Genomic DNA, 55,287 nt, shown 5'->3' on the forward strand with positions numbered 1-55,287 from the left:
CTCCGCCGAAGCGGTGAAGAAGCACGGCCTGACCGCCCGCGCCAAAGTGCTGGGCATGTCGAGCGCCGGTGTCGCACCCCGGGTGATGGGGATCGGCCCGGTGCCTGCGGTGCGCAAACTGACCGAGCGTCTCGGCCTGGCCGTCAGCGATTTCGACGTGATCGAACTCAACGAAGCCTTCGCCAGCCAGGGTTTGGCGGTGCTGCGCGAACTGGGGCTGGAGGATGACGCGGCCCAGGTCAACCCCAACGGTGGCGCCATTGCCTTGGGCCATCCGTTGGGCATGAGCGGCGCCCGCCTGGTCCTGACCGCGCTGCATCAGCTGGAAAAGACCGGTGGCAAGAAAGGTCTGGCGACCATGTGCGTCGGCGTCGGCCAGGGTCTGGCCTTGGCGATCGAACGGGTCTGACGCGTAGCGTTGATGAATAAGAACAGAGGAAAGCTCCATGACTGACAAGCCTGGTTACCGCCGCCCGCAAGAGGGCACCCAGCCGGAATACCTGCACCCGGCCTATCAATCCACCAACCGTCGCTCGCCGTCCAAGCCGTTGGTGTTTTTGCCCCATTCGCTGTCGGAAATTACCGGTCCGACCATCGGTGCCGAGCGCATTCAAGCGCAGGACAACGACCTGACCGCCCAGCACAAGGGCGCGCCATTGGGCGAGCGCATCATCATTCATGGCCGCGTGCTGGATGAAGATGGTTTGCCGGTGCCGGGGATTCTGGTGGAAATCTGGCAGGCCAACGCCGCCGGTCGCTACAACCATGATCGCGACCTGCACGATGCACCGCTGGACCCGAATTTCACCGGCACTGGCCGCACTGTGACCGACGCCGATGGCTGGTACCAATTCCAGACCATCAAGCCCGGCGCCTATCCGTGGGGCAACCACCACAACGCATGGCGCCCGGCACACATCCATTTCTCACTGTTCGGGCCGAGCATTCTGACGCGGCTGGTCACGCAGATGTATTTCCCGGGCGACCCGCTGCTGGCGTATGACCCGATCTACAACTGCGTACCGGATACCAGCGCCAAAGAGCGTTTGATCGCCAGTTTCGACCTGGAAAAAACCATCCCTTCCTATGCCCTCGGTTATCGCTGGGACATCGTCTTGCGCGGCCGCGAAGCCACGCCGATGGAGAAATAAGATGACGCTGAACGCGACCACATCCCACACCGTCGGACCGTATTACCACATCGGTTTGACCTGGCTGAACCGCGAAGACCTGACCGTCGAACAAACCCTCGGCGAGCGCGTGGCGATCACCGGGCAAGTCATCGATGGCAACGGCGACATCGTTAACGACGCGATGCTGGAAGTCTGGCAGGCCAACGCCGCCGGCAAGTATGACCACCCCGAAGACGATCAGGACAAACCCCTGGACCCGAACTTCGAAGGGTTTGGCCGGGTGCCGGTGGATGCCGAAGGACGCTTCCGTTTCACCACGATCAAGCCGGGCATGGTGGAAGGCCTGAAAGGCACGACTCAGGCGCCGCATCTGGTGGTGCTGGTGTTTGCTCGCGGGTTGGTGAAGCACTTGCTGACGCGGATTTACTTTGACGGCGAACCGGCCAACGTGGCGGATCCGCTGCTGGAATGTGTGCCGGCTGAACGTCGCAGCACCTTGCTGGCGAAGCAGGATGCGTCCGGTGTCTACCAGTGGAATGTGATCCTGCAGGGCACCGACGCTGAGACGGTGTTCTTCGATTATTGATGGAGCGCCACAAAACCTGTGGGAGCGGGCTTGCTCGCGAAGGCGTCGTGTCAGTCGATATCAATGTTGCCTGACTCACCGCCTTCGCGAGCAAGCCCGCTCCCACAGGGGATCGCGTAGCTGATGTATTTGTGGAACGGGATTGTTGCAAAGTGTGTCTAGACTCTCACGGTCCCCATTGAGTAAAAAACAATGACAACCAACACCGCTACTACAGCGCTCTACACCGGCGAAGAGCGCAGTAAAAGGATCTTCGCGATTGTCGGCGCCTCGTCCGGCAACCTCGTCGAATGGTTCGACTTCTACGTCTACGCCTTCTGCGCGATCTATTTCGCCCCTGCCTTTTTCCCGTCCGATAACCCGACTGTGCAGCTGGTGAATACGGCTGGCGTATTCGCCGCCGGGTTCCTGATGCGGCCTATCGGCGGCTGGATCTTCGGCCGGCTGGCGGACAAGCACGGGCGCAAGAATTCGATGCTGATCTCGATTCTGATGATGTGCTTCGGTTCGTTGCTTATCGCTTGCCTGCCAACCTACAAGGATATCGGCGTCTGGGCGCCGATCATGCTGCTGTTCGCCCGCTTGTTGCAGGGGCTGTCGGTGGGCGGAGAGTACGGGACCACCGCGACCTACATGAGTGAAGTGGCCCTCAAGGGCCAGCGCGGTTTCTTCGCCTCGTTCCAGTACGTGACGCTGATCGGCGGGCAATTGCTGGCGGTGTCGCTGGTAGTGGTCCTGCAACAAATCCTCACTGAGGATGATTTGCGCGCCTATGGCTGGCGGATCCCGTTTGTCGTCGGTGCGGCGGCAGCGTTGATTTCGCTGTTCCTGCGTCGCTCGCTCAAGGAAACCACCAGCAAGGAAATGCGCGAAAACAAGGACGCCGGCAGCATCCGTGCGCTGTTCCGCGACCACAAGGCTGCGTTCATTACCGTGCTCGGTTACACCGCCGGTGGCTCGCTGATTTTCTACACCTTCACCACGTACATGCAGAAGTACCTGGTGAACACCGCCGGCATGCACGCCAAGACCGCCAGCTACATCATGACCGGCGCACTGTTCCTTTATATGTGCATGCAGCCGCTGTTCGGCATGCTCGCGGACAAGATCGGTCGACGTAACTCGATGCTGTGGTTCGGCGCGCTGGGGACGTTGTTCACCGTGCCGATCCTGCTGAGCCTGAAAAGCGTCAGCAGCCCGTTCCTGGCCTTCGTACTGATTACCGTGGCACTGGCGATCGTCAGTTTTTACACTTCCATCAGTGGCCTGGTAAAAGCCGAAATGTTCCCGCCCGAAGTGCGCGCATTGGGCGTCGGCCTGGCGTACGCGGTGGCGAATGCAATCTTCGGTGGTTCGGCGGAATATGTGGCCCTGAGCCTCAAGGCCGTGGGCATGGAAAACTCCTTCTACTGGTACGTCACGGTGATGATGGCGGTGGCGTTCCTGTTCAGCCTGCGCTTGCCGAAACAGGCGAAGTATTTGCAAAACGACCTTTGATCTTTACCCGTGGGCCGGCGTGGCCCACGTCTCCAGGGACTGCTTATGAATGAGCGACCGGGCAATCAATTATTCGATGTCTATTTCACCGCCCGCGACATGCGTGAGGTGTTCTGCGATCAGGGGCGGGTTCAGACAATGCTTGATTTTGAAGCGGCGCTGGCTCGGGCCGAGGCGCGAGTCGGGCTGATTCCGCAAACGGCTGTCGCGCCGATTGAAGCGGCGTGTCAGGCCGGGCATTACGACTTTGCGGCTCTCGGCGAGGCGATTGCCACGGCGGGCAATTCGGCGATTCCGTTGGTCAAGGTGCTGGGTAAACAGATCGCGGCCAACCATGCCGAAGCCGAGCGCTATGTGCATCTGGGCGCGACCAGCCAGGACGTGATGGACACCGGTCTGGTGTTGCAACTGCGTAGCGCGCTGGCGCTGATCGAAAGCGATCTGGCGCAACTGGGCGAAACGCTGGCGACCCAGGCGTTACGCTACGTCGCCACACCGCTGGCCGGGCGCACCTGGTTACAGCACGCGACACCCGTCACCCTCGGCATGAAAATCGCCGGTTGGCTGGGCGCTGTCACTCGCAGCCGTCAACGTCTGCAACAACTCAAGCCGCGGCTGCTGGTGCTGCAATTCGGCGGCGCCTCCGGAACCCTCGCGGCCCTCGGCGAGCAGGCGATGCCGATTGCCCAGGCGCTGGCTGAAGAATTGAAACTGACACTGCCGGATCAACCTTGGCACACCCAGCGAGATCGCTTGGTGGAGTTCGGCTCGGTACTGGGATTGATCGCCGGCAGCCTCGGTAAACTCGGCCGCGACATCAGCCTGTTGATGCAGACTGAAGCCGCTGAAGTGTTCGAACCATCCGCGCCGGGCAAGGGCGGTTCTTCGACCATGCCGCACAAGCGCAACCCGGTGGGCGCGGCGGTGCTGATCAGTGCTGCAACGCGGGTTCCGGGTTTGCTCTCGACGCTGTTCAGCGCCATGCCTCAAGAACACGAGCGCAGCCTGGGCCTGTGGCATGCCGAGTGGGAAACCCTGCCGGAGATTTGCTGCCTGGTGTCCGGCAGTCTGAAACAAGCGTTGCTGGTGACGGATGGGCTGGAAGTGGACGCCGAGCGCATGGCCCGCAACCTCGATCTGACCCAAGGGCTGGTGCTCGCCGAAGCGGTGAGCATCGTCCTCGCCCAACGGGTCGGCCGCGACACCGCGCACCATTTGCTGGAGCAATGCTGCAAGCGCGCGGTGGCTGAACGACGTCATCTGCGAGCGGTACTCGGCGACGAGCCGCAAGTGACCGCCGAACTCTCGCCTGCTGAACTCGATCATTTGCTGGACCCCGCTCATTACCTCGGTCAGGCCCATACCTGGGTCGAGCGAGCGGTGGCTGAACATTCTGCGTTGACTGCCTGAAGGAGATTGCTGTGGCTTTCGTACAACTCGCCGAGGGCGAACTGCATTACCAAATTCAAGGGCCGCAACTCGATGGCCCGGCGGATGCGCCGGTGCTGGTGTTGTCCAACTCGCTGGGCACTAACCTGCACATGTGGGACGCGCAGATTGCGGCGTTCGCCGAGCATTTCCGGGTGCTGCGTTTCGACACCCGGGGTCATGGCCAATCGCTGGTCACGCCGGGGCCATACAGCATCGAGCAACTGGGCCATGACGTGCTGGCGCTGCTGGATGCGTTGCACATCGAACGCGCGCATTTCTGCGGTCTGTCCATGGGCGGGCTGATTGGCCAGTGGCTGGGGATCAACGCGGGTGATCGCCTGAACAAACTGGTGGTGTGCAACACGGCGGCGAAAATCGGCGATCCGTCGGTGTGGAACCCGCGCATTGAAACCGTGCTGCGTGACGGTCCGGCCGCCATGGTCGCGCTACGTGATGCGTCGATTGCGCGCTGGTTCACCGCCGATTTTGCTGAAGCCAATCCGGCTGCCGCGAAAAAGATTACGGACATGCTCGCGGCCACCTCGCCAGAAGGGTATGCCGCGAATTGTGCCGCCGTGCGCGATGCCGATTTCCGCGATCAGCTGTCCTCGATCAAGGTGCCGCTGCTGGTCATCGCCGGCACCGAAGACCCGGTCACGCCGCCGTCCGGCGGGCACTTCATTCAGCAACACGTGAAGGGCGCCGAGTACGCCGAGTTCTACGCCGCGCACTTGTCCAACGTTCAGGCCGGCGCTGCGTTCAGTGACCGGGTTGTGACGTTTTTGTCAGCTGATTAAGGGGATTGTTGTGGACGAGAAACAACGTTACGACGAGGGCCTGAAAGTCCGTCGCGCGGTACTCGGTGACGCCCACGTCGACCGCAGCCTGAATGCGCTGACCGAGTTCAACTCGGAGTTTCAGGAGATGATCACCCGCCATGCCTGGGGCGACATCTGGACCCGTCCGGGGCTGCCGCGTCATACCCGCAGCCTGATCACCATCGCTATGCTGATCGGCATGAACCGCAATGAAGAACTCAAGCTGCACCTGCGCGCCGCCGCCAACAACGGCGTGACCCGCGGTGAGATCAAGGAAGTGATCATGCAGAGCGCGATCTACTGCGGCATTCCGGCAGCGAACGCGACGTTCCATCTGGCGGAGTCGGTGTGGGATGAATTGGGGGTTGAATCGCGGGAGTGAGCCTGGGGATTTCAGGTGTTTGACCCACCGCTTTCGCGAGCAAGCCCGCTCCCACAGTTTTACGGTGTGAACTCAAATTATGTGTTCACTTAAGACCCCTGTGGGAGCGGGCTTGCTCGCGAAAGCGGTGGGTCAGCTTGCATCGATGCTGAAGGTTAAACCGCCATCGCGAGCAGGCTCGCTCCCACATTTTTAAACCGTGGCGACGATGAAGATTCGCTTGAACGGAAACAACGTGTGCCCGTCGTTCTCCGGCGGGTATTGCGCATGCACGCGCATCAGGTAGTGATAGATGAACCGTGCCTGTTCATCGTCCTTCAGTCCCTGCATCACCGGCCGCAGCGCCGAGACTTTGACCCAGTCATAGATCGGTGACTTGCCATCGACAACCTGTAGCTGTTCGGTCTCCCAGATATCCAGTGTCCGGGTGATCGGCGAGAGCAACCGATAGTAACTTTCCAACGACAACAGCGGCCGCGCCGCCATGGCCTCGCGCAATTGCGGGGTGCCCAGTGGTTTGCCTCCGGGGCCTGCGTCTTCAAGGGTGTCGAGCATCAGTTGATACCACTGCGCATCCCGCCAGTCGGGCATGTGCGCGGCCAGGCAACCACCCGGATTAAGGAGCTTGAGCAAGCGTGGCAGTAGCTGTTCGTGGTCGTTGATAAAGTGCAGCACCGCGGCGGCGAAGAGTAGATCGGCGGGTTGCTCAGGTTGCCAACTTTTCAGGTCGCACTGTTTCCAGAGCGCCTTGATCGGCAAATATCGGGCTTGCTGAAGCATCTGTTCGGAGCTGTCGACGCCCATCAGGCGTGCACGGGGCCAGCGCTTGGCCAAGAGTTGAGTCGCAATGCCGGTGCCGCAACCCAGGTCGAAATGCGTTTGGGTTGTTTGAGATCAACGTGATCAAGCAGTTCGCTCGCCGGTCGTTGTCGAAGACGCGAGAATTGTTGGTAGGCCTTGGCGTCCCAGTCGGTAGCGATGGGTCCGGATTTGAGTCGAGCGATCATGAGGTCGTCCTCTGGTGATCAGTGGTGTCTTCCGATGACAGCCTGGCTCAAGTCTTGGGGACCAACATCAACAGATAACGGAAGTGCGGGAGGGCTGAATGTCGCCTGAGTCCTGTCAGGTTTTTTCACTGTAATTGACGCTCGATAAAGCGCCAGCCAGCCTGACGGGCGGCTGGCTGGCTGGCTGATCGCCTTACAACAAACTGATCGGATAGCTGACGATCAACCGGTTTTCATCGAACTCGTTGTTGCTGAAATCCCGGCGAATGGTCGAGTTGCGCCATTTGACGTTGAGGTCCTTGAGCGCGCCGCTCTGCACGGTGTAGCCCAGTTCGCTTTCGCGGCCCCATTCCTTGCCGTCGGTGATGGTGCCGGTGTGCACGTTGTCGCCACTGATGTAGCGGTTCATCAGGGTCAGGCCGGGAATGCCGAGGGCGACGAAGTTGTAGTCATGCCGTACCTGCCAGGATTTTTCTTTCGCATTGTCATAACTGGCGTTGTAACTGTCATTGGCCAGGATGCCGCCGCTGGTTCCATTGACCCGCATCCACCCGCTGTCGCCGGTGAGTTTTTGCAGGCCGACATAGAAGGTGTTGCCGCCGTATTTGGCCGAGAACAGGCCCGACCAGGTCTTGTTGTCCAACTCGCCGGCCCGGGCGCTGCCGTCGTCCTTGCCGTAGAAGAAACCGAGGTTGGCGCCCAGGGTCCAGTCGCCGAGGGGCTGGCTGTGGATCAGATTCACGTATTGCTGGCTGTAGATGTCCTTGAGTTCGGCGTTCCACACACCGACCTGGGTGCGCTTGTCGTTGAAGGCGTATTCGCCGCCCTGAAAGTTGAAACGGTCGGAGGTGAACGCCGGTTTTCCGCTCATCGACATGTCGTTCATGCTGCTATCGTCGCGCGGGCTGTTGGCGCGGAACTGCCCGCCGTAGAGCGTCAGGCCGTTGATTTCCTTGGAGGTGACCTGGCCGCCACGAAAGGTTTGCGGCAGGGAGCGACCGTCGTCCGAACGCAGGATCGGCAGCACTGGCATCCATTCCCCCACCTTCACTTCGGTCTGCGACAGCTTGGCCTTGAACGCGACGTTGGTGCGACCGAAGTTGTCCGCCGGACGACCGTCGTGATCCAGCGGCAGCAACTGCGTGCCGCCCGTGCCTTTACCACCGTCGAGTTTCACCGAGTACAACCCCAGCACATCCATGCCGAACCCGACGGTGCCCTGGGTGAACCCGGACTTGGCGTCGAGGATGAAGCTTTGTGTCCACTCTTCTGCCTTGCCCTGGGTTTTGGTCGGGTTGGTGAAGTTGCGATTGATGTAGAAGTTGCGCAGGTTCAGGTTGACCTTGGCACCTTCGACAAAGCCTGATTCCTCGGCCATGGCGGGCAGAGCCGTACTGGCCAGTGCAACGGCGATGAGGCTGGGGAGCCAGTATTGAGTGTTGGAAGGTGTCATGTGTGCGGGTCTCTCTAATTTTTAGGTATGAAACGGGGCGCTGCCGCAACCTTGGGATTGCAGACAAAAAAAATTGAAATCGGGATAAAACGAACGGGATCAGCCGGACAGGGCAGGGCGCGGGGGCATGGTGTCGAACCTGTTGTTATTGGTTTTGTGCGACGAATGGTGCGGGGGATGGGCGGGAGGGTTCAATCGGGGAAAGCGGGTTTTGGGCGATTATCGAACATAAGATTGGCTGGGGATTTGTGTTGTCTGTTCCGGCCTCATCGTCGGAGCGCCGCCCGGAGCCGGCTCGCTCCCACAGAGGGATCTAGGGTGAACACAATATTGATGACCAGCAGAGATCAACTGTGGGAGCGAGCCTGCTCGCGATGGCGTCAGAGCTGACAACACACCTTTTCCTGCAGACAACAAAAAGCCCACCAAGCGGTGGGCTTCCTGTTTTACAGCGCTATCAGAACAACTTCATCTTCGGCGCTTCTTCTTTCAACGGCTCGTTCTTCGCCGTCTGCTCGTTCCAGCCACCGCCCAATGCCTTGTACAGATTGACGGCACTGACCAGCTGCGCCAGACGGTCGGTGATCAGTACCTGTTCGGCACTGAACAGCTGACGCTGGGCATCGAGGAAGGTCAGGTTGCTGTCGACACCAATGCGATAGCGACGCTCGGCCAGACGGTAGTAGTCCTGGTTCGCGGTGACGAAATCACGCTGGGCCTGCAACTGATCGGTGTAGGTCTGGCGCGCGGCCAGGCCGTCGGCGACTTCCTGGAAGGCCGTTTGAATGGACTTCTCGTAGTTCGCCACGCCGATGTCTTTCTGGATTTTTGAATAATCCAGGCTGGCGCGCAGGCTGCCGGCGTTGAAGATCGGCAGGTTGATCTGCGGCTGGAACAACCAGGTGCCCGAACCGCCCTTGAACAGGCCGGACAGGTCAGGGCTCAGGGTCCCGGCGTTGGCTGTCAGGCTGATGCTCGGGAAGAACGCAGCCCGCGCCGCACCGATGTTGGCGTTGGCGGCTTTCAGGTTGTATTCGGCCTGAAGGATGTCCGGACGACGTTGCAGCAAGTCAGATGGCAGACCGGCCGGCACTTCGCTCAGCAGGTCGTCAGCCAACGGCTTGGCCGCTTGCAGATTGGCCGGGACGCCCGTGCCGAGCAGCAACACCAGGCTGTTTTCATCCTGGGCGACTTGACGGGTGTACTTGGCCATTTGCGCGCGGGCGTTTTCCACCGAGGTACGCGACTGGGCCAGGTCCAGCGCCGAGGCGACCCCCACTTCATTGCTGCGGGCGGTGAGCTTGTAGCTCTCCTCGAACGCAGCCAGGGTGTCCTGGGTCAGTTTCAGCAATTCCTTGTCGGCCTGCCAGGTCAGGTAGGCGTTGGCCACACTGGCCACCAGGCTGATCTGCGTGCTGCGGCGCGCTTCTTCAGTGGCGAAGTACTTTTGCAGCGCTTCTTCGCTCAGGCTGCGAACCCGACCGAACAGGTCGAGCTCATACGCGCTGATGCCGACTGTGGCCGAGTAGGAACTGGTGATGTCCGCTTGGCCGGTCTGCGAGGCCCGAGCCGGGACCCGCTGACGGCTGCCAGTGCCGTTGGCCGACACGGCCGGGAACAGATCGGCACGCTGGATGCGGTATTGAGCCGCAAAGGCGTCGATGTTCAGCGCCGCGACACGCAGGTCACGGTTGTTTTCCAGAGCGATCTGGATCAGTTGTTGCAGCGCCGGGTCATGGAAAAACTGCTTCCAGCCCTGTTCAGCAGCAGCCTGGGCCGGCGCCTGGGCCGACGAATACGCCGGACCTTGCGGGTACTGGCCCGCCACCGGTGCTTCAGGCTGCTGATAATCGGGAATCAGCGAGCAGCCACCGAGCACGAAGGCGGCAACAGCCAGGGAAAGTAGCGACTTGCTCATAAGCCAGCCTCTTTAGAAGGTTCTAGAGCGTCGTCCTGGTCAGCGATTTTGCGCTGCCCCATGGCCGACACGGTGACAAAAAACAGCGGGACCCAGAATATCGCCAAAACGGTGGCGGTGATCATACCGCCAATCACCACCGTACCAATGGCGTGCTGGCTACCCGAGCCGGCGCCGCTGGAAATGGCCAGTGGCACCACGCCGAGGACAAACGCCAGGGAGGTCATGATGATCGGGCGCAAACGCATGCGGCACGCCTCGATGGCGGCCTCCTGCAAGCTCTTGCCCTGTTCATGCAGGTCTTTGGCGAACTCGACGATCAGAATGGCGTTTTTCGCCGCCAGACCAATGGTGGTCAACAGGCCCACCAGGAAGTACACGTCGTTGGACAGACCGCGCAAGCTGGTTGCCATCAAGGCACCGATAATCCCCAGCGGCACCACGAGCACCACCGCAATCGGAATCGACCAGCTTTCATACAACGCGGCCAGGCACAGGAACACCATCAGGATCGACAACGCGAACAGCGCCGGCGCTTGCGAACCCGCCAGTCGTTCTTCGTACGACAGGCCGGTCCAGGAAATACCGACACCGGCCGGCAGTTTCTGGGCCAGGGCTTCGACTTCGGCCATGGCTTCACCGGTGGAATAGCCGGGGGCCGGGGCACCGAGGATTTCCATCGCTTCTACGCCGTTGTAACGCGACAGCTTCGGCGCACCGTAAATCCACTCACCCTTGGCGAACGCGGAGAAGGGAACCATGGTGCCGGCGCTGTTGCGTACGTACCATTTCTTCACGTCTTCAGGACTCATGCGCGCCCCTGGCTGGCCTTGCACGTAAACCTTCTTCACCCGACCGCGGTCGATGAAGTCGTTGACGTAGCTACTGCCCAGCGCAATCGACAGGGTGCTGTTGATGTCGGCGATGGTAATGCCCAGGGCACTGGCCTTCTCGTCATCGATTTCCAGTTGGTATTGCGGTTCGTCGTTCAGACCGTTCGGGCGGACCTGCGACAGCACCTTGCTCTGCGCCGCCATCCCGAGGAACTGGTTGCGTGCAGCCATCAGTGCATCGTGACCGATACCGGCACGGTCTTGCAGGAACACGTCGAAACCGGTGGCGTTACCCAGTTCCAGCACCGCCGGAGGGGCGAACGCAAACACCATCGCGTCACGGAAGGTGAAGAAATGCTGTTGGGCACGGGCCGCGACTTTGAATACGCTGTTTTCGGCGTTACGTTCGTCCCACGGTTTGAGCATGATGAACGCCATACCCGAACTCTGACCACGGCCTGCGAAGTTGAAGCCGGTCACGGTAAACACCGAGGCCACCGCGTCTCCTTCACCGCCTTCAGTGCCCGGACGAAGCAGGAACTCACGCATCTCGTCCACCACCACTTGCGTGCGCTGGGAACTGGAGCCAGCCGGGGTTTGCACCTGGGCAAACAGTACACCTTGGTCTTCTTCCGGCAGGAACGCGGATGGAATGCGCAGGAACAACCAGATCATGCCGACGACGATGATCACGTACACCAGCAGATACGGCACCTTGTTACGCAGAATGTTGCCAACGCCGCGTTCGTAGCTTTTCACGCTACGGTCGAAGTTGCGGTTGAACCAGCCGAAAAATCCGCGTTTCGGGACGCCGTGCTCACCCTTGGGGATCGGTTTGAGCATGGTGGCGCAGAGCGCCGGGGTAAAGATCAGGGCGACCAGTACCGACAGGGCCATGGCCGAGACGATGGTGATCGAGAACTGCTTGTAGATCACGCCAGTGGAACCGCCGAAGAATGCCATCGGCAACAGTACCGCCGACAGCACCAGGGCAATACCGACCAGTGCACCCTGGATCTGCCCCATGGATTTCTTGGTGGCTTCCTTGGGTGACAGGCCTTCTTCGCTCATGACCCGTTCGACGTTCTCCACCACGACGATGGCGTCGTCCACCAGCAAACCGATGGCCAGTACCATACCGAACATGGTCAGGGTGTTGATGCTGAATCCGAATGCCGCGAGGATCCCGAAGGTACCCAGCAATACGACTGGCACGGTCATTGTGGTGATGACGGTGGCGCGGAAGTTTTGCAGGAACAGGAACATCACCAGGAACACCAGCGCGATCGCTTCGACCAGGGTTTCAACCACACCCTTGATCGACTCGGTCACCACTGGAGTGGTGTCGTACGGGAATACCACTTCCATCCCTTCCGGGAAGAACGGCTTGAGGGATTCGATGGTCTTGCGCAGCGCTGTTGCAGTGTCGAGGGCGTTGGCACCGTTGGCCAGTTTCACCGCCAGACCCGAGGCCGGGCTGCCGTTGAACTGGGCGCTGATCGAGTAGTTTTCACCCCCCAGAGCGACATCAGCCACGTCGCCGACACGCACTTGCGAACCATCCTTGTTGACCTTCAGCAGGATGGCCTTGAACTGCTCAGCCGTTTGCAGACGGGTCTTGCCGATGATAGTCGCGTTCAGTTGCTGACCGGCCACGGCAGGCAAGCCACCGAGTTGACCGGATGACACCTGGACGTTTTGCGCGGCGATGGCGGTTTTCACGTCGCCCGGGGTCAGGTTGAAGTTGTTCAACCTGGCCGGGTCGAGCCAGATCCGCATCGCGTACTGGGCTCCGAAGACCTGGAAGTCACCGACACCGGCGGTCCGCGAGATCGGGTCCTGCATGTTCGACACGATGTAGTTGGACAGGTCGTCCTTGGTCATGCTGCCGTCGCGCGACACCACGCCGATCACCATCAGGAAGTTTTTCACTGCCTTGGTCACGCGGATACCCTGTTGCTGCACTTCTTGTGGCAGCAGCGGGGTGGCCAGGTTCAGCTTGTTCTGGACCTGAACCTGCGCGGTATCGGAGTTGGTGCCCTGCTCGAAGGTCGCGGTAATGGTCATGCTGCCGTCGGAGTTACTTTCCGAGGAGACATAACGCAGGTTATCGATACCGTTGAGCTGTTGCTCGATCACCTGGACCACGGTGTCCTGCACGGTTTGTGCAGACGCGCCCGGATAGGTCACAGAGATCGCAATGGCCGGAGGCGCAATGCTCGGGTATTGGTTGATCGGCAGTTTGAGGATCGATAGTGCCCCGACCAGCATGATGACCAGGGCAATTACCCAGGCAAAAATCGGACGGTCGATAAAAAATCTGGACATGGTTTACTCCCCTTTGCCGCTGGAAGCCTTGTTAGCTACCTGTGCGGGGGCCGGGTTCTTTGCGCCAACGTTAGTCGCTTCACTGGCCTTTACTTCGACGCCAGGTTTAACGAATTGCAGTCCTTCGGTGATCAGGCGGTCGCCGGCCTTCAGGCCGTCTTCGATCAGCCATTGGTTGCCGACGGTGCGGCTGGCCTTGAGGTGACGCAGTTCGACCTTGTTGTCCGGGCCGACGACCAGCGCGGTCGGGGTGCCTTTGAGATCACGGGTCACGCCTTGTTGCGGGGCGAGGATCGCCGCGCTGTTCACACCAGCCTGCAACTGGGCGTGTACAAACATGCCGGGCAGCAGGGTGTGGTCAGGGTTCGGGAATACCGCACGCAAGGTCACGGAACCGGTGGTCTGGTCCACCGAGACTTCCGAGAACTCGAGCTTGCCTTCCTGTTTGTACTGGCTGCCGTCTTCGAGGGTCAACTTGACCTTGGCCGCGTTGTCGCCGGATTTTTGCAGACGACCGCTTTCCAGTTCGCGGCGCAGTTCCAGCAGCTCAACCGAAGACTGGGTGACGTCGACGTAGATCGGGTCCAGTTGCTGAATCACCGCCATCGCTTCGACCTGGCCGCTGGTAACCAGCGCGCCTTCAGTCACAGTCGAGCGGCCGATACGGCCGGAGAGAGGCGCGTAAACCTTGGTGTAGCGCACATTGATCTGGGCGCTTTGCAGGGCGGCTTCCGATTGCAGCCGGTTAGCCAGGGCCGTGTCGTACTCCTGACGGCTTACAGCCTGTTCGCTGACCAACTGCTTGTAGCGGTCGGAAATCGATTTGGTCTGCTGCAGGTTGGCTTGGGCGCTTTTCAGGGTGGCTTCATAAACCGCCGGATCGATCTGATACAGCTGCTGGCCGGCCTTGACGTCGCCGCCTTCCTTGAACAGGCGCTTGAGAATGATGCCGTTGACCTGAGGGCGAACTTCGGCGATGCGGTACGCGCTGGTACGGCCCGGAAGTTCGGAGGTCAGGGTAAAGGCTTGAGCTTGCAGAGTAACGACGCCGACCTGAGGGGGTGGTGCGGCAGGTGCCGCCTCTTCCTTTTTGCATCCGCTGAGCAGCGATGCCAAGGCGAGGGCGGTGACCAGAGCGGTAACAGCTGGCTTGAATTGCATGAAAATCCTCGGGTCAGGCGCGCAAATTGCGCACTCGAAATGTAGAGAAGTAAAAAATGTGCGCTGAGTGGATAAGTAGCTTGCTAAGGAATATACTTACGTTCATGGTTGTTTGTAAATACCTTGGCCGTGTATCCACATCGTTACGAAAGCCGTTCAAGGGTTCGAATTGTAGGCCGGTGACGACGCCCGAGAGCGATCGCTCCACTTTTATTCAGCTGATGTTCAGACATCGCTGAAGCATCCTGATTGAGGTTGTACTGCCATGGTCCGTCGCACCAAAGAGGAAGCTCAAGAAACCCGCAGCCAGATACTGGAAGCGGCAGAAAAGGCCTTTTACGAAAGGGGCGTGGCGCGCACGACACTGGCGGATATCGCTACCCTGGCCGGGGTCACTCGCGGCGCTATCTACTGGCATTTCAGCAACAAGGCGGATCTGGTGCAGGCCATGCTTGATACCTTGCATGAGCCGCTGGATGAAATGGCCAAGGCCAGTGAAAGCGAAGATGAGCTCGATCCCTTGGGTTGTATGCGCAAACTGCTGATTCATTTGTTTCATCAAGTTGCCCTGGATCCGAAAACCCGACGCATCAATGAGATTCTGTTTCATAAGTGCGAATTCACCGATGAAATGTGCGACCTGCGCCAACAGCGTCGAGAGGTCAGCCTCGATTGCAATGTGCGAATCGCCCTGGCCCTGAGTAATGCGGTCAACCGGGGGCAGTTACCGGAAGACCTCGATACGGCCCGCGCGGCCATCAGCATTCATGCGTATATCGATGGCATCCTGTATCAGTGGCTGTTGGCGCCCGACAGCTTTCAACTGCATATCGATGCCGAGCGTTTGGTTGATACCGGGTTGGATATGCTGCGCTTGAGCCCCAGTCTGCGCAAATGAAACAAAATACCTAATGGGGGTGCTTTTATATACGTACGCTCGCCCGCTTGATAGGTAGTGAGCTACCTGATTTGTAGGGATTTTGTGAGTAACCCGGTTGCAAAAAAGCCCCGGCTCTTTCGAGTCGGGGCTTTTGCGTTTCAAGGGGTGACGCTTACAACACCGGGTAGTCGATGTAGCCGACCGGGCCCTTGGCGTAGAACAGTTCAGGACGCGCCTCGTTCAGCGGCGCATCGGCCTTCAAACGTGCCGGCAGGTCCGGGTTGGCGATGAATGGTACACCGAAGGCCACCGCATCGGCCTTGCCGCTGGCGAGCCAGGCGTTGGCGCTGTCCTTGGTAAAGCGTTCGTTGACGATGTACGGGCCGCCGAACGCTTCTTTCAATTGTGGACCCAGGCTGTCGCCATCTTCTTTCTCGCGGGAGCAGATGAAGGCGATGCCACGTTTGCCCAGTTCGCGAGCGACGTAAGTGAAGGTCTCGGACAGGTTGTGGTCGCCCATGTCATGGAGATCGGCACGGGGTGACAGGTGCACACCCACGCGGCCCGCGCCCCAGACTTCGATCGCGGCATCGGTCACTTCCAGCAGCAGGCGAGCGCGATTTTCCACGGAACCGCCGTAGTTGTCGGTGCGCTGGTTGGTGCTGCTTTGCAGGAACTGGTCGAGCAGGTAACCGTTGGCACCATGGATTTCCACACCGTCGAAACCGGCTGCCTTGGCGTTCTCGGCGCCGACGCGGTAGGCGTCGACGATGTCGGCGATTTCAGCGGTTTCCAGGGCGCGTGGGGTTGGGAAGTCGGCCAGTGGGCGAACCAGGCTGACATGGCCTTTTGGCTGAATGGCGCTCGGTGCGACCGGCGTTTCACCGTCCAGGTACGACCCGTGGGAAATCCGGCCGACGTGCCACAGTTGCAGGAAAATCTTGCCGCCGGCGCCGTGAATAGCCTTGGTCACATTGGCCCAGCCGCGCACTTGATCGTTGGACCAGATACCTGGGGTGTCCGGGTAGCCGACGCCCATCGGCGTGACCGAAGTGGCCTCGCTGAGGATCAGGCCGGCCGAGGCGCGTTGTACGTAGTACTCGGCCATCAGCGCGTTTGGCACGCGGCCTTCGTCGGCGCGGCAGCGGGTCAGCGGCGCCATGATGATGCGGTTGGCCAACTCGAGGTCGCCCAGTTTGATCGGATCGAAAATAGTCGTCATGAAATAGCTCTCCGGTAGAGATCAGTTGGTAGCAGGGGTCAGTTCGGGATTGCCGTTCTGACGGAAAGTAATCAGGGTCACCAGCAGGGCGAGTACCGCCAGTGCGGCTGCCGCGAGAGGAACGCTGGTCAGGCCGAAACCGTGGGCGATGACGCTGCCACCGACCCAGGCACCCAATGCGTTGCCGATATTGAAAGCGCCGATGTTCAGGGTCGACACCAGGTTCGGTGCGGCCTTGCCGTAGGTCACCACGTTCACTTGCAGGGCGGGCACGGCGGCAAAGCACGCAGTGGCCCAGAGGAACAGGGTGATTTCGGTTGGTATCAGCGCAACGCTGGTCCAGGTCAGTACGGTCGAGATCACCGCCATCGAGATAAAGACGCCGATCAATGTGGCGGCCATGCCTTTGTCCGCCAGTTTGCCGCCGATGATGTTGCCGACCGTCAGGCCCAGGCCGATGAGCATTAGGGTCCAGGTCACGCCTTTGGGCGAGACGCCAGTGACATCGCCGAGCAGCGGGGCGACGTAGGTGAACAGGGTGAATACCGAAGCTGCGAACAGCGCGGTCATGCTCAACGACAGCCAGATCCCGGCGCCTTTGAGGGCGCGCAGTTCGGCGCGCATGTCGAGTTTCTCTTCATCGCGCTTGGCTGGCAGGAAGCGGATCAGGCCGATCAATGCGATCACGCCAATCACGGTCACCGCCCAGAAGGTCGAACGCCAGCCAGCTTCCTGACCGAGTGCGGTGCCCAGCGGAACGCCGAGTACGTTGGCCAGTGTCAGGCCGGTGAACATCAAGGCCACGGCCGAAGCGCGCTTGTTTGCAGGCACCAGACCTGCCGCCACCACCGAACCGATACCGAAGAACGCACCGTGGCAGAGGGCGGTGACCACGCGGGCAAACATCAGCACGTTGTAGTCAGTAGCCATTGCACAGAGCAGGTTGCCGACGATAAAAATCCCCATCAACGCTACCAGCGCAGCCTTGCGCGGCAATCTGGAGGTGGCCAGCGCCATGAACGGCGCACCGATGGCCACGCCCAGGGCGTAACCGGTCACCAGCCAGCCGGCGCCGGGAATCGACACACCGAGGTCGGCCGCCACATCGGGCAGCAAGCCCATGATGACGAACTCGGTGGTGCCGATGGCGAAGGCGCTCAAGGCCAGAATGAGTAGCGAGAGGGGCATTGTTCAGTTCCTTGTCGGAGCGCTGAGCTCCTTGACGATGGCGTCGAGGAACGCCTGAATCACGTCCTCGTTGCGTTTGAAGAAGTGCCATTGACCGGCTTTCTGGCTGCTGATCAGTCCCGCACGTTGCAAGGTCGCCAAATGGGCGGACACGGTCGACTGCGACAGGCCGCAGCGTTGATCGATCTGTCCGGCGCAAATGCCGTACTCGTGGTTGTGGAGCTGTTCCGGGAACTGGGTTTTGGGATCTTTCAGCCAGATGAGGATGTCTCGGCGTACTGGGTGTGCCAGGGCTTTTATTATTTCGTCGAGGTCGATGGTCATGGTTTGGGCTCGTGATGAATAAAACGCTATATCGCGATGAGGCGAACTTTAAATCGGTACTTCGCGATATACCAATATGATTTTGGTCTGACGACCGAGTAATTCGGTATATCGGGTTATAACGATATTGAGGGCGTAGTGCTAAGCTGCGCGGCATGAACTATCTCGCACATCTGCACCTCGGTGGCCAGCGCCCCGGTCAATTGCTCGGCAGTCTGTATGGCGATTTCGTCAAAGGGCGGCTGCAAGGGCAGTTCGATCCGGAGATCGAAGCGGCCATCCAGCTGCATCGCAGCATCGATGTCTTTACCGACCGTCATCCGTTGGTGGACGTTTCGTTGTCACGGTTTTCCATGACCCGCCGGCGTTACGCCGGGATCGTGCTTGACGTGTTTTTCGACCATTGCCTGGCGCGGGACTGGACGTTGTACGCCGACCAGCCGCTGGAGCAATTCACTTCGGGTGTGTACCGGGTGCTGTCCGCCGAGGCGCAATTGCCGGAGCGTCTGGCGCAGATCGCGCCGCACATGGTCGCTAATGACTGGTTGGGTTCTTATCGGGAATTTGCGGTGCTGGAGCAGGTGCTGCGGGGGATTTCACGGCGGCTGACGCGGCCGGAGGAGCTGGCCGCAGCGATGCAGGAATTGCGGGTGTTGTATGAACCGTTGAGCGATGACTTCCGGTTGTTCTATCCCGAGTTGCAGGCATTCGCTGCGACACCGCGAATCTAATGTGGGAGCGGGCTTGCTCGCGAAGGCTGCTTCACATTCAACACATGTGCTGACTGTCAAACCGCTTTCGCGAGCAAGCCCGCTCCTACAGGGGATTTGTGTCAGGCCGCGATTGCGGGGCGCAGTGGTTCCGGTTGCGCCTGCGGAATCGCCCCAAACAACGCCTTCTGCACCGCCTGCTGCGCTTCGAACGCCAGCGCCGCACGCTCGCGACCTTCGCACGCGATCGGCTTGAGCAAATGAATCTCCACCTCACCCCGATCATGGCCAAACAAGCGCATCAAGTGCGAGAGCAAATCATCATCGCCAATGAACGGTGCCAGTGAATCGAGCTGCCCGTCGCGCAGATAACGAATCGCCACCGGCTGCAACTTCACTTCGGAGTCGATCGCCGCCGACAGCAATCGACCATGAAACGTGCGCAACGTGCGGCCATCGGTGGTGGTGCCTTCCGGGAACATCAGCAGCGGATGTTCCTGCTCCAGATGACGGGTCATCTGTTTGCGGATCAACTGGCTGTCGCCCGACCCTCGACGGATGAACAAGCTGCCGGCCTTGGCCGCCAACCAGCCCGCCACCGGCCAGGTGCGCACTTCGGCCTTGGACAGGAACGACAGCGGCGTGAGCATGCCCAGCAGCGGAATGTCGGTCCAGGACACATGGTTGCTGACCCAGAGCATCGGCGACTTCGGCAATTCACCGTGCACGGTCACGTGAAAGGGCAGGGCATTGCTCAGGCGCGCCATGAAAAATCGCGACCAGCGTTGGCGACGGACCATCGAATGAGCAATCCCCAAACGCTCGAACAACCCGAACACCCCGGCCATGCTCAACCCCAGCGCCACCACCACCAACACTCGCGCAATCCGCGCGTAAATCCGCAGCCGACTCATCATACGGCCGCCTTGAAATGCTTGGCATAACGCGGGCAGAGCTCGTCGCGCTTGAGCAGGATGAACACGTCGGCGACCTGGAAGTCTTCGTCCCAGCACGGCTCGCCGCAGATCTTCGCGCCAAGGCGCATGTAGGCCTTGAGCAGCGGTGGCATTTCGGCGATGACGTTGGACGGGATGTCGAGGCTCGGCAGCGGTTTTTTCGGTTCTGCCCGCAAATGTTCAGTACACAGATAACGTTCGCGCAAGCGCTGCATGATCGCGTGGGCTTGAATGCCGCCGTCCTGCATCGGGATGCTCGCGCACCCCATTAAATAGCTGTAGCCGCCCTGGTTCAGGACTTCGGCCAGTTCGCCCCAGAGTACGGCGATGGTGCCGCCGTTGCGGTAGGCCGGGTCGACGCAAGTGCGGCCTATTTCCAGGATCGGGCCTTTGAGATGGACCAGGCCGTGCAGGCTGAATTCTTCTTCGCTGTAGAACTTGCCCAGGCTGCTGGCGGCGGTGTGGTCGAGCAAACGGGTAGTCGCCACCAGGCGCCCGGTGTTCAAATCACGCACGCCGATGTGGGCGCAGTGAACATCATAGTCATCCATGTCCAGACCCAGCTCCGCGCCTTTCAGCTTGGCGTTGAATTCGCCACTGAACACGTTGAAGCGCAGGGCCTGGGCTTCTTGCAAGGCCTCGGCGCCCACCAGGCGTTCGGCTTGCAGGCGGCGTTCATTGCCGGTGTCGCTGATGCGGGCGATCTGAGTCATTGCGAATCTCCGTACGGGCCGGTCACCCGTCTTGGGTTGCAGCCGATCGACTTTCTTTATGCAGCCGTGTTGTGCAAAGTCAGGCTATGTAGCCCCGGTGTCATCGCCATGAAGCTTTGGTGATGCTTATATGACAGCCTTTGAGGAGCCTCTTATGCTCTGGCAAAACCTGCTGCGCCGCTGTGAACGCCTGCCCGCCAACCCGGACCTGAGCGAGGGTTTCGCGACTTTGTTGCACCAGTTGGGCAACGTCACGCCGTTCGAACTGGCGGTGGCCGGCGGGCGTTTGATGTCAACGCCCGGGTTGGCGTTTCTGGTGGGCTATCAGGCGGCGTTGCGCATGCTCTGGCCGAGCGCGCCGCCGAGCCTCGGCGCGTTGTGCGCGACCGAACAGCGCAGCCTGCGGGTAGCGGACATGCAGACCCGTCTGCACGATTTGCGCCTGAGCGGGCGCAAGGATTTTGTCACCGCAGGCGATGCCGCCGATTGGCTGCTGATCGCTGCTCGCAGTGAGGCCCCCGATGAAAAACCGCGCCTGAGTCTGGCGGTGGTCTATCCCGATGAACCGGGCGTGCGCCTGGAGAAACTGCCGGCGATCCCGTTGATGCCAGACATCAGCCACGGCCGGTTGTATCTCGATAACGCTCAGTGCGAACTGTTGGCGGGGGATGGCTGGGAGGCTTACATCAAACCGTTCCGCACCCTTGAAGACATTTACGTGTTGAGCGCCATGACCGCCTGGCTGTACGGCATCGGTCAGGACAGCGACTGGCCGCAAGCCTTGCAACTGCGTTTGCTGGCGCTGCTGGCCGGGTGCGCGGAAGACAGCCGGCAGGCGCCGAATAATCCGTCCGGGCATGTGTTGCTCGGTGGCTTGTTTGCGCAGTTCGATGGGCTCAAGGCCGAGGTGGCTCTGGCACTGGCCGATGGCCCGCAGCATTGGGCGCAGATGTGGCAGCGTGATCAGGGCGTGATGGATTTGGCGGCGGGGGCGCGGGGGAAGCGGTTGGCCAAGGCACTCGCTGGATCTTCGCTGGATTGACGGGCCCCTTCGCGAGCAAGCCCGCTCCCACAAGGGGAATGCATTTCAAAATGTGGGAGCGGGCTTGCTCGCGAAGGCGGCCGCATTGATAACACCGATCCCGGAACTGTCATCAACCTCGGCTAGGCTCAGCAAGCCAATCCCTCCGAGCCCCCACCATGTCCAAAGGCTTGTCCCTGGTTTTTATGCTCCTGCTCAGCCTCACGGCCCACGCTGAATATTGGCCTGCCGAGCAATGGTCAACCGGTCCGACAGTCAGCGGGCCGGCGCTTCAAGCGCTGGAGACTTACGCCTTCCCACCCCGTGATGAGGCCACCCGACAAGGCCTCCGCACCGACGCCTTGCTGGTGATCCGCGACGGTCAACTGATCTACGAACGCTACGCCGGGCCGACCACCGCCGACACCCCGCACCTGACCTGGTCCATCAGCAAGAGCCTGATGGCCACGGTCCTCGGCGTGGCCTATGGCGAAGGTCTGTTCAAGCTCCAGGACTCGGTGCAGACATTTTATCCACCGCTGCAAAAACACCCGGCCATGACCATGGCCGACCTGCTGCATTGGGCCTCGGGTCTGGACTGGCAGGAAGACTATGAATACGCGCCGTTGAAATCCTCGGTGGTCGCGATGCTCTACACCCGTGGCCACCCGGACATGGCCGCGTTCACCGCCGATCACCGTGAATACGCCAAACCCGGTCAGGCATTCCGCTACTCCAGCGGTGACAGCAATTTGTTATCCGCTGCACTGAAAACCATCGTCGGCCCGACCCGCTATCCAGACTATCCATGGAAGGCTTTGTTCGAACCCTTGGGGATTCGCCATGCCGTGTGGGAGGCCGACGCCACGGGGACATTCGTCGCTTCGTCCTATGCCTACCTCACCGCCAGGGACCTGGCCCGCATCGGGCTATTGATGGCGCGCGACGGCCGTTGGGGTGAGCGGCAATTGCTGCCCAGGGACTGGGTCACGTTCAACCGCGAACCGTTCGCCCGCTATCAAGCCAATCAAGACGAGGCTGTGCCCGGCGGCCATTGGTGGCTTAACCGCGCGGTGGAAGGCGCCGCAAAACCATGGCCCGATGCACCCGCCGACACCTTCGCCGCGTTGGGTCATTGGGGGCAGGCGATGTACGTGATTCCCGGCGAAAACCTGGTGATCGTTCGTTACGGCGATGACCGCGACGGCAGCTACCGGCACAACGATTTGCTCAAACTCGCGCTCAAGGCATTTGCCGCGAAGGTGCAGCCATGAAGCGTGGGAGCTTTGTTCGTCGCCGACCGTTCAGCACGCTGTTGTTGATCCTGTCGATCGCCTTGCTCGGCTGGATCTGGCAAGAGCGCGTGGCGCTGGGGGCCTTCCCGGACATCATCAGCGCCTACACCGCCAAGGAATATTGTTCGTGCCGTTACGTGATGAACAACCCGGCGGAGTACTGCCGCGGCTACGTGAAGCAGTGGCTGCCGACCAGCGGCTTTACCGATGACGCCGCCAGCAAGCGCGTCACTGTCAGCGGTATGGGCCGCAGCAACAGCGCGCAATGGATCGGCGAACGCCAAGGTTGCCGCCTGTCACCCTGACTTCGGCGAGGTGGGCTTTTGTAGGGAATGTGTTTGACCCAAGATCCGTGGCATTAGAGTTTGCAACCTGCCTCAGGCCAGTTAAGGTTCGCTCAGGTTTATCTACCCATGAGTCTCTATGTTCAGCCGCTTCCTCTGCAAAACCCTCGCCTCCCTGCTGCTGGCCGGTGTCACCGTGTCGGCCCAGGCCAATTGGTACCTCGACGGTGAGTCCTCGCGGCTGTCGTTCATCAGCACCAAAAACACCAACATTTCCGAGGTGCAACGCTTTCTGGTGCTGCACGGCAAGGTCAGCCCCAAGGGCCTGGCCGAGGTGGAAGTCGAGATGGACTCGGTCAACAGTGGCATCCCGCTGCGCGATGAACGCATGCGCAAGGACCTGTTTGAAATCCAGACGTTTCCCGAAGCGCTGATCACCACGCAGATCGATCTGCGGCCGATCAACGATCTGGCGCCCGGCGCGCAACTAGAATTGCGCCTGCCGCTGACCGTCAACCTGCATGGCAAACAACACGAATACAACGCCGAACTGCTGGCGACTCGTCTCGATGACCGGCGCTTCCAGGTGGTAACCCTCGAACCGCTGATCATCAATGCCGCGGATTTCGACCTGGCCCCCGGCCTGGAAAGTTTGCGCAAGGTCGCCGGTTTGTCGGCCATCAGTTTGTCGGTGCCGGTGGGTGCGGTACTGATTTTCACGGCGCGCTGACATGGCTGGCGCAATTTTCCCCTGGCGTGAAGGCAACCGTTTTGAACTGTTGATCGACGGGCCGCAGTTTTTCCCGCGGATGTTGGTCGCGATTGCCCGCGCCGAAGAGCAGGTCGAACTGGAGTTGTACCTGGTGGAGGCGGGAGCCTGTGCCGAAGCGATGGTTCAGGCGTTGGTCCAGGCTGCCGAACGAGGCGTGCGCGTGCGCTGCCTGTTCGATGATTACGGCAGCCTCGCGTTCACCCTGACCTTGCGTCAGCGTCTGATGGCGGCGGGTGTTGAGCTGCGTTTTTACAATCGCCTGAGCTGGCGGCGCTGGTTGGGCAACTTCTACCGCGATCACCGCAAGTTGCTGCTGGTCGATCAGAGCATGGCCGTGGTGGGCGGTACCGGGGTGACCGATGAATTCTGGACACCGGGCGAAGACACCAGCGAATGGCACGAAGTGATGGTGGAAATCACCGGGCCCTTGGTCATCGACTGGCAGTTACTGTTCGACCGCCAATGGATCGCCAACCGTCATCGGCGCGCCTGGAAACCTTCTGCTCATTTCGGCTTGCCGCGTCTGCCACGCGTGCCGTCCATGGGCGAGGGCATGGGCCGGGTCGCCTATGCCGACGCCCGCCAGCACCGGGACATCCTGCAATCATTGACTCGCGCTCTGAACAGCGGCCAACGGCGAATCTGGCTGGCGACGCCGTATTTCCTGCCGACCTGGAAAGTCCGTCGTTCACTGCGCCGGGCTGCCGCCCGCGGTGTCGATGTGCGCCTGCTGCTGACCGGGCCACGCACCGATCACCCGTCGGTGCGCTACGCCGGACATCGCTACTACCCGCGATTGCTCAAGGCCGGGGTGGCAATCTTCGAATACCAGCCATGTTTCCTGCACTTGAAAATGGTCCTGGTCGACGACTGGGTGAGCATCGGCTCGTGCAATTTCGATCACTGGAATTTGCGCTTCAACCTGGAAGCCAACCTTGAGGCACTGGACGCGGGACTGACGCGGGCGGTGGCGGCGAGTTTCCAACGGGACTTTGCGCAGAGCCAGGAAGTCAGCCTGGACGCATGGCAACGCCGGCCGCTGTGGCGGCGGGTGAAGCAAAGGGTGTGGGGATGGGTGGATCGGCTGGTGGTGAATCTGCTCGATCGACGCGGATAGTCGTCACACCAAAAACCACTGTGGGAGCGGGCTTGCTCGCGAAGGGGGCGTGTCAGTCAACGATGATGTCGACTGACAGTCCGCTTTCGCGAGCAAGCCCGCTCCCACAGGTTTTTGCAGTGTTTGGACGGTTACAGCAGTTCGAAGCTCTGCTGCGTCACGTCCTTGGAATCCAGGCCGATCTCCACATTGAACTTGCCCGGCTCGGCAGCGAACTTGAGCTGGGTGTTGAAGAACTTCAGGTCCTCCTCAGTGATGGTAAAGCGCACGACTTTCTGTTCGCCGGCCTTGAGCATGACTTTCTGGAAGTTCTTCAGTTCCTTGATTGGGCGGATCATCGAGCCGGTCACGTCCTGGATGTACAACTGCACCACGGTTTCGCCGTCACGCTTGCCGGTGTTTTTCACCATGACGCTGGCGTCGAGCTTGCCGGTTTTGTTCAATGTGGTCGACGACAGCGCCATGTCGCTCAGGCTGAAATCGGTGTAGCTCAGACCGAAGCCGAACGGGAACAGCGGCCCTGTGGTGTCATCGAAATACTGCGAGGTGTAGTTGCCCGGTTTGCCCGGCGTGAACGGCCGGCCAATGCTCAGGTGGTTGTAGTAGGTCGGAATCTGACCCACCGAACGCGGGAAGGTGATCGGCAGTTTGCCCGACGGGTTGTAGTCGCCGAACAGCACGTCAGCGATAGCGTTGCCGCCTTCGGTGCCGCTGAACCAGGTTTCCAGGATCGCGTCGGCCTGTTCCTTCTCTTCGAGAATCGACAACGGACGGCCGTTCATCAACACCAGTACCAGCGGTTTGCCAGTAGCCTTCAGGGCCTTGATCAAGTCGCGCTGGTTGGACGGGATGTTCAGGTCGGTGCGGCTCGACGATTCGTGGGACATGCCACGGGACTCGCCTACCGCGGCCACCACCACATCGGCATCCTTGGCGGCTTTCACCGCTTCGTCGATCAGCACTTGGGCCGAACGCGGATCGTCCACCACTTCCGGCGCATCGAAGTTGAGGAAGTTCAGGTAATCCAGGATCTCCTTGTCGCTGGTGATGTTGGCGCCACGGGCGTAGATCAGCGTCGATTGCCCGCCCAGTGCCGTGGTCATGCCGTCGAACAGGGTGACCGATTGCGCCGGGCGGCCGGCGGCGGCCCAGCTGCCCATCATGTCGATCGGTGCCTTGGCCAGCGGGCCGACCAGGGCGATTTTCGCGGTTTTCTTCAGCGGCAGGGTTTCACCCTGGTTCTTCAGCAACACCATGCTGCGGCGCGCAACATCACGGGCCTCGGCGCGGTGCAGGCGGCTTTCGGCGTACGTGTCGACCGGATCATCCTCAGCCTTGCCGATGCGCAGGTACGGGTCCGTGAACAGGCCCATGTCGTACTTGGCGGCGAGCACTTCACGCACGGCGTTGTCGATGTCGCTTTGCTGGATCTCACCCGCCTTCAACAACCCTGGCAGCTCTTTGCCGTAGAGGGTGTCGTTCATGCTCATGTCGATGCCGGCCTTGATCGCCAGCTTCGCGGCCTCGCGACCGTCACGGGCGACGCCGTGTTTGATCAGCTCGAAAATCGCCCCGTGGTCGCTGACGGCCAGGCCCTTGAAGCCCCATTGCTTGCGCAACAGGTCGTTCATCAGCCAGGTGTTAGCGGTGGCCGGCACGCCATTGATCGAGTTCAGCGCGACCATTACCCCGCCAGCACCAGCGTCGATAGCCGCACGGTACGGTGGCAGGTAGTCCTGGAACATCTTGACCGGGCTCATGTCGACGACGTTGTAGTCGCGACCGCCCTCGACCGCGCCGTACAGGGCAAAGTGCTTGACGCTGGCCATGATGCTGTCGGCCGCGTTCGCGCCCGTGCCCTGGAAGGCCTTGACCATCACGCCGGCAATGCGCGACACCAGGTACGTGTCTTCGCCGAAGCCTTCGGAAGTCCGGCCCCAGCGCGGGTCGCGGGAGATGTCGACCATCGGCGCGAAGGTGATGTCGAGGCTGTCTGCCGCGGCTTCCTTGGCGGCGATGCGCCCGGACAGGCCGATGGCGTCCATGTCCCAACTCGAGGCCAGGGCAATCGGAATCGGGAAAATGGTGCGGTGGCCGTGGATCACGTCATAGGCGAAGAACATCGGGATCTTCAACCGGCTGCGCAAGGCCGCGTCCTGCATCGGACGGTTTTCCGGGCGGGTGATCGAGTTGAACGTGCCACCGATGTTGCCGGCGGCGATTTCCTTGCGGATCATCTCCCGTGGCATTTCCGGGCCGATGCTGATCAGGCGCAACTGGCCGATCTTTTCATCGAGGGTCATTTGCTTCATCAGGTTGCTGATGAACGCGTCCTTGTTTTCCAGAGGTGTGGGCGTCGTAGCGGCCAATACGTTATGACTGGCCAGGCTGACGAACAGGCCCAGCAAACACAGCTTCTTCATGAATAGTTTTCTCAAAAGCCAAAACGGCAGTGAATACGCGCCGGTCAGCCAAAATTTAGGGAGCGACTATTGTTGTTCAGGTAAATGCAGCACACTTCGGCGTGTTTTCGCGCTGGGGCATCTTTTAGCCCATTGGCTCGATGCAATCCAGTGGCGGCGCAGATTATGCCCCAAGAGCCGGTTTCAAAGTTCGAAGGTTGTTTTTCAACGGAATGTGCAAGGGAGCATCAACCAGATGAATGTACGACACCACTATCGGTCGAGCCTGCAAGTTGCAGCCTTGATGTTGCTGACCACACTGCTGGCCGGCTGCGGCATCAATACGATTCCGACCCTCGACGAACAGGCCAAGGCCGCGTGGGGCCAGGTGCAGAACCAGTACCAGCGCCGCGCCGACCTGATTCCCAACCTGGTGGAAACCGTCAAGGGTTACGCCCAGCATGAGCAGGAAACCCTGACCGCGGTGATCGAAGCCCGGGCCAAGGCCACCTCCATTCAAGTGGACGCCAGCACGCTGGACAACCCGGAAAAGCTCAAGCAGTTCCAGCAGGCCCAGGATCAGCTGACCGGCGCCTTGAGTCGCCTGATGGTGGTGTCCGAGCGTTACCCGGACCTCAAGGCCAACCAGAACTTCCTGGCGTTGCAATCGCAACTCGAAGGCACCGAGAACCGCATCGCCGTGGCGCGTCGGGACTTCATCCTCGCCGTGCAGAAATACAACACGGAACTGCGTACCTTTCCCGGTCGCCTGTGGCACACCGTGATGTACAGCGATTTGCCGATCCGCGAAACCTTCGAGGCCACCAGCCCCGATGCGGAAAAAGCCCCTCAAGTGAAGTTCCAGTAAGCGCCGCAAGGGGCTTGAAGCGTCACCAAGGATGAGGTTGCCAATGCGTGTGTTGAAAGTTGGCCTGGTGCTGTTGCTCTGGGTATTTGCCCTGACGGCCCAGGCTGCGTTGAAGTTTCCGGAACTGACCGGACGGGTCGTCGATAACGCGCAGATGATCGAGCCTGCGGTGCGTGAGCAGCTGACCCAACAGCTTCAGGCCCATGAAAAAGCCACCGGCGAGCAACTGGTGGTGGTCACGTTGCCGGATTTGCAGGGCACCGACATTGCCGACTTCGGTTATCAACTGGGGCGCTATTGGGGTATCGGCCAGAAGGACAAGAACAACGGCGCATTGCTGATCGTTGCGCGTGACGATCGCAAGCTGCGGATTGAAGTCGGTTATGGCCTGGAAGATCGGCTGACCGATGCGCAGAGCTCGGTGATCATCAATCAGGTGATCACCCCGGCATTCAAGACCGGCAACTTCAGCAAGGGCATCAGCGACGGAATCGCAGCGATGCTCGTGGTGCTGGGCGGCAATCCGCTGGATGAGCCATCCACGGTGTATGACTCCGGCGGCAATCAGGAAAGCGACTTCCTCTCACGTCATCCGGGGATCTTCGTGTTTCTGGTGATGCTGTTCATCCTGACGATGTTTGTCTGCCAGATGCTCGGGATCCTGCCCAGCGGCGGCGGCCGGGGCGGTTCGGGCGGCGGGTTCGGCGGTGGAGGCTTTGGCGGCGGTGGAGGCGGGGGCTTCAGCGGCGGCGGGGGCAGTTTCGGGGGCGGCGGTTCGTCGGGCGGCTGGTGATCACACAACAATAGCGAGTGGGCATTCTTAAACATGGCATTACTGACTGAACACGAACAACGCAAGGTTGCCGAGGCGATTTCCCGGGTCGAGCGCGACACCGACGCCGAACTGGTCACTGTGCTCGCGGCCCGCGCCGACGACTACGCGTACATTCCGCTGCTCTGGGCCAGCCTGCTGGCGCTGGTCGTGCCGGGCATCGTGCATTACCTGACCGGCTGGCTGACCATGCACAGCTTGCTGCTGGTGCAATGGATCTCCTTCATAGTGCTGTGCCTGGTGTTCAGGATTCCAAAAATCACCACGCACCTGGTCCCGCGCTCGGTCCGTCACTGGCGCGCCTCGAACCTGGCGCGCCGGCAGTTTCTGGAGCAAAACCTGCACCACACGGTGGGCAGCACCGGGATGCTGATATTTGTCTGCGAAGCCGAGCGTTATGTGGAAATTCTGGTGGATGAGGGGATTTCGAAACGGTTGGACAACAAGAACTGGGATGAAATTGTGGCGGCGTTCACTCAGCAGGTGAAACAGGGGCAGACGTTGCAGGGGTTTGTGACGTGTGTGGAGGCGTGTGGCGAGTTGCTCAAGGTGCATGTGCCGGTGACGCATGTGCGGAATGAGTTGCCGAATCGGTTGGTGGTTTTAGGCTGATTTCACACTCCGGATCTGACACACCCTCTGTGGTGAGAGGGCTTTTGTGGTGAAAGGGGGCTTTCGTGGCGAGGGACTTGTCCCCGTCCGGCTGCGAAGCAGTCGTAAAACCTGAAAACTCGGTCTGACCGATGAACCGATGGGGGCCGCTTCGCGACCCAACGGGGACAAGTCCCCTCGCCACAGGGGACTCGACTTGCCTTGCGATTCGCACCGTTCGGTAAATAACTGCGTGTCCCGAGCGGCCATCCCCCCTAAAATACCCGCCATTCCCCGATCCGCACTGCCCGAGGCCGTTTTTCCCATGTCTGTCACCGCCACTCCCGCCAGCCTCGCGCCGGATCACCACGCCCAGTTCATCGACCTGCTGCAATCCAGCCTTGACCAGAACGCCTTCATCAAACTGGTGCTGGCCAAGTACGTCGGCACTGAAGTGGACTTGCAGCGGCTGATCATCAAGCAGCTGACAGTCAAGGATCAGCCCTGCCTGTCCTTCGTCTACCGCTACAAGACCCGCGACATCACCAAGAACTTGCCGATTGCCGAAGGCGTGGCGACCATCGCCGCACTCTTGCCGGCATCGTTCAAAAATGCGCATTTGCTGTCGCTGACGGATGAAGCTCAGCTGGAATACAGCAAAAAGGGCAAGTCTTCGCTGTTCAAGAGCAAACCTCAGCAATTGCGTGAAGTGCCGTCCGCTGAGCATAACCGCGAGAAGAACCGCTTTCTCGACCTCAGCCGGCCGTTCCTCGCCGACCTTGGTGTGACGAACAGCAAGCACGAGCTGATCCCGGCGATGTCGCGCAAGTGGAAGCAGATCAACAAGTTCATCGAAGTCTTCAGCCATGCGCTGACCACCTCTCCGTTGGCGCTGGACAAACCGGTTCAGGTCGCGGACTTCGGCTCGGGCAAGGGTTACCTGACGTTCGCCATCCACGACTACCTGCGCAACACCTTGAAGGCCGAAGGCATGGTGACCGGCGTCGAGTTGCGCGAAGAGATGGTGGATTTGTGCAATGCCGCGGCCGCAAAGCTCGAGCATCCAGGGCTGGTGTTCAAGTGCGGTGACGTACGCAGCGTGGCGCCGAGCGAGCTGGACGTGATGATCGCGCTGCATGCCTGCGACATCGCCACCGACTACGCGATTCACACCGGCATCCGTTCCGGCGCCTCGATCATCATGTGCTCGCCGTGCTGCCACAAACAGATCCGCCTGCAGATCCAGAGCCCGGCGCTGCTCAAGCCGATGCTGCAATACGGTCTGCATTTGGGCCAGCAAGCGGAAATGGTCACCGACAGTTTGCGCGCGTTGTTCCTGGAAGCCTGCGGTTACGAGACCAAGGTGTTCGAGTTCATCTCACTGGACCACACCAACAAGAACAAGATGATCCTGGCGGTCAAACGCGCCGAACCGGTTGATCCGGCCCAGCTGTTGGTGAAGATTCAGGAACTGAAGGATTTCTACCAGATCAGCGAACATTGCCTGGAAACCCTGCTGCGGGCTGACGGCTACCTCTGATCACAATCCCTGTAGGAGCAAGCTTTGCTCCTGCAGGGCCGGTGTCAGGCTGTAGCAATCTGCGCTGGCTTGACGGCGGTCTTGCGTCCCAGCATCACGGTCACGATCACCCCGCCGGCAAACAGCCAGGTGATCGGCTCGACGTGTTCGCCAAAGAACAACGCCGAAAAAGCGATGGTGAAGAAGATCTGCAACAGCTGGATCTGACTCACCCGGGCAATCCCCCCCATCGCCAACCCGGCGTACCAGGCGAAGAAACCGATGAACTGCGAAAACAGCGAGACGTAACCAAACGCCCACCAGGTCCTGGCCGAAATCTCGCCCTGATGTTGCAGCGCCAGGTACAGCACCGGCCCGATCAGCAACGGCGTCGACAGCACCAACGCCCAACAGATCACCTGCCAACCGCCCATCTCCTTGGCCAATCGGCCGCCCTCGGCGTACCCCAAGCCGTCCACGGCAATCGCCCCGAGCATCAGCAAATCACCGGCCTGAATGCTGCCGGCCCCGCTGATCAGCGCATAACCCAGCACCAGCGAACTGCCCAGCGCGGCGCAGGCCCAGAAGGCTTTCGAGGGGCGTTCGTGGGACAACCACGCGGCGTACAACGCCACGCACAACGGCTGTAAGCCGTTGACCAGCGCTCCGTGGGACGCCGGCAAGGTTTGCATGGCCCAGGCCGACAACACCGGGAAGCCGAGAATCACCCCGGCGATCACCAGGGTCAGGCCTTTGACCTGTTTCCAGGTCGGCCATTTTTCCCGATGCCACAGCAACAGCATCGCCGCCGGAACCGCCGCGAACAGTGCTCGGCCCAAGCCGTTGAGCAGCGGATGGAGTTCCTGCACGACGATCCGTGTGAAGGGCAGGGTGAGGCTGAAGATCACAACGCCGAGCAGGCCGAGGGCCATGCCGGTGTTTTCGCGCGAGGACATGATGGCAACCAGAATCGAGGGTGGCGGGAAGGCCTTCATCTAGCCATAAACCCGGCGTTTGCTGCTGTTACAGCTAGGCGCAGAGTTATCCGTACAGTTTGAGGGCGTCATCGCGGTCCATCAGGTAGTAGCTGGTTATTACCCGACCCTGCGGATAAGGACTACCTTGAATACTCCTACGTATTTCCCAGAGGAGTCCTCCCCATGGCCGCTAAAAAAATTCTGATGCTGGTCGGCGATTACGTCGAAGACTACGAAGTGATGGTGCCGTTTCAGGCGCTGTTGATGGTCGGCCACACGGTGCATGCCGTTTGCCCGGACAAAGCAGCCGGTCAGACCGTACGTACAGCGATCCATGACTTCGAAGGCGACCAGACCTACAGCGAAAAACCCGGTCACCTGTTTGCCCTGAACTTCGACTTCGCCAAGGTCAAGCCCGAAGACTACGACGCCCTGCTGGTGCCGGGTGGTCGTGCCCCGGAGTACCTGCGCCTGAACGAAAAAGTCCTGGAGCTGGTGCGCGCATTCGACAAGGCCGGCAAACCGATCGCGGCCGTGTGTCACGGCGCACAATTGCTCGCGGCCGCAGGGATTCTCGAAGGTCGCGAGTGCAGCGCCTACCCGGCCTGTGCCCCGGAAGTGCGCCTGGCGGGCGGTACGTTCATCGATATCCCGGTGACGGAAGGTCACGTTCAGGGCAATCTGGCCACTGCTCCGGCCTGGCCGGCGCACCCGAGCTGGCTCGCCGGTTTCCTCGGGTTGCTGGGCACCAAAATCACGCTGTAACGAGGGACCTTTCCATGTGCGAGCTCTACGTCAAAGCCGATCCGATTCTCTACGAATCGCGCTCCCGCTCGCTGCGCATCTGCGGGGTGGTCACCACCCTGCGGCTGGAGAATCAGTTCTGGGACATCCTCAGCGAAATCGCCGAGGTCGACGGCATGACCACCAACCAGTTGATCGCCAAGCTGTATGAAGAGGTGATGGACTACCGCGGCGAGGTGGTGAATTTCGCCTCGTTTTTGCGGGTCAGTTGTACCCGTTATCTGAGTCAGCGACGGGTGCAGCCGCCGGAGTTATCAGTGGTGCGTGCGGTGGTGAAGTAGGTGATTTTTGTGCTGACCTTACCGGTCTCATCGCGAGCAGGCTCGCTCCCACAATGGATCGATGTACACAATTCCCCTGTGGGAGCGAGCCTGCTCGCGATGAGGCCAGTACAGGCGACAAAAATCCTCGCCTGGTCTTTACTCTGAAGCGCGAAACCTCTCAATTGCCAAGGAGAAAGAGCATGTCTGGATGGTATGAAGTGAGCAAAAGCAGCAATGGTCAGTTCAAATTCGTACTGAAGGCCGCCAACGCGGAAACCATTCTCACCAGCGAGCTGTACACCACCCGCGCTGCCGCTGAAAAAGGCATCGTGTCGGTTCAGAGCAACAGCCCGAAGGATGAACGCTACGAGAAGAAAACCACCAAGGATGGCCATCCTTACTTCAACCTCAAGGCTGCTAACCACGAGATCATCGGTAGCAGCGAGGCTTACACCTCCGCTGCTGCGCTGGAGAAAGGCATCGCCAGCGTCAAAGCCAACGGGCCGACCACGGTGATTAAGGACAAGACTTTGCCGGTGCTTTGAACCCCGATACAAATTTCCTGTTGGTTTTAATGATCGTTCCCACGCTCCGCGTGGGAATGCCTCTGGGGACGCTCCGCGTCCAGTGACGCGGAGCGTCACGGGCTGCATTCCCACGCAGAGCGTGGGAACGATCTTTATGGTCCTCAGACCTCGACTGGAACTGTGAGCTTCGGGCTGCCCAACGCATGGGTCTTCGAATCAAAAAACCGCAACTCACTCCCGGTGCCTTCAAACACCTTCGCGTAGTGCCGCTTCTGGTGCTGAATGAAGGCCTTGCTGCGCGGGTAAATCGAGATCGCCACCCGTTGCGGTTTCGCCTGGCGCAAGGCGTGAATGATGTGGCTGTCCTGCTCACCCAGGGCATGGCCAAACAGGCATAACCCGTCGCCATGGCCAAGTAACTGGTCGTAGCAGAACGACAGATAGTCCGAGCTGCGAATGGTTTTGAGCTTGTCCTGCGCCGGCCCTTCATTGACGAACAGCGGCACGTCGTCGAGGGTCTTGATCGTGTTGTTGATTGCGAAACTGCCGAGCAACGTGCCCTCGGTCGACATCAGTTTGCGCGCCGTGCCGTCCTGATTCCGCACCAGATGCAAGCCGCCATGCAGGTAAAGCAGGCGGGTTTTATCGGTCGCCGTGGCGCTCAGGTCAAAGCTTGATTCTGCCCCCTGAAACAGGTCGCTGATCGCATCAGGCTGGTGCTGGGTCGCCCAGTAATTGAGCAGATCGTAGTTGGTGGTGAACACGGTCCGGTAGCGGCCCAGTTCCTGATTGATCGTCGCCAGCGACGAAGGCACCACCAGCCGCCACGGGATGTGCACTGCGTGCACGGTGTTGATCAGCGCTTCCTTGATCGCGTAGTAACGATTGCGCGGCGCGGCGGAACTCACGGCCAGGGCCTTGTTGACCCGGCTGGTGGTTTTCAGCGCGCTGAGCACCTGCTCGAAGCTGCGCGTCTGCATGGCGTCGAACACGCTCAGCTCGGACTGGCTCAGGGGTTTTTCTTCGACGGTGCGGGCGTTTTCGAACAGCGAGTCGTAGCCGAAATCGTCCCACACGGCGCGACTGGCGCCGTTGCCCACCAGCAGGCCGCTGAACGAGGCGGTGGCGCGCAAGGCGTTCCAGTCTTCAAGTTGGGCATCAACATCCTGGAAATCGGTCATTGCGGTCAAAGTCTCAAAACAAAGGGGCTGATGGGCGGCGACTTTATCACGACCAAGACTTGAGCCAGATCAAGTTACTTCATGACCGATAGGTCGATCCTGTGGGTCCCCGCTGGATCGGCGCTAACGATTCGGCCTCAGCCAGGAGACTCGCTCATGAGCAGCACGTTTTTCATCCCCGCCGTGAACATCATGGGCATTGGTTGCCTCGACGAAGCCATGGACGCCATTCGCAAGTATGGTTTTCGCAAGGCGTTGATCGTCACCGACGCCGGGCTGGCCAAGGCGGGCGTAGCGAAGATGATTGCCGAGAAGCTGGCGAAGCAGGACATCGATTCGGTGATTTTCGACGGCGCCAAACCTAACCCGAGCATCGCCAACGTCGAGATCGGCCTGGGTCTGCTGAAAGAAACCCGCTGTGACTTCGTCGTGTCCCTGGGCGGCGGTTCGCCCCATGACTGCGCCAAAGGCATCGCGTTGTGCGCAACCAACGGCGGGCAGATTGGCGATTACGAAGGCGTCGATCAATCCACCCAGCCGCAACTGCCGCTGATCGCCATCAACACCACCGCCGGCACCGCCAGCGAGATGACCCGTTTCTGCATCATCACCGACGAATCCCGACACGTAAAAATGGCTATTGTCGATCGCAACGTCACGCCGCTGCTGTCGGTCAATGACCCGGCGCTGATGGTCGCCATGCCCAAGGGCCTGACGGCCGCCACTGGCATGGACGCACTGACCCACGCCATCGAAGCCTACGTTTCCACGGCGGCCAATCCGATCACCGATGCCTGCGCGCTGAAGGCGATCACCTTGATCAGCAACAACCTGCGCCTGGCCGTCCGCGACGGCAGCGACATGGCCGCGCGGGAAAACATGGCGTACGCGCAGTTCCTCGCCGGCATGGCGTTCAATAACGCATCCCTGGGTTTTGTCCACGCCATGGCTCACCAGTTGGGCGGGTTCTACGACTTGCCGCATGGTGTGTGCAACGCGGTCCTGCTTCCCCACGTACAAAGCTTTAACGCGCTGGTTTGTGCCGATCGCCTCACCGATGTCGCCCTTGCGATGGGTGCCGATGTTCACGGCCTCACCCCGGAAGCGGGCGCCCAGGCGGCCATTGTGGCGATCCGCAGTCTGTCCAGGGACGTGGAAATTCCCGCCGGTTTGCGTGAGCTCGGCGCCAAGCTCAACGACATCCCGATGCTCGCCAGCAATGCCTTGAAAGATGCGTGTGGGCTGACCAATCCACGCGTGGCTGATCAGCGCCAGATCGAGGAGATTTTCCGCAGCGCGTTTTAGGAAGTCTTGCGGCCGGGCGCGAGCATCGCGCCCAACGCCAGGCCAGAAACAGGCTGATCCAATAACTCAAAGACTGGCCAAACACCGCGACGCAATAGGGCGGCCAGAACTGCCTGTGGGCTAATTGCTTTGCCGAATCGCGTAAAAACCGGGCTATCCTGCCGACTCTGTCGAACAGAAGTCATCGAGCCCTCCATGCTGCAAAAAAGCCTGATCCGCCGCCTCGACCTGATCACTCTCCAGCTGTTTGTCGCCGTTCATGAGGAGGGCACGCTGACCCGCGCCGCCGCGCGTGAAGCCATCGCCGTGTCGGCGGCCAGCAAGCGGCTGATGGAGTTGGAAGAAGCGCTGGGCATCAGCCTGTTCGTGCGCCAGGCCAAGGGCATGACCCTGACGCCGGCCGGTGAAACCTTGTTGCACCATGCTCGGCAGATGCTGTTCAACGTCGAGAAAATGGGGCTCGAACTGGGCGAACACAGCCACGGTATCCGCGGCTATGTGCGGATGCTCGCCAACCTGTCGGCGATCATTCAGTTCCTGCCCGAAGACCTGCGGGACTTTTCCGAGCGTCATCCTCAGGTCAAGACCGACCTCGAAGAACGCCCCAGCAGCGGGGTGATTCAGGGGGTGCTGGATGGCGTGGCGGACCTTGGGATCTGCTCCAGTGACAGCGACGTCAAAGGTCTGCACAGCGTGCTTTATCGACAGGACAAATTGATGGTGTTGATGCTGCCCGATCATCCGTTAGCGAGTCGTTCCAGCCTGGCCTTCGCCGATACGCTGGGCAGCGATTACGTCGGTCTGCATTCCGCCAGTTCAATCAACATGCGTACCCACGCAGCCGCGCGCGAGGCGGGCAAAGTGCTGCGGTTGCGGATACATGTACCGGGTTTCGACGCCATGTGCCGGATGGTCCAGGCCAACATGGGCATCGGCATCCTGCCGCAAAAAGCCTATGAGCTGTTTGGCCGGGCGTTGGGCTTGCACGCGGTGCCGTTGACGGATGACTGGTCGGATCGCGCGTTGGTTCTGGTGGTGCGCGATGAAGCGGCGCTGTCGCCGGTGAGCCGGATGTTGTTCGAGCATTTGCGCGGCCAGGTCTGATTATGCTTGATTGGATAGACTGGCCCTATCGCGAGCAGGCTCGCTCCCACAGGGGATTTATGTGCGCCGCAGATCAACTGTGGGAGCGAGCCTGCTCGCGATGGCTGACTTGAGGTCGCAGTAGTCTTCCAGACCGTTCGCGTTTCGCGAACGCTCGTTGCCAACTGAAGGTTGGATTCCTTCGCCCGTGGTCCTCTAGCCTTGGCTCAATTCCAAGAACAACATGAGGTACCCCGCGATGACTGCCCCCTTGAGTGCAATCAAAGTGATCGAGATCGGCACGCTGATCGCCGCGCCGTTCGCCGCGCGCATGCTCGCCGAGTTCGGCGCCGACGTGATCAAGATCGAAGCCATGGGTCAGGGCGACCCGCTGCGCAAATGGCGCAAGCTGCACGAAGGCACGTCGCTGTGGTGGTACCTGCAATCGCGCAACAAGAAGTCCCTGGCGTTGAATCTGAAATCCCCCGAAGGCATTGAACTGGTCAAGCAACTGGCGACCAGCGCCGACGTGCTGATCGAGAACCTGCGTCCAGGTGCCCTGGAGAAACTTGGTCTGGGCTGGGACGTGTTGCATGCCCTCAATCCCAACCTGACGCTGGTGCGCATATCCGGTTATGGCCAGACCGGCCCGTACCGCGATCGTCCAGGGTTCGGTGCAATCGGCGAGGCCATGGGTGGAATTCGCTACACCACTGGCACGCCCGGTTCACCGCCGGCCCGGGTGGGCGTCAGCCTCGGCGATTCCCTGGCTTCGCTGCACGCGGTGATCGGTGCCTTGATGTCGCTGCTGCGGGTCAAGACCGGGCAGGGCGGTGGGCAGGTCGTCGATGTGTCGCTGGCTGAAAGTGTGTTCAACGTCATGGAAAGCCTGGTGCCGGAATACGACATGCTCGGCCATGTTCGGGAGCGCAGTGCCGGGGCCTTGCCGGGCATCGCGCCCTCCAACACCTATCTGACGGCCGATGGTGCCTACGTGGTGATCGCCGGCAACAGCGACCCGATCTACAAGCGCTTGATGGACGTCATCGGTCGCCGTGACCTGGCCGATGCGCCGGAATTCGCCCATAACGACGGGCGTGCCGCCAAGAGCAACGTGCTCGACGCGGCGATCACCCACTGGACCAGCAGCCTGCCGATCGACGATGTGTTGTCGGCACTGGAAGCCGCCGAAGTCCCGGCCGGGCGCATCTATTCAGTCGCCGATATCGTCGCCGATCCGCACTATCAGGCGCGGGACATGCTGCTCAACGCCGACCTGCCCGGCGGTGCCACGGTGAAGATGCCCGGCATCGTGCCGAAAATGTCCGAGACGCCCGGTGGCGTGAACTGGTCCGGGCCTGCGTTGGGCCAGCATACCGATGCCATCCTCGCGGGGCTGGGCCTTGCGAATTCGGACATCGAACGGCTGAAGGCTCAAGGGGTGGTGCAATGATCACTGATTTTTCCGAGACCCTGATTGTTCAGGAAGTCTCCCCCCGCGACGGCTTGCAGATCGAGCCGACCTGGGTCGAAACCGTCGACAAGATTGCCTTGATCGATCAGCTGTCGCTGGCCGGTTTCAGCCGCATCGAAGCAGGTTCGTTCGTTTCGCCCAAGGCGATTCCGGCGCTGCGCGATGGTGAGCTGGTATTCAAGGGCATCGCCCGGCAACCCGGGGTGATTTACGTCGCGTTGATCCCCAACCTGAAAGGTGCACAACGAGCACTGGCGACTGGGGCTGACGAGTTGAACCTGGTGATGTCCGCCAGCCAGACCCACAACCTGGCCAACATGCGCATGCGTTGCGAAACCTCACTGACCGCCTTTGGCGAGATCGTGCAATACGTTCGCGGGACGACGGTGCGACTCAACGCCAGCATCGCCACCGCCTTCGGCTGCCCGTTCGAAGGCAAGATCGACGAGGCTCGCGTGCTGCAAATCGTTGAGGCTTATCAGGAACTCGGGATCCAGGGCATTACCCTGGCCGACACCACTGGCATGGCCAATCCGCGGCAGGTCGATCGGCTGGTGCGGCGGGTCTTGCAGCGAGTTTCGCCGGCTGATCTGACCCTGCATTTCCACAACACGCGCGGGCTCGGTCTGTGCAACGTGCTGGCCGCCTACGAGGCCGGTGCCCGACGCTTTGACGCGGCGCTGGGCGGCCTCGGCGGTTGCCCGTTCGCGCCGGGTGCCTCGGGCAATATTTGCACCGAGGATTTGGTCAACCTGTGCGCTGAAATCGGCATTCACACCGGCATCGATCTGCCGCTGTTGCTGCAATTGGCGCGAGGACTGCCCGCGCTGCTGGGCCACGAAGTGCCCGGTCAACTGGCCAAGGCCGGACGCAATTGTGATCTGCATCCAAGCCCGTCCTAACAACCCCTAATCCCCCTGTAGGAGTGAGCCTGCTCGCGATGACTGATTCACATCAAACATAGATGTCGACTGAACCACCGCTATCGCGAGCAGGCTCGCTCCCACAGTAAAAACACTCACATACAGCCTCTCAACCAGACAACAAAAACAATCGGACACCCACGGGCAGTCCACCTGGAGAATCCTCATGAGCCTTAATGTACTGGAGGCGGGCGCGAGCCCGTCCGTTAGCCACGACGAAGAAAAAGCCCTGGTCAGCAAAGTCGCCTGGCGCCTGATGCCGTTGATCATGGTCTGCTACCTGTTCGCGTTTTTCGACCGCATCAACATCAGCTTCGCCAAGTTTCAATTGCAGGCCGACCTGAGCCTGAGCGACACCGCTTACGGCCTCGGCGCCGGGTTGTTCGTGGTCGGTTACGTGATCTTCGAAGTGCCGAGCAACATGATGCTGTACAAGGTCGGCGCCCGACGCTGGATCGCCCGGATCATGATGTCCTGGGGGCTCGCCACTGCGGCCATGGTCTTCGTCAACAGCGAATGGCAGTTCTACGTGCTGCGCTTTTTGATTGGTGCGATGGAGGCCGGTTTTGCGCCGGGAGTCCTGTATTACCTGACGCTGTGGTTCCCGCAGCACTATCGCGGGCGCATCACCTCGATGTTGTTTCTGGCGTCGGCGTTTGCCGGTCTGGTCGGGGCTCCGTTCTCCGGGCTGGTGCTTCAACACCTCGACGGGGTCCTCGATATGCGCGGCTGGCACTGGCTGTTTCTATTGGGCGGCGTGCCTTGCATCGGCCTCGGCTTGCTGGTGCTGACGTTGCTCAAGGACCGCATCGAAGACGCCCATTGGCTGACGCCGTCAGAGAAAACGCTGCTGGCCAACCGTATCGCGCACCATGAACCGCACAAGAGTGGCGGCTCGTTGCTCGCCGCACTGCGGATTCCGGGGTTCCTGACCCTCGGGCTGATCTACTTCCTGATTCAGGTGGCGTCCTACGGTTTGAACTTCTGGGCCCCGCAACTGATACGCAGCGCTGGCACCGAAAGCCCGGTGATGATCGGTTTGCTGACTGCCATCCCTTACATCTGCGGCGCGATCACCATGGTGGTGATCGGGCGGTTGTCCGACTCGACTGGCGAGCGACGCAAATTTGTCGCAGGTCTGGTGGCGGTGGGCGCGGTGGGGTTCTTCTGTGCGGGGATCTTCGCTAATCACACGACCTTCCTGATTGTCGCGCTGGGCTTGCTCGGTGCCGGGATCATCGCGTCCATCCCCAGCTTCTGGACCCTGCCGCCCAAGCTGCTGGCCGGTGCGGGTGCGGGGGCTGCTGGCGGGATCGCAGTGATCAACACCCTCGGCCAGTTTGGCGGCATCGTCAGCCCGGTGATGGTGGGGCGGATCAAGGACCTGACGGGCAGCACCACGCCAGCGCTGTATGTCATCGGCGTCTGTGCGCTGATCGCCGTCGCGCTACTGTTGTGGGGGTTGCCGCAGAAGCTGCGCACGCTCGACAAGTTTTAAAAGTTTCGCAGGCTACGCAGGTTCCTGCATCGACCACGCATCACTGCAGGAGTTGGCGAAGGCTGCGATCGCAAGAAGATAATCGTTCCCACGCTCTGCGTGGGAATGCTTCAAGGGACGCTCTGCGTCCAGTGACGCGGAGCGTCACGGGCTACATTCCCACGCAGAGCGTGGGAACGATCAAGACGTTGCTGTTATCGCTTTTTCCAATGTGCCACCGAATTGAATCAACACCACTCCAGCCATTAACAACACCGCCCCAGACACCCGAGGCACGGTCATCTCCCGCTCCACCAACCCAAACCACCCGAAGTGATCCAGCACCAGCGACGCAACCACCTGTCCCGCCAGCGCCAACGCCATAAACCCCGACGCCCCGAGCTTGGGCAGCAGCACCAGCGCCAACGAAATAAAGCACACCCCAAACGCACCGCCGGTCCACATCCACAGCGGCGCCTTGCTGATGAACGCCAGTGACGGCAACGGCAAACGCAGCGCCAACATAACCGGCAACAACACCACAATACTGATCAACAACGACGCGAGGGTCGCCCACAACGGATGGCCCAAGCCACGCCCGAGGTTGGCGTTGATTGCGCTTTGAAAAGGCACCACCGCCCCGGCTATCACGGCCAGCAGCAACAGCCCGGCCCAATGCAACGTACTCATGATGAATCTCCAACAGGTTTTGCTGGACTCTAGAGTATTCGTCGCGCAGATTTAAATTCCAAATAGCTATCCAGAACATGCATCAGATGAATGATCTTCGCCGCGTCGACCTCAATTTGCTGGTGATCCTCGACGCCTTGCTCAGCGAGCAACACGTGACCCGTGCCGCCGAGCGCCTGCACTTGAGTCAGCCGGCCGTCAGCCATGCCTTGGCGCGATTGCGTGATCTGCTCGGCGATCCTTTGCTGGTGCGGGCGGGCGCCAGCCTCGTGCCAACCCCGCGAGCCCTAGAGTTGATGGCACCGTTGGCAGAAGCCCTGGCTCAAGTGCAATCGCTGCTGGCACCCAATACCTTCGATCCGGCCACCGCCAAGCGCACGTTTCGACTGGCTATGTCCGACTACGGTGCTGCAATCGTCCTGCCGGGGTTGATACGGACCTTGCGCAGGGAAGCGCCGGGCATCGATCTGCAAATCAGCCATGCCAGCCGCGAAGGCATGCTTGATGCTGTGCTCAACGGCGACATCGACGTGGCGGCAGGCGTCTTTCCAGAGTTGCCGAACGAGTTGCGCAGCACCCCGCTGTTCGAAGAGCACTATGCCTGTCTGGTCGACCGCAACAGCCTGCCCGCCGATGGCGTGCTCGACCTGCCGACCTACCTCGCCCGACCCCACGTCCTGCTGGAAATGCGCGGCAGCGGCACCCCGGAAATCGAACGAGCCCTGACAGCGCTGCGTGAACGCCGTCGTGTGGCGATCAGCCTGCCGCACTGGAGCGTCGCCCCGGAATTCATCAGCGGCACTGATCTGATTCTTACTGTTGCTTCCCGAGGGTTACTCAATATCGATGAGCAGTCGTTGATCGTGGTCCCACCGCCGTTTCACATTCCGTCGTTTATGTTTGTGTTGGTTTGGCACAAGCGGCGGGGCGGGGATCAGGCGTTGAACTGGTTGAATAGGCGGATTGGGGAGGGGATCAGGTACGGATGACGTTCTATCCAGTGGCCTGATTTTTTGTAGTGTTTACCAACTGGCAGGCGGAAGACGCCTGGTATGGAAGACCCTTAATACTTGCAGGCGTCCTTGGCGAACTCGATAGGGAATGAGATAAGGTCGGTCTGGCAAGACCCATTCTCGAGTGCCGGGCAGGCGGCCTTCACGGCCGGTTGCCGGGAAGCGCGCAAGATGATCGACGCTGGCAAGGATGGCTTGGACGAAGTCCGCTGCGGCTTTCGGATTCTCAATTGCTATATAAGCGGCTTCGTCATCAAGATTCTTTAATGCAGTACGCAGCCACTCAACCCGCATTGGCTGTCCACTTGTCGGCGATTGCATTCACTTCTTCTGGCGTTGCGAAGTCACCAGCATCGGCTTCTTTCAGTGCTTTCTGAATTTCCTCGATTTGCCAGGCTTCCCTCGCGAGATACTCACGCAGAGCATCCACTGCGAGAAATGACTTGCTGCGGCCAGTGGCCTTGGAAAGGCTGGCGAGGGTATCGGCGATTTCGTCTGGCAGACGCAAAGACATGACGGACATGACAGTCTCGATGTAGTGGTTTGTAATACAACATACTACAGCGTCATGCAGGGGGTTAGGCCACCCCCGTTCGTCTACCGTAACAAATGATTGAACAGACCTGCCGAGCCGGGGATAGTGCGCGGCTGAAATCGTCTGGTTTTTGAAGTAAACAAGGAGCAGGGCATGACATTGAAGTCCGGGTTGATGGGATGTTCGGCGCTGTGTGGTTTGGTGATGACTACCAATACCAGACTACTCGGCACAATCCTCGCCTTCAGCGTATTAACCATGACTGGCCACGTTCAAGCGGACTGCGAAGAATTGTCCTTCGATGGGCATTCGCTGGCTCGCTGCAAGGTATGGCCGGCTTTTAAAGACCAAGCCATTGCGGCGAAATCGACATTTACACCGGTATCCGAAGACGTAAACGATGGCGGAATGTTCGATCTGGAACTGTCGATCGTCAATTCCACCAACGACCAGACGCTGGCCACTTACTGCAAAAACGAAGCTTACAATTCCGACGCAGTCGGTTTTGAAGGTCTCATCATTGATACGGCGCGATACAAGCTGGCGCCGCATGTCCGGGCCTTTGGTCTGCGTTCGGACTTTGGTCACCGATCAAGTGCCATGCCCTACTCCAAAACCGATCTTGCGTTGTACCTCAGGGAGGGTAATACCCTGCGTCCAGTGCTGGAGGGGCTGGTGGTTGCCAAGAACACGGGTGAGTGGATGGGCGACTGCTCAGGTCAGGGGCAGGACATACGCAGAACCGTCGATATCGGCAAATCGACTCACAACGGATTTGCAGACTTGATCGTCACTTCAAGCACCACCGTGCTGAAAAACTTCAAATCAGGCGAGGAGTGCCTTTCTAAAACCAGCGATCTGAAAAAAACACAGATCACGCTGAGCTACGATGGCAAACACTACGTCGTGCCTGAAGAGCTCAAAGGTTACTGAGAAAATGCTCACTGGCCTCAACCACCTGACCCTCGCCGTCACCAATTTGAACCGCAACGTGGCGTTCTATCGCGATCTGCTGCAACTTCAGCTTGAAGCCACCTGGGACACTGGCGCCTATCTCTCGCTGCCGGGTCTTTGGTTGTGTCTTTCCCACGATCCACTGCGCAGCTCTGAACCCGCCGCCGATTACACCCATTTCGCCTTCAGCATTAACGCAACAGACTTCCCGCCCTTCGTCGAACGCTTGCGATCCGCCGACGTCCGGGAATGGCGTGATAACCGGAGCGAAGGCGCATCCTTCTACTTCCTCGACCCGGACGGGCACAAGCTCGAAGCCCATGTTGGCGATCTGGCGTCACGACTGAGAGCCTGTCGGCAGCGTCCCTATGCGGGAATGAAGTTCTTCGACGATCTGTAAGTCGGGTCCCGGGAACCTGAGATAGACTTGCGTGCATTCACCCCGGCTCAACAGGACTTCCAATGACCCCATCGCTGTTAATGGCTGTTCTCGCCTCAGGCTTTATCTACGGCATCACGCCGGGGCCGGGTGTATTGGCAGTGTTTGGCATTGGTGCGGCGCGTGGTCGAAGGGCCGGCGCGGGGTTTCTCTGCGGGCATTTGCTGGGGGATGTGGTCTGGTGCAGCACCGCGCTGATCGCGATAGTCGGTGCGAGGGAAATCGGCAGTAGCGCATTCGATGTGCTGGGCGTACTCAGCGGGCTGTACCTGTTTTGGCTTGGTCTGCGCGCGGTTCGCGCTCGTCGCAGCAGTGACGAAGCACCTCAAGGCCCGGCGCGGCAGCCGTTCTGGCACGGTATTCTGTTTGGCCTGACCAATCCGAAGGCTTACCCGGTGGCGGTAGCGACTTTTACCGCGCTGCTGTCCAGCCGTGCCGAATTGCTGCACTGGTCGATGCTGCCGTGGCTGATTGTCCTGAGCTTCGTCGGTGGTCTCATGGCCTACGCTATCCTCATTGGCATTGTCGGTGCGCGGCAGGTACGCATGTTGTACCAGCGCCATGAGCTGCTGATCACCCGGTTATGTGGGGTGATGTTTATCGGATTCGCCATCAATGCCCTGGCGCATGCATTGCCGGGGCTGGTGACGAACAAGGCTTGAGACTGATCGCAGGGAGGCGTCAGTTGAACTGATGGGGTCAGGGAGGGTTCTTTATTGCTGCATTGTCCGGACACGCTCACCGCACTATGGCAACCAGAAATTCCGCGCCGTTGGCGAGTTACATCGATCTCTTGCTGGACGCCGTCTGTGCGGTCGACAAACAAGGCCGCTTCGTATTTGTCAGCGCGGCCTGCGAGCGTATTTTCGGTTATACCCCCGAAGAGCTGATCGGCCAGCCGATGATTGATCTGGTGCATCCCGCCGATCGTCAGCGCACCCTCGATGCCGCGCGGGAGATCATGGGCGGCGAGCCCAAGCTCAATTTCGAAAACCGCTACCTGCGCAAAGATGGCCGAGTGGCGCACATCCTCTGGTCGGCGCGCTGGTCGGAGGTCGATCAACTGCGCATCGCCGTGGCACGTGACATCACTGAGCGTAAACAGGCCGAATCCCGGCAAGCGGCGTTGTATGCGATCTCCGAAGCGGCCCACGCGGCGGAAGACTTACTGGCGTTGTTCAAGCGCATCCATTCGATCATCGGCGAATGGCTGCCGGCGCTGAACTTCTCCGTGGCGCTGTATGACGAACACTGCGCCCAGCTGAATTTCCCTTATCACGTCGACGACCTGGAGCGGCAACCCGAGCAGCCCGGAACGATCACCGGACGTCTCTGTGCGGAGGTGATTCGCAGCGGCCAGCCGATTCTGCTGACCCCGGATCAGGACCATTTGCCGCAAGGGTTCGAGGCGCTGGTCGCGGGTCCGCATTCACCTTGCTGGCTGGGTGTGCCGTTGAGTTCACAAAACGGCACCATTGGTGCGCTGATCGTTAAAAGCGTGCCCGGTGGTGAGCGCTACACCGAACAGGACAAGGAGCTGCTGCAATACGTTTGCGCTCAGGTCGCCACTGCGATTGAGCGCAAGCAATTGCATGCCAGACTGCAGCACATGGCCCAGTACGACCAACTGACTCAGTTGCCCAACCGAGAGTTACTCCGGGACCGGCTTCAAGATTCACTGGCGCTGGCGCGGGCGGATTCCGGCCGAATGGCAGTGCTGTACGTCGACCTCGACCGCTTCAAGCAAGTCAACGACACCCACGGTCATGCGGTCGGCGACATGCTGCTGCAAGCGGTCGCCAACCGGCTCAAAGGCTGCGTGCGAGAAACCGACACGGTGGCACGCATCGGCGGTGATGAGTTTGTGGTGTTGTTGCACAGCATCCATGCCTCGGAAGACGCCGATAGCGTTGCGGGAAAAATCCGACAGGTTTTGGCTCAACCCCTGCGTCTGGACGGCCACAGCCTGATCATCCAGACGAGCATCGGCGTTGCGCGATACCCCGACGACGGCACTGAAGAAAAGCAGTTGTTCCGACATGCCGATGAGGCCATGTACGTCGCCAAGCGCCAACATCAACAGCGCCTCGGGGTCTGAAAAATCTGCCACCGTTCGTCGCGGCGATTTCAATTTTTCTAAACCTTTGTGGGGATCGAAATTCTGATTCTATGCGGGCTCCTGCTCGCCGCGATCATCACCAAGAGGTAGAGAATCATGGCTAACTCAAGAAACTCGAACTCGGGAAACTTCGGCAACGATCGAACGAAGGCGTCTGAAGCCGGTCGCAAAGGTGGGAAAACTACCACCACGACTGTCGATAAAGACCCTGCGAAACCCGACATGGGCCGCAAAGGTGGTCAGAAATCGAAGTAGCGGTGAAGGTAGTTTTGATCGAGAGGCGGGAGCGTAAGCTCCCGTTTGAATTTTTTACGAGGAGGGCGCGACCATGAGCCGGATGGCCACCCGATTACGCAATGCCAGTTTTGCCACGTTGCTGGGCCTGTGCGCGAGCAGTGCCTTTGCCCAGTCCCCCGCCGAATTCATTAACGATGCATCGGCCAAAGGCATGGCCGACATCGAAGCCAGCCGCCTGGCGCACCAGAAGACCGAATCCAAACAGGTCAAGGACTACACCATCGTCGTCATCAACGACCGCACCACCGCCAACCAGCACCTGGCGAAAATCGCCAAGCAACTGGATTTGCCGGTGGCTCCGCGTGAAGAAGTCGTCGATAAAGCCAAAGCCTTGATGCCGCAAGTGCAGGACGGCGCGAGCTTCGACCAGGCCTACGCGGCCAGTCAGGTGAAAACCACCCAGGAAGCCATCGAACAGCTTCAACAGGCAGCGCAGACCATCGATGTGCCTGAAATCAAAGCCTTCGCCGAAGAAACGTTGCCCAAGCTGCAGAACCACCTGGAAATGGCCAAGGCGCTGCAAGCCAGTCGCTAACCCACGAAGTACGCGGGTGACCTAGAGCCACCCGCGATGAGCCCGATCAGCATTCATCCGAACCCTGCTTGCCTTTTTCCTGGACGACGGTGCCGTCCAGGGCGATCGTTTCGCCCTCGCCAAGTTGCCGATACTTCTTTCGCAGCGCTTCCAACTGCTTGAGGTCCAGCGCCTCAAGCCCCAGCATCGCGTTCTGCGCCTCCTTCGTCACCCGCAGCAACTCATCGACCTTCAAGTGCAAAATGTCCGTGTCGCGGTTCTGGGTGTTCTGGATCAGGAACACCATCAGGAACGTGATGATGGTGGTCGATGTATTGATGATCAGCTGCCAGGTGTCGTTGAAGTGAAAAATCGGCCCACTCAAACCCCACAGAAAAATCAGAATGATCGCCCCCATGAACGTCTTGGGGCTGCCCGCCCACAGGGCAAGTTTCTGAGCGACTTTTGCGAATTTCATAGCCGTGCTCCTTATAGGGATGCGCCTGATTTTCAGACAGCGACGGCGAGTTGGAAATTCTAATTACATTTGCATGTTCAAGAAAAACCGGCCCTTGAGGTTAATGCTGTTCACCTAAGGTTTTGGGGGCATATCCGTTTCTGCGGTCACGGCGGCTGGCGGTTCCGCCCTTACGGCGGGTCACTTGGAAAAGCCCCAAGTAACCAAGGGCTTTTGCCCCTTTCGTTCGGTGCCTCGCTCCGGTCCTGCTCCGTGGGCCCGCCGCCATCGGCCATCCATGGCCGGGGGCGGCTAACCCGGCATCCATGCCGGGTTGCCCACTGCGCAGAACCTCCACTCGGCCTCCCGATGGGGCGTGCACCTCAAGATCAAAAGCTGGAGGCGAGCTAACGCTCGGCCTGATGAGTGGTGAGAAGCAAAAGCCGTACGCAGATTCATTGTGGGAGCGGGCTTGCTCGCGAAGCTGTTGATCTTGCCGTTGCCGTTGCCGTTGCCGTTGCCGTTGCCGTTGCCGTTGCCGTTGCCGTTGCCGTTGCTTTGGCTTTTGATCTTGATCTGCCTGCCCCTTTTCCAGAGGCCGAACGCAGGTGTTGAGCAGGGCCCCCGAAGCAATGCCTTCATTACGGCATGCCGGGCCACAGCGAGGCACCGAATGGCGGGGCAAGAGCCCTTGGTTACTTGGGGCTCTTCCAAGTGACTCGCTGTAAGAGCGAAACCGCCAGCAGCCATCACCGCAGAAATGGATATGTACCCAAACCTTAGGTGAACAGCATTAGGCCTTAGAGGTGGGTTTTTCAGGAGTCCATTCACTCCACCAACTTCACGTCCACCGACCAACTGAAGTACCCCAATGCCTCGCAGCTTTTATTGATCAGCATGAATTGCAGTTCGCACGCCGCCACCCCATCCGCCAATTGCGTGCAGTGCCAATAATGATCATCAGCCGTGTGGCTGCCCGGTTGGGTCGGGTTTTCGGGGTCGGGTGCGGGGACTGTCAGGTTTGCGTGGACGACCAGTTCGGGCGGTGAAAGTACCCCGGCATCACCGACAGACATTCCGTAGAACACCACGCTGTGTTCGGCGAGCAAGCTGACGGTCCTGCCACGGATCTGGAGGTTCTTTCCGTTATTGGCGGCAAGCGTCATTAAGCTGTCATTAGTTGTACTTTGTGTGGGTTTTGTGCCGCTGATGGGAAAGATAAAACCTTCCTCAATCCTGGTCGGGTTTTGCGGATCAGGACTGGGTTGTGGATAGCGTGAAAGCAATGATTCGGCATCGACGATCAGCAGCACATTATTGGCTGGCGCGATGCTCGTCGAGGGTGAGGTAATCGGTTCGGAAGTCATCATGGATTCCTTTCATGATGTTGCTGCATAACGACAGCCGCGTCGGCTCAAGCAGGACATCCCGTCCCGGCCCAGGCGGCAACGAACTCGGTAGGCCCCTCGTCGCCAAGGGGCCTGGTCATCGTCAGTTTCGGATGGTAATGAACGGATCCCACGAGCAGCAGCCTACGATCTTGCAGTCGCGATCAACGATCAGAAAATGGAAGTGGTAGGTCACGCTACCGCATGAAAGTGTTTCCGAAGACCAGTAATGGTTGTCGACTTTCTGGCAGCTAGGCACCGACGGGTTGCTGGTGTTGGGGACGGCAACGCACGCTGTAGCCTTGCGGGGCGTGGGTGTGGAAATCAGATCGTTGCCGACGTTGCCAATGAACTTGTAGAAAATCACTGCCGTCTCGAAGCTCTGCGACAGGCTGGTTTCACGCCAGCGAATCAAGTCGCCGACCTGGGCTTTCAGGTTGAGTTCGCCACCGGCCTGGCCGCTGACGACGTTGTTCTGATTGGTCACCATGTACACATGATTGACGTCGATTAACGTCGGCGCGGCAGGGTTTTTGCTGATGTTCGGGTAGTTTTTCAGAATGGTTTCAGTGTCGATTGAAACAAGTACATCCGTGACTCGAGACATGGTAAAGCTCCTTGTTCATAGTGAATGCCTGGCATCTTCCAGGCACGACAACGCTTGCTTGCCTTACGGCCGTTGCAAATACACTACGGGCGGAACCCACCTGTCACGGGCATGAGCTGGCCTTGCTCCTTGCGTGCAAACTAACGGGTTCGGGTTCCTTCCGACGGGCCGCGATTGGACTATAGATGTGAATTTTAGGCTGTCAAAATTGCTTGGCTTCTAGTTCGACGAACGGTTGATTTGATTATCACTTCAAAAGATTTAGCGATAAAAAATGTTCATTCAAGTTCTCTTCGTACGTTCTATCCCGCACCGGTGGAGGTATCGTAGCGAACCGGTTTTCCGCCTCTTGCTACAACAACGCACCGACAGGAGAACGCAATGAGTTGGTCCGCCAAACAATACGTCGCTTTTGAAGATGAGCGCACACGCCCCGCGCGTGACTTGCTGGCCGCGATCCCTGCTGTGGACGTGCGCTTGGCAGTCGACATCGGCTGCGGCCCCGGTAACTCGACCGAGTTGCTGGTTGAGCGCTTCGCCAATGCCACGGTGCGTGGCCTGGACAGTTCGACCGATATGATCGACGCCGCCCGCCAGCGCTTGCCGCAGGTGCAGTTCGATACGGCTGATATTGATACCTGGAACGAAAACGGCCCGTTCGATGTGATTTTTGCCAATGCGGTGTTGCAATGGCTACCTGATCACGCGAAGTTGCTGCCTGCATTGGTGAGCAAGCTGGCGCCTGGTGGCAGCCTGGCGATCCAGATGCCGGACAATCTCAACGAACCTTCGCATCGCTTGATGCGCGAAGTTGCAGCCGATGGTCCATGGGTGGGCAAGTTGGCGGGCGCCGCCGGGCAGCGGGCGCAGATGGCAGATGCCAGTGGTTATTACTCGATGCTGCGAGCCCACTGTTCCCGTGTCGATGTGTGGCGCACGACTTATCATCATCCACTGGCTGGCGGTGCGTCGGGTGTGGTCGAGTGGTTCAAGGGCAGCGGATTGCGGCCGTTTCTTGATCCGCTGGATGAGGCGGAGCGGGCGCAGTATCTCAAGCAGTATCAAGCGGCAATCGAACTGGCCTATCCCCCATTGGCCGATGGTTCAGTGCTGCTGCCGTTCCCGCGGTTGTTTATTGTTGCGACGCGCTGATGCGTTGATGAAAAAGGGACAGGTCCCGCTCTGTCCCTTTCTCGTCCTCATGGCCGAGCCTCCCGCTGTAGCTAGTCAAGCAACTGATCAATCAAAACCGCGTTGCTATAAATCAAGCTTCCATCACTCGCCCGATGCCCGACCAAATGGAACTGACCGCGCTCGTTGTGTATATAGACGCGCATCTGGCAGTCGGACAAAGGGCCGTATCCCTCTGGCAATTTCAACTCCAGCGTGTCCATGTCGACATCGACCATGGCTTCACGTTCATGGGTCTTCTGCAGGCGTTCCTCAGCGTCCTCCAGACCTTTATGGAGGTCGCCATCGACGTAAAAATGGATCTCACCCATCGGGGTCGATTTTTGTGCTCCGTTGACTTTGCACCAGCCTTCGATCGTCAAGGCACTCATGACGAAACCTCCGTTATGGACGGGCCGGACTCTATCGCTCTTGGCCGTCACTTGTCTGACCGCTATGCACAGGCAAGGACTTTTGCGGGCGCTTTTGGCCGATCTTTGCCTTCCGTAATCAGACCTGATTATAGCTGGCAACCGGGCTTCGCTTACTCGACGTGGCGTCCAGGCAAGATGTGTTACTTAATAGTTACAGTTATATATAGCGAATCGATTTCAAGTGATCAGGTTGGCGCTGAAGTTGGAATATCCAGGCCCGCACGGCTTTTCAAGAAAAGCGCTTGTTTTGGCCATGAACTATACTTCCTGCGGACTTTGCCACAAAGACAGGTGGTCTTTGTCTAGCCTGTTTTGGCGTCAGATTAGTATCGATTTGACGGTGTTGTTCTGTGGTGATGCTTAGGCATACCGATGAGTAACAGGAATAGGATGAAGTCAAAATGGCAATGGCAATTATTCTTGTACTAATCGTTATTGCGTCCGTGCTGTTCCATCTATTAGCGCCTTGGCATGCGGCTCCTCCAGCGTCCAACTGGGGATCAATAGACACCACACTGTTCATCACCCTGGTCATCAGCGGAATATTTTTCATCGCCGTTACCCTGTTCATGGCGTTGGCGGTGATACGTTTCCGTCACAAGGAAGGTGCCAGGGCGGCCTACCAGCCAGAAAACAAAAAGTTGGAGACATGGTTAATTATCGTGACCTCAATCGGAATTGCCGCGATGTTGGCGCCTGGCCTGGTTGTATATGATGATTTTATCCGGGTGCCGAAAAATGCTTTAGAACTTGAAGTAGTCTCCCAGCAGTGGCAATGGGCTTATCGTTTTCCGGGCCAGGACGGAAAACTGGGTAAGTCGGATATAAAGTTTGTTGATTCGGTCAATCCTCTAGGCCTCGATCCCAAGGATCCTTCCGGGCAGGATGATGTACTTGTCAGAAGTAATGTAGTTCACCTTCCGCTCGATCAGCCGGTGAAGGTCTTATTGCGTTCCAAAGATGTACTGCACAATTTTTATATACCGCAGATTCGCAGCAAGATGGACATGGTGCCGGGGATGGTGTCGTACTTTTGGTTTACGCCAACTGTAATCGGGAAGTATGAAGTCCTGTGTGCCGAGTATTGTGGCGTCGGTCATTACAACATGCGTGGCCATATGATCGTGGAAGACCAGGCCACCTTCGATCAATGGCTGAACAGCCAACCGACTTTTGCGCAGACATTGACGGCAGCTGCCAAACCCAGTCAGGACAGCGTGCTGGAAAAAGGTCGCCAGTTGGTCGAAAGATACGGCTGCGGTGCCTGCCATAGCCAGGATGGCAGTACCAGTCTCGGCCCGGGATGGAAGGGGTTGTACGGCCGCACTGAACAGTTTGTCGATGGCTCCAGTGCGCTGGTCGATGAGGCCTACCTGAAAGAGTCGATCCTCGATCCGAAGGCCCGACTGGTGCAGGGCTACCCGCCAGTCATGGTGGCCTATACTCTCACTGAAGATGAACTGGGTGCTGTCGTCGCCCTGATCAAATCACTGGGTGTCGCGCAGCAAGAGCCTTCTGCCAGCGAAAAACTCGACAGAGGTGACGACCTGGCGACGCAGGGGCAGCGGCTGGCCGAGTCGCTCGGCTGTCTGGCCTGTCACAGTATTGATGGCAGCAAGGGCGTCGGCCCCAGTTGGCAGGGCCTGTATGGCGAGACCGTCACCCTTGCCGACGGTTCGACGATAAAGGCCGATGAGGGCTACATAAAAGATTCGGTTGTTAACCCCGGTGCCAAAATCGTCAAGGGCTACGCAGCCGTCATGCCGGCCTTTAACCCGAGTGATCAGGAGTTGAACGCACTGATCGCTTTTATCAAATCCAAAGCGAAAGCCGACGCTGATGCGAGCAAGGCGGAGCCAGGGAAGTAGCCGTAAAGCAGCCAGGAATGCACCGAAACTTCGACAGGAGATGACGTGATGGCCTATGCGGAGCAAGCCGAAACCGAAGCACTACACGAACCCAAAAGCTTCCTGACCAAATACATCTGGAGTCAGGACCACAAGGTCATCGCCATTCAATATTCCTTGACGGCTTTGTTCGTGGGCGTTATCGCCGTGGTGTTGTCCGGCTTGATGCGCATACAGATTGGTTTCCCCGGCGCTTTGGAGTTCATGGACGCCAGTGCTTACTATCAGGCGATGACCATGCACGGCATGATCATGGTCATTTACTTGCTGACGGCCTTGTTTCTGGGTGGTTTCGGTAACTATCTGATCCCGCTGATGGTGGGCGCCCGCGACATGGTGTTCCCCTATGTCAACATGCTGAGTTACTGGTTCTACCTGCTAGCGGTAGTGGTGTTGCTCGCCAGTTTTTTTGTTCCTGGCGGCCCCACCGGTTCGGGCTGGACGCTCTATCCGCCACAGTCCATTTCTCAGGGGACACCGGGGGTCGAGTGGGGCATCGTCCTGATGCTCGTCTCACTGGCGATTTTTATCGTTGCAGCCACTATGGGCGGGTTGAACTACGTCACTACGGTGTTGCAGGCGCGAACCTACGGCATGACCTTGTTTCGTATGCCGCTCTCGGTATGGGGGATTTTCACTGCCTCGATCATGGCCTTGCTGGCCTTCCCGGCGTTATTCGTCAGTGCGGTCATGATGCTGTTCGACAAGCTGTTGGGCACCAGTTTCTTCATGCCGGCGATGATCTCGCTGGGGCAACAGGTCGATCACCAGGGTGGTAGCCCGATATTGTTCCAGCACCTGTTCTGGTTCTTCGGCCACCCAGAGGTCTACATCGTTGCGCTCCCTGCGTTTGGTCTGGTCTCCGACTTGATCAGTACGCATGCGCGTAAAAATATCTTCGGCTACCGAATGATGGTGTGGGCCATTACGGCGATTGGCGTACTCAGCTTTGTGGTCTGGGCGCACCACATGTATGTCAGCGGAATGAACCCGTACTTTGGCTTTTTCTTCGCCGTCACCACCTTGATCATCGCGGTGCCGACCGCGCTGAAAGTCTACAACTGGGTGCTGACCCTGTGGCGCGGCGACATCCATCTGACCGTGCCGATGCTGTTTGCCCTGGCCTTTATCGTCACCTTCCTGGTCGGCGGTCTGACCGGCTTGTTTCTCGGCAATGTGATCGTGGATATTCCGCTCTCGGACACCTATTTCGTTGTAGCGCATTTTCATATGGTGATGGGGGTTGCGCCGGTACTGGTGGTGTTCGGCGGCATCTATCATTGGTTCCCTAAAGTCACCGGGCGCATGTTGAATGACACCCTGGGCAAGTTGCATTTCTGGATTACTTTCCTGGGGACCTACGCCATCTTCTTCCCCATGCACTACTTGGGTTTCCAGGGCATGCCGCGCCGCTACTACGCTTATGACAACTACGCCTTCATTCCGCAGTCGGCACAAGAGTTGAACGCCTTCATAACGGTGATCGCATTGACCGTCGGCGTTTCCCA

Annotated in this window: 56 protein-coding genes and 1 pseudogene (2 of these 57 only partly in view); 36 read left to right on the forward strand and 21 right to left on the reverse strand. The window is 59.6% G+C overall.

What is annotated here, in order from left to right:
* The 7 genes from pcaF to pcaC all read left to right on the forward strand — a co-directional run.
* On the forward strand, positions 1–409 hold the 3' end of the coding sequence (gene pcaF / locus PFAS1_RS18055; protein ID WP_198044984.1) for a 3-oxoadipyl-CoA thiolase. It extends 797 nt beyond the left edge of the window; the window shows 409 of its 1,206 coding nt (coding positions 798–1,206); its start codon lies off the left edge, out of view; it ends in the stop codon at positions 407–409.
* A gap of 37 nt (positions 410–446) precedes the next feature.
* Entirely contained in the window at positions 447–1,151 is a 705-nt protein-coding gene (gene pcaH / locus PFAS1_RS18060) for a protocatechuate 3,4-dioxygenase subunit beta (RefSeq protein WP_076029999.1), read from the forward strand.
* Position 1,152: 1 nt separating this feature from the next.
* A complete protein-coding gene (gene pcaG, locus PFAS1_RS18065; protein ID WP_076030000.1) occupies positions 1,153–1,719 on the forward strand; it encodes a protocatechuate 3,4-dioxygenase subunit alpha in 567 nt (188 codons plus the stop codon).
* A 192-nt stretch (positions 1,720–1,911) separates the two neighbouring features.
* Entirely contained in the window at positions 1,912–3,216 is a 1,305-nt protein-coding gene (locus PFAS1_RS18075; protein ID WP_076030001.1) for an MFS family transporter, read from the forward strand.
* A 45-nt stretch (positions 3,217–3,261) separates the two neighbouring features.
* Positions 3,262–4,626: a 3-carboxy-cis,cis-muconate cycloisomerase gene (locus tag PFAS1_RS18080; protein WP_076030002.1), complete on the forward strand. Its 1,365-nt coding sequence runs from the start codon at positions 3,262–3,264 to the stop codon at positions 4,624–4,626.
* A gap of 11 nt (positions 4,627–4,637) precedes the next feature.
* A complete protein-coding gene (gene pcaD, locus PFAS1_RS18085; protein WP_076030003.1) occupies positions 4,638–5,444 on the forward strand; it encodes a 3-oxoadipate enol-lactonase in 807 nt (268 codons plus the stop codon).
* A 10-nt stretch (positions 5,445–5,454) separates the two neighbouring features.
* Positions 5,455–5,847, forward strand: coding sequence for a 4-carboxymuconolactone decarboxylase (gene pcaC, locus PFAS1_RS18090; RefSeq protein WP_008147336.1), 393 nt, complete (start codon positions 5,455–5,457; stop codon positions 5,845–5,847).
* Positions 5,848–6,039: 192 nt separating this feature from the next.
* Here pcaC and PFAS1_RS18095 read toward each other — a convergent pair.
* The 5 genes and pseudogenes from PFAS1_RS18095 to PFAS1_RS18115 form a co-directional block, all read right to left on the reverse strand.
* Positions 6,040–6,854, reverse strand: a pseudogene (locus tag PFAS1_RS18095) (methyltransferase domain-containing protein).
* A 193-nt stretch (positions 6,855–7,047) separates the two neighbouring features.
* Positions 7,048–8,307 carry an OprD family porin gene (locus tag PFAS1_RS18100; RefSeq protein ID WP_076030004.1) on the reverse strand — a complete coding sequence of 420 codons (1,260 nt, stop codon included), beginning with the start codon at positions 8,305–8,307 and terminating at the stop codon, positions 7,048–7,050.
* Between the two features lie 457 nt (positions 8,308–8,764).
* On the reverse strand, positions 8,765–10,225 hold the full coding sequence (gene emhC / locus PFAS1_RS18105; RefSeq protein WP_076030005.1) for an efflux RND transporter outer membrane subunit EmhC: 1,461 nt from the start codon (positions 10,223–10,225) through the stop codon (positions 8,765–8,767).
* Positions 10,222–13,386: an efflux RND transporter permease subunit EmhB gene (emhB, locus tag PFAS1_RS18110; RefSeq protein WP_076030006.1), complete on the reverse strand. Its 3,165-nt coding sequence runs from the start codon at positions 13,384–13,386 to the stop codon at positions 10,222–10,224. The genes emhC and emhB overlap by 4 nt, the downstream gene beginning before the upstream one ends.
* A gap of 3 nt (positions 13,387–13,389) precedes the next feature.
* Complete coding sequence (locus tag PFAS1_RS18115) at positions 13,390–14,547, reverse strand: efflux RND transporter periplasmic adaptor subunit (RefSeq protein WP_076030007.1); 1,158 nt, start codon at positions 14,545–14,547, stop codon at positions 13,390–13,392.
* 265 nt (positions 14,548–14,812) lie between these two features.
* On the opposite strand from PFAS1_RS18115, the gene emhR reads away from it, so the two are divergent.
* Complete coding sequence (gene emhR / locus PFAS1_RS18120) at positions 14,813–15,445, forward strand: efflux system transcriptional repressor EmhR (RefSeq protein WP_074874205.1); 633 nt, start codon at positions 14,813–14,815, stop codon at positions 15,443–15,445.
* 154 nt (positions 15,446–15,599) lie between these two features.
* On the opposite strand, the gene PFAS1_RS18125 is transcribed toward emhR, so the two are convergent.
* The 3 genes from PFAS1_RS18125 to PFAS1_RS18135 are packed head-to-tail and all read right to left on the reverse strand — an operon-like array spanning position 15,600 to position 18,161.
* Entirely contained in the window at positions 15,600–16,649 is a 1,050-nt protein-coding gene (locus PFAS1_RS18125) for an alkene reductase (RefSeq protein ID WP_076030008.1), read from the reverse strand.
* A gap of 21 nt (positions 16,650–16,670) precedes the next feature.
* The gene (locus PFAS1_RS18130) at positions 16,671–17,837 is read right to left on the reverse strand and encodes an MFS transporter (protein ID WP_076030009.1); all 1,167 of its coding nucleotides are present in this window, start codon (positions 17,835–17,837) and stop codon (positions 16,671–16,673) included.
* A 3-nt stretch (positions 17,838–17,840) separates the two neighbouring features.
* Complete coding sequence (locus PFAS1_RS18135; protein WP_074874210.1) at positions 17,841–18,161, reverse strand: ArsR/SmtB family transcription factor; 321 nt, start codon at positions 18,159–18,161, stop codon at positions 17,841–17,843.
* A 155-nt stretch (positions 18,162–18,316) separates the two neighbouring features.
* Here PFAS1_RS18135 and PFAS1_RS18140 point away from each other — a divergent pair, with 155 nt between their 5' ends.
* Complete coding sequence (locus tag PFAS1_RS18140) at positions 18,317–18,892, forward strand: acyl carrier protein phosphodiesterase (RefSeq protein WP_076030010.1); 576 nt, start codon at positions 18,317–18,319, stop codon at positions 18,890–18,892.
* 101 nt (positions 18,893–18,993) lie between these two features.
* Here the strand turns inward: PFAS1_RS18140 and PFAS1_RS18145 are convergent, their stop codons facing one another.
* Both PFAS1_RS18145 and olsB read right to left on the reverse strand, forming a co-directional pair.
* Positions 18,994–19,785 carry a lysophospholipid acyltransferase family protein gene (locus PFAS1_RS18145; protein ID WP_076030011.1) on the reverse strand — a complete coding sequence of 264 codons (792 nt, stop codon included), beginning with the start codon at positions 19,783–19,785 and terminating at the stop codon, positions 18,994–18,996.
* Complete coding sequence (gene olsB, locus PFAS1_RS18150; RefSeq protein WP_008152922.1) at positions 19,785–20,540, reverse strand: L-ornithine N(alpha)-acyltransferase; 756 nt, start codon at positions 20,538–20,540, stop codon at positions 19,785–19,787. Before olsB ends, PFAS1_RS18145 begins: the two co-directional genes overlap by 1 nt.
* 154 nt (positions 20,541–20,694) lie before the next feature.
* On the opposite strand from olsB, the gene PFAS1_RS18155 reads away from it, so the two are divergent.
* The 5 genes from PFAS1_RS18155 (at position 20,695) to PFAS1_RS18175 (ending at position 25,029) form a co-directional block, all read left to right on the forward strand.
* A complete protein-coding gene (locus PFAS1_RS18155; protein ID WP_076030012.1) occupies positions 20,695–21,582 on the forward strand; it encodes an acyl-CoA dehydrogenase middle domain-containing protein in 888 nt (295 codons plus the stop codon).
* Between the two features lie 158 nt (positions 21,583–21,740).
* Positions 21,741–22,835, forward strand: coding sequence for a serine hydrolase domain-containing protein (locus PFAS1_RS18160; RefSeq protein WP_076030013.1), 1,095 nt, complete (start codon positions 21,741–21,743; stop codon positions 22,833–22,835).
* On the forward strand, positions 22,832–23,161 hold the full coding sequence (locus PFAS1_RS18165) for an amidase (RefSeq protein WP_076030014.1): 330 nt from the start codon (positions 22,832–22,834) through the stop codon (positions 23,159–23,161). Before PFAS1_RS18160 ends, PFAS1_RS18165 begins: the two co-directional genes overlap by 4 nt.
* A gap of 118 nt (positions 23,162–23,279) precedes the next feature.
* Positions 23,280–23,870, forward strand: a complete 591-nt coding sequence (locus PFAS1_RS18170; RefSeq protein ID WP_076030015.1) for a YceI family protein — start codon at positions 23,280–23,282, stop codon at positions 23,868–23,870.
* Between the two features lies 1 nt (position 23,871).
* On the forward strand, positions 23,872–25,029 hold the full coding sequence (locus PFAS1_RS18175; protein ID WP_074874220.1) for a phospholipase D-like domain-containing protein: 1,158 nt from the start codon (positions 23,872–23,874) through the stop codon (positions 25,027–25,029).
* 131 nt (positions 25,030–25,160) lie between these two features.
* On the opposite strand, the gene bglX is transcribed toward PFAS1_RS18175, so the two are convergent.
* Positions 25,161–27,452 (reverse strand): beta-glucosidase BglX, encoded by a 2,292-nt coding sequence (gene bglX / locus PFAS1_RS18180; protein WP_076030016.1) that lies wholly within the window; start codon positions 27,450–27,452, stop codon positions 25,161–25,163.
* Positions 27,453–27,687: 235 nt separating this feature from the next.
* Here bglX and PFAS1_RS18185 point away from each other — a divergent pair, with 235 nt between their 5' ends.
* The 4 genes from PFAS1_RS18185 (at position 27,688) to PFAS1_RS18200 (ending at position 31,262) form a co-directional block, all read left to right on the forward strand.
* Positions 27,688–28,299, forward strand: a complete 612-nt coding sequence (locus PFAS1_RS18185; protein WP_076030017.1) for a LemA family protein — start codon at positions 27,688–27,690, stop codon at positions 28,297–28,299.
* A 43-nt stretch (positions 28,300–28,342) separates the two neighbouring features.
* A complete protein-coding gene (locus tag PFAS1_RS18190; RefSeq protein WP_076030018.1) occupies positions 28,343–29,092 on the forward strand; it encodes a TPM domain-containing protein in 750 nt (249 codons plus the stop codon).
* A gap of 33 nt (positions 29,093–29,125) precedes the next feature.
* Positions 29,126–29,743 carry a TPM domain-containing protein gene (locus PFAS1_RS18195; protein WP_076030019.1) on the forward strand — a complete coding sequence of 206 codons (618 nt, stop codon included), beginning with the start codon at positions 29,126–29,128 and terminating at the stop codon, positions 29,741–29,743.
* A 304-nt stretch (positions 29,744–30,047) separates the two neighbouring features.
* Complete coding sequence (locus tag PFAS1_RS18200; protein WP_076030020.1) at positions 30,048–31,262, forward strand: class I SAM-dependent methyltransferase; 1,215 nt, start codon at positions 30,048–30,050, stop codon at positions 31,260–31,262.
* Between the two features lie 44 nt (positions 31,263–31,306).
* Here PFAS1_RS18200 and PFAS1_RS18205 read toward each other — a convergent pair whose 3' ends face one another.
* A complete protein-coding gene (locus PFAS1_RS18205) occupies positions 31,307–32,197 on the reverse strand; it encodes a DMT family transporter (protein ID WP_076031547.1) in 891 nt (296 codons plus the stop codon).
* A gap of 204 nt (positions 32,198–32,401) precedes the next feature.
* On the opposite strand from PFAS1_RS18205, the gene PFAS1_RS18210 reads away from it, so the two are divergent.
* From PFAS1_RS18210 to PFAS1_RS18220, 3 genes are all read left to right on the forward strand, one after another.
* Positions 32,402–32,983: a DJ-1/PfpI family protein gene (locus PFAS1_RS18210; protein ID WP_076030021.1), complete on the forward strand. Its 582-nt coding sequence runs from the start codon at positions 32,402–32,404 to the stop codon at positions 32,981–32,983.
* A gap of 14 nt (positions 32,984–32,997) precedes the next feature.
* Positions 32,998–33,303 (forward strand): ribbon-helix-helix domain-containing protein, encoded by a 306-nt coding sequence (locus PFAS1_RS18215; protein ID WP_076030022.1) that lies wholly within the window; start codon positions 32,998–33,000, stop codon positions 33,301–33,303.
* A 182-nt stretch (positions 33,304–33,485) separates the two neighbouring features.
* Positions 33,486–33,830, forward strand: coding sequence for a YegP family protein (locus PFAS1_RS18220; RefSeq protein ID WP_074874228.1), 345 nt, complete (start codon positions 33,486–33,488; stop codon positions 33,828–33,830).
* 143 nt (positions 33,831–33,973) lie between these two features.
* On the opposite strand, the gene PFAS1_RS18225 is transcribed toward PFAS1_RS18220, so the two are convergent.
* The gene (locus tag PFAS1_RS18225) at positions 33,974–34,993 is read right to left on the reverse strand and encodes a DUF4917 family protein (protein ID WP_074874229.1); all 1,020 of its coding nucleotides are present in this window, start codon (positions 34,991–34,993) and stop codon (positions 33,974–33,976) included.
* Positions 34,994–35,149: 156 nt separating this feature from the next.
* Between PFAS1_RS18225 and yiaY the strand changes: the two genes are divergently transcribed.
* The 5 genes from yiaY to PFAS1_RS18255 all read left to right on the forward strand — a co-directional run bounded on the left by yiaY (position 35,150) and on the right by PFAS1_RS18255 (position 41,276).
* Positions 35,150–36,298 (forward strand): L-threonine dehydrogenase, encoded by a 1,149-nt coding sequence (yiaY, locus tag PFAS1_RS18230; protein ID WP_076030023.1) that lies wholly within the window; start codon positions 35,150–35,152, stop codon positions 36,296–36,298.
* Positions 36,299–36,493: 195 nt separating this feature from the next.
* Positions 36,494–37,402, forward strand: a complete 909-nt coding sequence (locus PFAS1_RS18240) for a LysR family transcriptional regulator (protein ID WP_008152968.1) — start codon at positions 36,494–36,496, stop codon at positions 37,400–37,402.
* Between the two features lie 238 nt (positions 37,403–37,640).
* A complete protein-coding gene (locus PFAS1_RS18245; protein ID WP_076030024.1) occupies positions 37,641–38,834 on the forward strand; it encodes a CaiB/BaiF CoA transferase family protein in 1,194 nt (397 codons plus the stop codon).
* Positions 38,831–39,757 carry a hydroxymethylglutaryl-CoA lyase gene (locus PFAS1_RS18250; protein WP_076030025.1) on the forward strand — a complete coding sequence of 309 codons (927 nt, stop codon included), beginning with the start codon at positions 38,831–38,833 and terminating at the stop codon, positions 39,755–39,757. The genes PFAS1_RS18245 and PFAS1_RS18250 overlap by 4 nt, the downstream gene beginning before the upstream one ends.
* 187 nt (positions 39,758–39,944) lie before the next feature.
* On the forward strand, positions 39,945–41,276 hold the full coding sequence (locus PFAS1_RS18255) for an MFS transporter (RefSeq protein ID WP_076030026.1): 1,332 nt from the start codon (positions 39,945–39,947) through the stop codon (positions 41,274–41,276).
* A gap of 180 nt (positions 41,277–41,456) precedes the next feature.
* Here PFAS1_RS18255 and PFAS1_RS18260 read toward each other — a convergent pair whose 3' ends face one another.
* The gene (locus PFAS1_RS18260) at positions 41,457–41,945 is read right to left on the reverse strand and encodes a DMT family transporter (protein WP_076030027.1); all 489 of its coding nucleotides are present in this window, start codon (positions 41,943–41,945) and stop codon (positions 41,457–41,459) included.
* 77 nt (positions 41,946–42,022) lie between these two features.
* On the opposite strand from PFAS1_RS18260, the gene PFAS1_RS18265 reads away from it, so the two are divergent.
* Positions 42,023–42,934 carry a LysR substrate-binding domain-containing protein gene (locus PFAS1_RS18265; protein ID WP_076030028.1) on the forward strand — a complete coding sequence of 304 codons (912 nt, stop codon included), beginning with the start codon at positions 42,023–42,025 and terminating at the stop codon, positions 42,932–42,934.
* A gap of 33 nt (positions 42,935–42,967) precedes the next feature.
* Here PFAS1_RS18265 and PFAS1_RS18270 read toward each other — a convergent pair whose 3' ends face one another.
* Both PFAS1_RS18270 and PFAS1_RS18275 read right to left on the reverse strand, forming a co-directional pair.
* Positions 42,968–43,252 (reverse strand): type II toxin-antitoxin system RelE/ParE family toxin, encoded by a 285-nt coding sequence (locus PFAS1_RS18270; RefSeq protein WP_076030029.1) that lies wholly within the window; start codon positions 43,250–43,252, stop codon positions 42,968–42,970.
* Positions 43,242–43,481 carry a CopG family ribbon-helix-helix protein gene (locus PFAS1_RS18275; protein ID WP_076030030.1) on the reverse strand — a complete coding sequence of 80 codons (240 nt, stop codon included), beginning with the start codon at positions 43,479–43,481 and terminating at the stop codon, positions 43,242–43,244. The genes PFAS1_RS18270 and PFAS1_RS18275 overlap by 11 nt, the downstream gene beginning before the upstream one ends.
* Before the next feature lie 165 nt (positions 43,482–43,646).
* Here PFAS1_RS18275 and PFAS1_RS18280 point away from each other — a divergent pair, with 165 nt between their 5' ends.
* The 6 genes from PFAS1_RS18280 (at position 43,647) to PFAS1_RS18305 (ending at position 47,837) form a co-directional block, all read left to right on the forward strand.
* The gene (locus PFAS1_RS18280) at positions 43,647–44,426 is read left to right on the forward strand and encodes a PA3715 family protein (protein ID WP_232252140.1); all 780 of its coding nucleotides are present in this window, start codon (positions 43,647–43,649) and stop codon (positions 44,424–44,426) included.
* Between the two features lie 4 nt (positions 44,427–44,430).
* Entirely contained in the window at positions 44,431–44,847 is a 417-nt protein-coding gene (gene fos, locus PFAS1_RS18285; RefSeq protein WP_076030031.1) for a fosfomycin resistance glutathione transferase, read from the forward strand.
* A gap of 62 nt (positions 44,848–44,909) precedes the next feature.
* Complete coding sequence (locus PFAS1_RS18290) at positions 44,910–45,548, forward strand: LysE family translocator (RefSeq protein ID WP_074874239.1); 639 nt, start codon at positions 44,910–44,912, stop codon at positions 45,546–45,548.
* 86 nt (positions 45,549–45,634) lie between these two features.
* A complete protein-coding gene (locus PFAS1_RS18295; RefSeq protein WP_076030032.1) occupies positions 45,635–46,984 on the forward strand; it encodes a sensor domain-containing protein in 1,350 nt (449 codons plus the stop codon).
* 117 nt (positions 46,985–47,101) lie between these two features.
* Complete coding sequence (locus tag PFAS1_RS18300) at positions 47,102–47,260, forward strand: KGG domain-containing protein (RefSeq protein ID WP_076030033.1); 159 nt, start codon at positions 47,102–47,104, stop codon at positions 47,258–47,260.
* 73 nt (positions 47,261–47,333) lie between these two features.
* Complete coding sequence (locus PFAS1_RS18305) at positions 47,334–47,837, forward strand: DUF4142 domain-containing protein (RefSeq protein ID WP_076030034.1); 504 nt, start codon at positions 47,334–47,336, stop codon at positions 47,835–47,837.
* A gap of 46 nt (positions 47,838–47,883) precedes the next feature.
* On the opposite strand, the gene PFAS1_RS18310 is transcribed toward PFAS1_RS18305, so the two are convergent.
* From PFAS1_RS18310 to PFAS1_RS18325, 4 genes are all read right to left on the reverse strand, one after another.
* Positions 47,884–48,294: a low affinity iron permease family protein gene (locus PFAS1_RS18310; RefSeq protein ID WP_076030035.1), complete on the reverse strand. Its 411-nt coding sequence runs from the start codon at positions 48,292–48,294 to the stop codon at positions 47,884–47,886.
* Positions 48,295–48,585: 291 nt separating this feature from the next.
* Positions 48,586–48,915, reverse strand: a complete 330-nt coding sequence (locus tag PFAS1_RS18315) for a hypothetical protein (protein WP_156886731.1) — start codon at positions 48,913–48,915, stop codon at positions 48,586–48,588.
* Between the two features lie 185 nt (positions 48,916–49,100).
* Positions 49,101–49,640, reverse strand: coding sequence for an AidA/PixA family protein (locus tag PFAS1_RS18320; protein ID WP_076030037.1), 540 nt, complete (start codon positions 49,638–49,640; stop codon positions 49,101–49,103).
* Positions 49,641–49,764: 124 nt separating this feature from the next.
* Positions 49,765–50,268 carry an inclusion body family protein gene (locus PFAS1_RS18325; RefSeq protein WP_076030038.1) on the reverse strand — a complete coding sequence of 168 codons (504 nt, stop codon included), beginning with the start codon at positions 50,266–50,268 and terminating at the stop codon, positions 49,765–49,767.
* A gap of 381 nt (positions 50,269–50,649) precedes the next feature.
* Between PFAS1_RS18325 and tam the strand changes: the two genes are divergently transcribed.
* Positions 50,650–51,420 (forward strand): trans-aconitate 2-methyltransferase, encoded by a 771-nt coding sequence (gene tam, locus PFAS1_RS18330; RefSeq protein WP_076030039.1) that lies wholly within the window; start codon positions 50,650–50,652, stop codon positions 51,418–51,420.
* Between the two features lie 71 nt (positions 51,421–51,491).
* On the opposite strand, the gene PFAS1_RS18335 is transcribed toward tam, so the two are convergent.
* Entirely contained in the window at positions 51,492–51,830 is a 339-nt protein-coding gene (locus tag PFAS1_RS18335; protein WP_008152997.1) for a hypothetical protein, read from the reverse strand.
* Positions 51,831–52,273: 443 nt separating this feature from the next.
* Here PFAS1_RS18335 and PFAS1_RS18340 point away from each other — a divergent pair, with 443 nt between their 5' ends.
* A complete protein-coding gene (locus PFAS1_RS18340; RefSeq protein ID WP_076030040.1) occupies positions 52,274–53,740 on the forward strand; it encodes a cytochrome c oxidase subunit II in 1,467 nt (488 codons plus the stop codon).
* A gap of 48 nt (positions 53,741–53,788) precedes the next feature.
* Positions 53,789–55,287, forward strand: the 5' portion of a protein-coding gene (gene ctaD / locus PFAS1_RS18345; protein WP_076030041.1) for a cytochrome c oxidase subunit I. It continues 277 nt past the right edge of the window; 1,499 of the gene's 1,776 nt are visible here — the first part of the coding sequence; its start codon is at positions 53,789–53,791; its stop codon lies off the right edge, out of view.

Source organism: Pseudomonas frederiksbergensis, assembly GCF_001952935.1.
In the GTDB taxonomy this organism is placed as follows: domain Bacteria; phylum Pseudomonadota; class Gammaproteobacteria; order Pseudomonadales; family Pseudomonadaceae; genus Aquipseudomonas; species Aquipseudomonas frederiksbergensis.

Bases quoted from the DNA above. Each gene is read 5' to 3' on its own strand.
- pcaH (WP_076029999.1), top strand. From the start codon at position 447: ATGACTGACAAGCCTGGTTACCGCCGCCCGCAAGAGGGCACCCAGCCG.
- pcaG (WP_076030000.1), top strand. From the start codon at position 1,153: ATGACGCTGAACGCGACCACATCCCACACCGTCGGACCGTATTACCAC.
- PFAS1_RS18075 (WP_076030001.1), top strand. From the start codon at position 1,912: ATGACAACCAACACCGCTACTACAGCGCTCTACACCGGCGAAGAGCGC.
- PFAS1_RS18080 (WP_076030002.1), top strand. From the start codon at position 3,262: ATGAATGAGCGACCGGGCAATCAATTATTCGATGTCTATTTCACCGCC.
- PFAS1_RS18100 (WP_076030004.1), bottom strand. From the start codon at position 8,307: ATGACACCTTCCAACACTCAATACTGGCTCCCCAGCCTCATCGCCGTT.
- emhC (WP_076030005.1), bottom strand. From the start codon at position 10,225: ATGAGCAAGTCGCTACTTTCCCTGGCTGTTGCCGCCTTCGTGCTCGGT.
- emhB (WP_076030006.1), bottom strand. From the start codon at position 13,386: ATGTCCAGATTTTTTATCGACCGTCCGATTTTTGCCTGGGTAATTGCC.
- PFAS1_RS18115 (WP_076030007.1), bottom strand. From the start codon at position 14,547: ATGCAATTCAAGCCAGCTGTTACCGCTCTGGTCACCGCCCTCGCCTTG.
- emhR (WP_074874205.1), top strand. From the start codon at position 14,813: ATGGTCCGTCGCACCAAAGAGGAAGCTCAAGAAACCCGCAGCCAGATA.
- PFAS1_RS18125 (WP_076030008.1), bottom strand. From the start codon at position 16,649: ATGACGACTATTTTCGATCCGATCAAACTGGGCGACCTCGAGTTGGCC.
- PFAS1_RS18130 (WP_076030009.1), bottom strand. From the start codon at position 17,837: ATGCCCCTCTCGCTACTCATTCTGGCCTTGAGCGCCTTCGCCATCGGC.
- PFAS1_RS18135 (WP_074874210.1), bottom strand. From the start codon at position 18,161: ATGACCATCGACCTCGACGAAATAATAAAAGCCCTGGCACACCCAGTA.
- PFAS1_RS18140 (WP_076030010.1), top strand. From the start codon at position 18,317: ATGAACTATCTCGCACATCTGCACCTCGGTGGCCAGCGCCCCGGTCAA.
- PFAS1_RS18145 (WP_076030011.1), bottom strand. From the start codon at position 19,785: ATGAGTCGGCTGCGGATTTACGCGCGGATTGCGCGAGTGTTGGTGGTG.
- olsB (WP_008152922.1), bottom strand. From the start codon at position 20,540: ATGACTCAGATCGCCCGCATCAGCGACACCGGCAATGAACGCCGCCTG.
- PFAS1_RS18155 (WP_076030012.1), top strand. From the start codon at position 20,695: ATGCTCTGGCAAAACCTGCTGCGCCGCTGTGAACGCCTGCCCGCCAAC.
- PFAS1_RS18160 (WP_076030013.1), top strand. From the start codon at position 21,741: ATGTCCAAAGGCTTGTCCCTGGTTTTTATGCTCCTGCTCAGCCTCACG.
- PFAS1_RS18165 (WP_076030014.1), top strand. From the start codon at position 22,832: ATGAAGCGTGGGAGCTTTGTTCGTCGCCGACCGTTCAGCACGCTGTTG.
- PFAS1_RS18170 (WP_076030015.1), top strand. From the start codon at position 23,280: ATGTTCAGCCGCTTCCTCTGCAAAACCCTCGCCTCCCTGCTGCTGGCC.
- PFAS1_RS18175 (WP_074874220.1), top strand. From the start codon at position 23,872: ATGGCTGGCGCAATTTTCCCCTGGCGTGAAGGCAACCGTTTTGAACTG.
- bglX (WP_076030016.1), bottom strand. From the start codon at position 27,452: ATGAAGAAGCTGTGTTTGCTGGGCCTGTTCGTCAGCCTGGCCAGTCAT.
- PFAS1_RS18185 (WP_076030017.1), top strand. From the start codon at position 27,688: ATGAATGTACGACACCACTATCGGTCGAGCCTGCAAGTTGCAGCCTTG.
- PFAS1_RS18190 (WP_076030018.1), top strand. From the start codon at position 28,343: ATGCGTGTGTTGAAAGTTGGCCTGGTGCTGTTGCTCTGGGTATTTGCC.
- PFAS1_RS18195 (WP_076030019.1), top strand. From the start codon at position 29,126: ATGGCATTACTGACTGAACACGAACAACGCAAGGTTGCCGAGGCGATT.
- PFAS1_RS18200 (WP_076030020.1), top strand. From the start codon at position 30,048: ATGTCTGTCACCGCCACTCCCGCCAGCCTCGCGCCGGATCACCACGCC.
- PFAS1_RS18205 (WP_076031547.1), bottom strand. From the start codon at position 32,197: ATGTCCTCGCGCGAAAACACCGGCATGGCCCTCGGCCTGCTCGGCGTT.
- PFAS1_RS18210 (WP_076030021.1), top strand. From the start codon at position 32,402: ATGGCCGCTAAAAAAATTCTGATGCTGGTCGGCGATTACGTCGAAGAC.
- PFAS1_RS18215 (WP_076030022.1), top strand. From the start codon at position 32,998: ATGTGCGAGCTCTACGTCAAAGCCGATCCGATTCTCTACGAATCGCGC.
- PFAS1_RS18220 (WP_074874228.1), top strand. From the start codon at position 33,486: ATGTCTGGATGGTATGAAGTGAGCAAAAGCAGCAATGGTCAGTTCAAA.
- PFAS1_RS18225 (WP_074874229.1), bottom strand. From the start codon at position 34,993: ATGACCGATTTCCAGGATGTTGATGCCCAACTTGAAGACTGGAACGCC.
- yiaY (WP_076030023.1), top strand. From the start codon at position 35,150: ATGAGCAGCACGTTTTTCATCCCCGCCGTGAACATCATGGGCATTGGT.
- PFAS1_RS18240 (WP_008152968.1), top strand. From the start codon at position 36,494: ATGCTGCAAAAAAGCCTGATCCGCCGCCTCGACCTGATCACTCTCCAG.
- PFAS1_RS18245 (WP_076030024.1), top strand. From the start codon at position 37,641: ATGACTGCCCCCTTGAGTGCAATCAAAGTGATCGAGATCGGCACGCTG.
- PFAS1_RS18250 (WP_076030025.1), top strand. From the start codon at position 38,831: ATGATCACTGATTTTTCCGAGACCCTGATTGTTCAGGAAGTCTCCCCC.
- PFAS1_RS18255 (WP_076030026.1), top strand. From the start codon at position 39,945: ATGAGCCTTAATGTACTGGAGGCGGGCGCGAGCCCGTCCGTTAGCCAC.
- PFAS1_RS18260 (WP_076030027.1), bottom strand. From the start codon at position 41,945: ATGAGTACGTTGCATTGGGCCGGGCTGTTGCTGCTGGCCGTGATAGCC.
- PFAS1_RS18265 (WP_076030028.1), top strand. From the start codon at position 42,023: ATGCATCAGATGAATGATCTTCGCCGCGTCGACCTCAATTTGCTGGTG.
- PFAS1_RS18270 (WP_076030029.1), bottom strand. From the start codon at position 43,252: ATGCGGGTTGAGTGGCTGCGTACTGCATTAAAGAATCTTGATGACGAA.
- PFAS1_RS18275 (WP_076030030.1), bottom strand. From the start codon at position 43,481: ATGTCCGTCATGTCTTTGCGTCTGCCAGACGAAATCGCCGATACCCTC.
- PFAS1_RS18280 (WP_232252140.1), top strand. From the start codon at position 43,647: ATGACATTGAAGTCCGGGTTGATGGGATGTTCGGCGCTGTGTGGTTTG.
- fos (WP_076030031.1), top strand. From the start codon at position 44,431: ATGCTCACTGGCCTCAACCACCTGACCCTCGCCGTCACCAATTTGAAC.
- PFAS1_RS18290 (WP_074874239.1), top strand. From the start codon at position 44,910: ATGACCCCATCGCTGTTAATGGCTGTTCTCGCCTCAGGCTTTATCTAC.
- PFAS1_RS18295 (WP_076030032.1), top strand. From the start codon at position 45,635: ATGGCAACCAGAAATTCCGCGCCGTTGGCGAGTTACATCGATCTCTTG.
- PFAS1_RS18300 (WP_076030033.1), top strand. From the start codon at position 47,102: ATGGCTAACTCAAGAAACTCGAACTCGGGAAACTTCGGCAACGATCGA.
- PFAS1_RS18305 (WP_076030034.1), top strand. From the start codon at position 47,334: ATGAGCCGGATGGCCACCCGATTACGCAATGCCAGTTTTGCCACGTTG.
- PFAS1_RS18310 (WP_076030035.1), bottom strand. From the start codon at position 48,294: ATGAAATTCGCAAAAGTCGCTCAGAAACTTGCCCTGTGGGCGGGCAGC.
- PFAS1_RS18315 (WP_156886731.1), bottom strand. From the start codon at position 48,915: ATGAAGGCATTGCTTCGGGGGCCCTGCTCAACACCTGCGTTCGGCCTC.
- PFAS1_RS18320 (WP_076030037.1), bottom strand. From the start codon at position 49,640: ATGACTTCCGAACCGATTACCTCACCCTCGACGAGCATCGCGCCAGCC.
- PFAS1_RS18325 (WP_076030038.1), bottom strand. From the start codon at position 50,268: ATGTCTCGAGTCACGGATGTACTTGTTTCAATCGACACTGAAACCATT.
- tam (WP_076030039.1), top strand. From the start codon at position 50,650: ATGAGTTGGTCCGCCAAACAATACGTCGCTTTTGAAGATGAGCGCACA.
- PFAS1_RS18335 (WP_008152997.1), bottom strand. From the start codon at position 51,830: ATGAGTGCCTTGACGATCGAAGGCTGGTGCAAAGTCAACGGAGCACAA.
- PFAS1_RS18340 (WP_076030040.1), top strand. From the start codon at position 52,274: ATGGCAATGGCAATTATTCTTGTACTAATCGTTATTGCGTCCGTGCTG.